We start from the raw sequence: 55,707 nt of genomic DNA, 5'->3' as shown, positions 1-55,707 counted from the left end.
CAGCATCGACGTCGCTGCAGTCTAGGCACGTGGTTCCGGCGCACCTCGTGCGCCGCTGATCGTGGACGGCCCCATTGACCGCCCCGCTCGCTTGTTGTTCACCTCGCGGTCGCAAAGTGAATGACGTGGGCGGCGTGGGTGGATGGGGCCGTTTTGCATCCTTGGGCAGGCGAAGTCCGCAACCGGCCAGGCGTCCGGGCCCGCCCGCAGGGTGCGAGCCAAGGGAACCAAAGACCGGCCCCGTGCCAGCGGGGCCATGAATGTACTTACACAGGAGCGTCATTTCCATGTCTTATGGACTGTCCAACCCGAACCAGGCCGCACAGGCCCCGGTCTGCCCCAGGCATCCCGACCGGATCTCCTACGTCACCTGCCAGCGGTGCTCCCGCCCGGCCTGTCCGGAATGCCAGGTGACTGCCGCGGTCGGAACCCAATGCGTGGATTGCGTGCGCGAAGCCAACAAACAGATCCCCGGCACGCGGACAGTCTTCGGCGGCAAGGCCACTGACGGCCGGCCCATCGTCACCTACGTGCTGATCGCCATCAATGCCGTGGTCTTCGCGCTGCAGATGACGATCCCGAGCTTCACCAACCACCTGGTTTATGCGGGCCTGTACACCAGCGGATACTTCGAGCCCGAGCCGTGGCGCATGATCACTTCGATCTTTGCCCACTCCACCTCCTTCATCGGGCACATCGCCTTCAACATGTACGCGCTGTACATCTGCGGACGCGTGCTCGAACCGATGCTGGGACGACTGCGTTTCCTTGCCCTGTACCTGGTGGCCGGGCTGGGCGGATCCGTTGCGGTGCTGCTGATCACCGATCCACGTGTCCCGGTCCTGGGCGCTTCGGGTGCGGTCTTTGGGCTGTTCGCGGCGATGTTCGTGCTCTTGCGTTCGCGCGGCGTCCAGTCGATGCAGATCGTCATCCTGATCGTCATCAACCTGGCCATCGGCTTCATTTTCCCGGGAATCGCTTGGGAAGCCCATGTCGGTGGGATGGTCTTGGGCGCGGCAGTGGCGGCCGTCATGGCCTATTCGCCCAAGGGCCCCAGGCAGGCCGCGATGCAATGGGCAGGCACCACCTTGCTGGTGTTGTTGCTGGTGGCCTTGACTTTGTACGGGGCCGTCAACGTTCGAGTTGGATAGCCGGATCGGCACGAGCGGGACAAAAGTTGTCCACATGGGTTATCCACACTGTTAATAACTCACAACCATGTAATTCACCTGCAACGGACCGGCTCCAGCGCCCGCGCTGACGCCGGTCCGCTCTGGCTTGGGATAGTTTTCAACGAATATACACAATTTCATCCACACCTGTGGATAACTTAGTGCACAACCTGTGCAGGGCCGTTTTTCGCCGTTCGAATATCAGCCGGGAGTACTCTTCGAAAGTATGAACTAATCCGCGTGAATCCGCGGAAGCCGGAGGGTTCGCGGCCCCGCCCGGGCGCGTTGTCCACACTCCTTATCCACAGTGTTAATAACTTACGCACATGTAATTCACAATGGCCGAAACCGCGCCAGGGCGATGATCTAGGTGCAAACGAGGCGAAACCCACAGCCTTATCCCCACCTGTGGATAACCTTCGTGCACAGCATGTTCCTAAGTTTCGACCGGTTCCGTGGCCGCCTCCACCTGTGCAGCACGGCGGAAAACTGGAAAGCTGGAATTCAGCGGGCGTGCCGACGCGGCCGGGCCAATCCACAACACCACGGGAGAACTTCGATGCACCAGGACTGGATCCACCTCGAGCACGTCGGCGCGTGGACCGAACTGACCAACAAGCTGGCGGCAGTCGACGATACCGAGGAATTCTACGAAGCCGAAGACCTGTTGGAGGAGCTCAACGAACCCGGCGTCGATCCGGCACGAGACACCCTCGGTTTGTGGGACAACGACACCATGGTGGGGTACGGGCAGCTCCGGCTCGGGGAGCAGCTGCGCGACGGACGCGGACGCGTTTCCATTGGCGGTGGAATCGCCCCCGAATACCGGCGCCAAGGCCATGGAACCTTGGTCATGGACGTCCTTGAGGCCAGGGCCGGGGAAAAAATGGCCCAACGACACCCGGGCGTCGAATACACCATTGACGTGTGGGGAAACGCCCCGGGGCACAGTGCCGGGGCAATGGCGGTGGCACGCGGTTATGAGCCGGCGCGCTTTTTCCAGGACATGACCCTGGCGCCGGGCGATTTCCGGGCCCATCGACGCCCGGCCAGCGTTCCGGAGGACACCGCGCTGGTTCCATACTCCCCCGGCATTGCCGAGGCCGTCAGGCTACTGGACAACGAGGCGTTTGCCGACCATTGGGGCTCGGCCCCCAAAAGCACGGATGAGTGGATGGCCATGACCGGTGCGCGTTCTTTCAGGACCATCTATTCCCGGGTCCTGCTCGAGGGACACGGAGAGGACCGGCCGGCACGCGCGCTCAGCCACGTGCTGGGCGCCGAATGGGTTGACAAGGAGCTGTACATTTCCCGCGTGGGCACCGCGCGGGCCGCGCGGGGCCTCGGGTATGCGGCATGGACGCTCTCCACGGTGGTCGCTGCGGCCTTCGGCGACGGATTCACCAAGGTGGACCTGTCGGTGGATGCCCAGAGCCCCACTGGGGCACTGGGGCTCTACGAACGGCTGGGTTTCAAGGTGGTCCGCCGTGGGACGGTCTACCGGAAGACAGTCGCGGCGCGCTGAGACACCACGGACACCGCGGAAGGCAGAGCCCTGCGGGCCATCAGCCCAGAAGCGGCAGCAGCAGCGACACGGCCAGCACGGCCATCAGGGTGGCGATGACGGCATCGAGAACCCGCCAGGACCTCGGGTTGGCGAAGAACCCCCGCAGGTAGCGCGCGCCGAAGCCCAGTCCGGTGAACCACAGCACGCTGGCCAATGCCGCGCCGGTGCCGAAGACCCAGCGCCCGGTCTCGCCCTGGGCCGAGGCGATGGAACCGAGCAGGATCACGGTATCCAGGTACACATGGGGATTGAGCCACGTCAGGGCAAGGGCGGTGAGGGCGACGGTGCGGCGCGGGGTCGGCGTCGCCGCGGTGCTGGCTTCCAGCCCCAGCGGGCTGAAGGCCCGGCGGGCCGCAAAGTAGGCGTAGGCAAGCAGGAACGCAGCCCCGCCGGCCCGGGCGACGGAAATGAACCACGGGGCCACCGCCAGCAGGGCGCCAAGCCCGGCAATTCCGGCGAATATCAGCAGGGCATCGGACACCAGGCAAATCAACACCGTCGTGCGAACATGTTCACGTCGGATGCCCTGGCGCAAGACAAACGCGTTCTGGGCGCCAATGGCAACAATCAGCGACAGGCCCGTGGCCAGGCCGGATATAAAGGGGAAGAACATCACCAACCGAGACTAGGCGTTCCGCCAAAGACGTGTCGAGCTAAAGAATCTTAGTGTCCATTAGGATCTCTAACTATGGACTTCCCCGCGGAACAACTGCAGACCTTCAAGGCCGTCATCGAAGCAGGAACCCTGGAACGTGCGGCACGGGAGCTGAACATCACGGCCTCCGCGGTGAGCCAACGGCTCAAGGCCCTGGAAAGGCAGGCCGGAAGCGTGCTGTTCATTCGCTCGCGACCGATCCGCACCACCGGCAGCGGGGACGTCCTGCTCCGGTTGGCGCGCGAGATCCACATGCTTTCCACCGAGGCACACCGGGCGCTCGGGCTGGAATCCGCCGACGGCCATGCTCCCCGCCGCACCGAGCTCAGCATTGCCGTGAACGCCGATTCCCTGGCCAGCTGGTTCGTGCCGGTGCTCCGGGGATTGGCGGACCAGGAACTGATGACCTGCGAGATCCTGCGGCACGACGAGGCACATTCCACGGAGCTGCTTCGTTCGGGCCAGGTCATGGGTGTGGTGACCACCAAGAGCACCCCGGTCCAGGGATGCTCCTCGGTGCACCTGGGAGCCATGCGCTACCGGGCGATGGCCACCCCCGGATTCCGGGACCGCTGGCTGCCGGGGAACGACCCCCGTGCCGAACTTGCGGCCGCGCCCATGGTGAGTTTCGACCGCACCGATGGCCTGCAACGGGGGCTGCGCCGAAAGATCGTTGGCTCCACCCGCGCGGTCGCGCCGGTGGAGCACTTTGTCCCGGACTCACGCGTCTATGTTGCCTCGGTGGCGGCCTCGCTGGGCTGGGGCATGATTCCCGAGATCCAGGTACCCGACGACGGGTCGCTGGTCAGCCTCCATGCGTCATGGACCAGCGAGGTGCGGCTCTACTGGCAACGGTGGAAGGTCCCCTCCCAGGCCCTGGACCTGCTCACGGCGCTGGTCCTGGAAGCGGCGCGGGACGCAGGGCTGGACCGGGAGCCATGAGGCCGAGGGAAACGAAGCTACTGCCAGGTAACCGCCGCGGCTAGGCTGGGTCCATGAGCAACGGGAACACCGCCAGGCCCAGGACCGCGGCCTCGATCCTCAACGGCCTGCGAACGGCCGTGCCAAGGATCGCGGGAAACCCCCGGGTGGTGCGGCACGGGATGTCCCTCTGGCCGCCGTTCTGGGGTGCCGGCATCAAGGTCAAGCACATCTCCGCCGACTGGCGCAGTGCGACGGTGGTCTTGCGCCAACGCCCCTGGAACATGAACTACGTCGGAACCCACTTCGGTGGATCACTGTTCGCCATGACCGATCCGTTTTGGATGATGATGATCCTGCACAACGTCGGTCCCGGACACATCGTGTGGGACAAGAGCGGCGAGATCGATTTCCGAAAGCCCGGAAGCGGGACCCTGGCATGCCGTTTTGAGCTGGGCCAGGCCCAGTTGGAACAGCTCAAGGATGCGGTGGCCCGGGACGGGAAGGCCACGAAGTGGTTCGCCGTCGACATCCTCGACGAATCGGGCGGGATCGTGGCGACGGTGCGCAAGGAAGTCTATGTACGTGCCAAGCACCTGGGGCCGGAGACCGCTTGAGCAGTACCCGGTGCACCATCGAAGTGCTGTTAGTTTCCTCCGCCGGGAGGGCCGATGAACAGCAACACCGCGGTGATGGCGGCCACCAGGACGATGCCTGCCACCGCCGCCAGCCAGGGACTGCGCAGGGCCAGGGCCTGGATCTTCTCGATGGGGCCCTGCGGGGTGTCCCCGCCCGGGGCCAGGCGCCACGTGTTGCTGAGCAACCCGCGTCGCAACATCGCGCGCTCAAAGGGGAGGGTGGCGAAGGGAACGACCGCGGAGGCCAGGCCAAGAATGCCGCGTCCGGCACTCCAGCGCTCATTGGCCCAGACGAAGATGGTCACCAGGCCGTAGGCAATGAACACCACGCCATGGAACATGCCGAAGATGCGGACATAGATCTCCGGTCCCACGCCGTACTTGATGACCATGGCGATGATCAGCAACGCCCAGGTGACCATTTCTGCGGCGGCCAGGAAGCCGTACAGGCGCTTCGGGGAGAGCTTGGAAGTGGCAGTGGCCGAGGGGGTACCGGCAAGATCGGGGCGAACCATGGGTATTTGGCGTGCCTTTCTGGAAGTTGGCGTGAACGGCGCACGCGGCGGGGCGAAGTTGCCGGGCCTTGGAAGGAAATTCCCGCGGGAGCCGCCGGCGTTCCCTGGATAGGGAACCCGGGACAGGGAGCGCGGTCGCCTGCGGCAGGGCCCGGGGCGGACAGACCATCGGTGTCTTCTAGAACCGGCCGGTGGTCGGGTGGTGGGATGCTTTGCGGGCCCGAAGGCCGGGTGCTAGCGCCACCCCGTGGTCATGAAGAAACCAACCATGGCAATGCCGAACCCGATCACGATGTTCCAACCGCCGATGCCGGGGATCGGAAATGCGGTCTGGGCAAGGTAGTAGACCATGATCCAGATGAGTCCCAGGATCATCAGGCCGAACATGACCGGCTTGTACCACTTGGGCATCGGCTTGTCGTAGGCCGCCGTGTTGCTGCCGCCCTGTGGCTTGCGGTTCTTCCGACGGGTCTTGGATTCAGGCACTGCTGCTCCTTGGGTCTTCTGCCGCCGACACGATCCAACGGGCACGTGTCCAAACGGTAGGCTAGGTAAGTGTGTGTCGTCAGGGAACTGCTTCCCAACGTCACGCTTTGATCCAATACTATCCGCTCAAACTGGACGCCGCCGGGTATCGCGGAGTCCCACGTGGCAGTGAGGGAACTTCGCATGACTCGATCCGCGGTGCGGGCGCGGACCAGGCCAACGGTGGGCCAACGCCTGCTGGGCGGGTTCGGTGAAATCCTCATCACCCTTGGCATCATCCTGCTGCTCTTTGTCGGCTGGGAATTGTGGTGGACCAACATCGACGCGGACCGTGCGCAGACGCAAGTCACCTCGGAATTCGTCCAGGGCCTCCAGGTTGGTCCGGGAGACGGAACCAGCGTTCCGGAAAGGGATTTTGGCCCGGCCCCCATCACCGAGATCCCCGACGGGGAAACCTTCGGTGTCTTCTACATCCCGCGTTTCGGCAGCAACTTCGCGCACCCGGTGACCAACGGCGTGGGCATGGACGTGCTCAACAACGTCGGCATCGGCCACTACCCCGAGACCCAGGAGCCCGGCGAACTGGGGAACTTTGCCGTGGCGGCGCACCGCCAGACGCACGGCCAGGTGTTCTGGAACATCGACAAGTTCCAGGCCGGGGACAAGATCTACCTGCAGACCCGCAAGGGCTTCTACGCCTATGAATGGCGCGACACCGAGATCGTGCACCCCTCGCAGGGCGAGGTGCTGCTGCCGGTGCCGCACGACCCGGGTGCCAAGCCCACGACCTCGACGCTGACGATGACCAGTTGCCACCCGCCATTCACCACCCGCATGCGCATCATCGCGTACGCGGAGCTGGAATCCTGGCGTCCGGCCGATGCCGGTCCCCCGGCGGAAATCGCCGACCTGGTGAAAAAGACGATGGAAAAGTAGGACGCCGACACATGTACGCATGGATTTTCAGGACCCTGCCCGGTCCCCTGTGGTTCCGCATCATTGTGGCACTGGCGCTGGTCGCCGGCGTCGTACTATTGCTGATGAACTATGTCTTCCCGTGGCTGAGCCAGTACAGCCCCTGGACCGAATCAACGATTGGCCTGATGCTGCTGTGAACGCCCCCAAGATCCTGGTGATCGACAACTACGACAGCTTTGTCTACACCCTGGTGGGGTACCTGCAGGAGCTGGGCGCCGAGACCACCGTGATCCGCAACGACGACCTGTCCCTGGCCGAGGTCATTGAACTGGCGCAGGCCCGCGACGGGGTCCTGGTCTCCCCCGGGCCCGGCACCCCGGCCGAGACCGGGGTCTGCATCGAGGTGATCAAGTGGTGCGGGCAGCAGCGCAAGCCGATGCTCGGGGTCTGCCTGGGCCACCAGGCCCTCGCCGAGGCGTACGGCGGGGTTGTCACGCATGCCGAGGAACTGATGCATGGCAAGACCTCCCCGGTCTTCCACCACGGGCACCCGGTCTTCGCGCACATCCCCAGCCCGTTCACGGCCACCCGGTACCACTCGCTGGCTGCCGTGCGATCGAGCATCCCGGAGATCCTGGAAATCACCGCCGAGACCGAGAACGGTGTCATCATGGGACTGGCCCACCGCGACGCGCCCCTGTGGGGCGTGCAGTTCCACCCCGAGTCGGTGCTCACCGAGGGCGGCTACCAGATGCTGGGCAACTGGCTCGAATCCCTGGGCCTGGCCGGGGCGGCCGCGCATGCGTCAACGCTCAGCCCGCTGATCCGGGATTCCGGGGCCTGAGACAAGCCCCGCAGCCAGAAGAAGAAGGGTCCCTGCCCGTGAAGATGATTCACGGGCAGGGACCCTTCTTGCTGGAACCGGGCCTCGCGCCCGCCCCCGCTACGGGGTCGGGGTGGGGCCCGGCGTGCCCTCGCCGCTTGGCGTGGGCGTGGTTTCCGGTGGCGGCCCCGAGGTCTCTGGCGCCTCGGAGGAGGTGTCCGTCGGTTCGGGCTCGGCCGGCTTCACGGCAACCGTGACCGTGATGGTGCCGCCCTGCGGGGAGGTGCTGACATCCCCCGTGGAGGACTTCTGCGCGATGATCGTCCCGGGTTTCACCACCGCGTTCTCCTCTTCGAGGACTTCGATGCGCAGGCCGACCTTGGGATCCTCCAGCGCCTCGGTGGCTTCGGGAACCGTCATGTCGATGAGCCGCGGAACCTCCACCAGCCCGGTGGAAAGGACCAGATCGATCGTGGTGCCGACCTTGACGGTCTTGCCCAGCTTCGGCTCGGTGTTCACCAGCCAGTCGGTGGGGATCGAGGGATCGTTGACGCGGGAGACCGAACCGATCTCAAAGCCCAGGTCCTGCAACGCCTGGCGGGCCCCGGCCTCGGATTGGCCGGCGAGCCCCGCGGGCAGGACCCGCGACTCGGGCCCCTTGGAAACCATCAGGCGCACCGTGGAACCCTTGCGGACATCCATGGTGGCGGCGGGATCGGTTTCCACGACGAGCCCGCTCTTGACGTCGTCGTCGAAGACCGTCTCGACCTTGGACACCAGCTGCAGCGCGGTCAGTGACGCCTCGGCCTTGGCCTGCGTCACCTCAACCAGGTTGGGGATGGTGACGGGAGCGTTGCGTTCCGCCTCCGCACGCATCCAGTTGTAGAAGAAGAGGCCGGAAACCACCAGGGCGAGGGCCAGGACCAGCGAAATCGCAATGGTCCAGGTGCGCCTGGATTTCGACCGTTGCTCGTCGCGCTCGCGCCGCAGGTTCTGTTCCCACATGGGCGGGGCGTCCCAGTGCTCGTCCCCGGGCACCGGTTCAAGGTATCCGGTGTGGGTCAGTGGTGCCTGGGGGCCGGTGGCCGGGGACCCCGGCGAGGGGAATCCCGGGGCGGCCAGCGCGGCAACCGTCGCCTGCTCCTCGGCCTGGGCCTGGGACTGGGGCATCGGCGCGGTGAGTTCCTCCGGGGCCAGGGCGATCCCCTCGCGGGCATTGGACAAGGCCGTGGCAAACGCGGCGGCGTCGTCGTAGCGGTCCTCGCGGTCCTTGGCCAGGGCCTTGAGCACCACGTCGTCGAAGATCGGGTCCAGCGCGGGCACCAGCGTGCTTGGGGCCGGGGCGTGCTCGCCCACGTGCTGGTAGGCAACCGAGACCGGCGAATCCCCGGTGAAGGGAGGCCGTCCGGTGAACAGTTCGTAGAGCAGGCAGCCGGTGGAGTACAAGTCGGTGCGGGCGTCCACGGCCTCGCCGCGGGCCTGTTCCGGGGAAAGGTACTGGGCGGTTCCGACGACGGTCTGCGTCTGGGTCATGGTGCTGGCGGAATCGGCCATGGCGCGGGCAATGCCGAAGTCCATGACCTTGAGGTTGCCGCGTTCGGTGACCATGATGTTGGCCGGCTTGATGTCTCGGTGCACGATCCCCATGGAATGGGAATGCTCCAACGCCTCCAGCACCCCCAGGACATACTTGATGGCCTGCTCGTGGGTCATTTCCCCGGACTTGATGAGGTCGCGCAGGGTTTGCCCGCGGACGTACTCCATCACGATGAAGGGCAGCTCCACGGTCGAACCGGAAACCACCTGTTCCTCTTCGCCGGTGTCGAAGACAGACACGATGTTGGGGTGGTTCAGCCCGGCCACGGCCTTGGCCTCGCGCCGGAAGCGCGCCTGCACCATGGGGTCGCGCGCCATTTCGGCGCGCAGGAGCTTGATGGCGACCTTGCGCCCCAGCACCTGGTCGATGCCCAGGTGCACGTCGGCCATGCCGCCGCGCCCAATGAGCTCCTTCACGACGTAGCGGCCGTTGAGAATCCGTTCCTCGGTCACTGTGAAAACACCGTCATCGTCTAATCCGTCTACTGGCCAGGGGCCGTGGGGTTGCCCTTGCCCTTGCCGGGGGCCTGCGCGGCAGGGGCAGAGGTCTCGGTGGCCGGTGCCGAGGTCTCAGCGGTCGACTCCGAAGGCTCGGTCGAGGTCTGGGTGGGCTCCGACGGGCCCAGGGACAGGATGTAGGTGACCGTGGAGCCGGGCTCGACCTTGGTGCCGCCATTTACGCTTTGGCCGATTACGGTTCCCTTGGCCAGCTGGCTTTCCTGGGCCTCCCCTTCGTTGGGCACCAGGCCCAGCGCTGTCAGCGCCGCGGCAGCCTGCTCGCCGTCCTTGCCGTACAAATCGGGCACCGAGACCTTTGCCGGGACGGCATAGGTCAGCGTGACGGTGGAACCGACGGGCAGCTTGCCGACGGGGGAAACCTTGATGACGGTGTCGGCAGCCTCGGAGCTTTCCTTGCCCACGGACTCCACCTTGAAGCCGAGGCCTTCCAGGGTCGCGGTGGCATCCTTGTAGTCCTTGCCCAGGAATTCGTTCTGGGACACCGTCACGGTGGACGGGGCGGTGCTGGTTGGGGCGCTCGATTGGGTCGGCGTGGTTTCGGTTTCGCTCGGCTCGGTGCTGGGTGAGGAGGATTCCGTGGTCGGGGCCGTGGTCGTGATGCCCGGGCTGCTTTCCGGGGTCTTGTTTCCGGTGAGCATGGGCAGCAGCCAAGCGCCGAGGATCGCGAGGATCACCAAGGCGATCAGCGCGATCAGCGGTGTGGTCCAGGGGCTGCGGCCCTTCTTGACCGGGGTGCGCCGGTCGGCGACCTCCTGCTCGTGGACACCAACGGGTTCTTCCTCCCACTGCTGGGAAGCCCCCATGAAGGAATCGAAGTTCTGCCCGTCGTCCTGTGCCTGCGGTGCGGGAACCTGGGGCAGGGCATTGGTGGCCGGTGCCGGCCCGGCAACCGTCGGGTCGACCGGGGGAATGGCAACAGTCGCGTTGCCTTGCGTGATCGGCGTCTGGCTGATGGCCTGGGTGGCGGCATCGGAGCCCGAGAAGAGCAACATGCCGGGCACGGCGAGCGTCGCGGTCTCCGGGTTTCCGGCGCGGATGGCGTCTGCCGCCACCGCGAGGGACTCGGCGTCGGCCGGCCGGTCGGCCGGATCCTTGGCCAACATCGACATCACCAGCGAGCGCACCGGCACCGGAATGTTTTCCGGCAGCGGCGGCGGGGTGTCGTTGACCTGGGCCAGGGCGATGGCGATCTGCGATTCGCCGGTGAACGGGCGACGTCCGGCAAGCAATTCGTAGCCGATCACGCCCAGGGCATAGATGTCGGAGGAACCTGTGGCCTGCTGGCCGGTGGCCTGCTCCGGGGCGAGGTACTGGGCGGTGCCCATGACCTGGCCGGTGGCCGTCAGCGGGACCTGGTCGGCAATGCGGGCAATGCCGAAGTCGGTGATCTTCACGCGTCCGTCGGGGAGCATCAGCAGGTTGCCCGGCTTAACGTCGCGGTGCACCAGACCCTGGATGTGGGCGGCGGCAAGCGCCTTGGCGGTCTGCGAAATGATCGACAGGGTGCGGTCGGGCGAAAGCACGCGCTCGCGTTCGATGATGGTCGACAGCGGCTGGCCGGGAACCAGTTCCATGACCAGGTAGGCGGAACCTTCTTCTTCCCCGTAGTCGAAGACGCTGGCGATGCCGTTGTGGTTCAGCAGTGCGGTGTGGCGCGCCTCGACGCGGAACCGCTGGAGGAACCCGGGATCCCCGGTGTATTCCTCCTTGAGGATCTTGATTGCCACCAGGCGGCCAAGGACCTGGTCCCTGGCCCTCCACACCTCACCCATGCCACCTATGGCAATACGGTCGGTCAGCTTGTATCGACCGCCCAGGGTGATACCGGAAATTGGCCTCACTGGTTGAACACCGCCTCTAGAATCTTCTTCAGGTTGGGACTGGTCAACGACGAACCAGTCTTGAAATCAATTTTTTCAAAAACTATTGTCACAGCTACCTGCGGGTCGTCCGCCGGGGCGAACCCGGTGATCCAGGAGTTCACCAGCGGTGGGCCGCAAGGATCGGTCGTACAAGGAACCACCGAGGTTCCGGTCTTCGCGGCGATGTCCAGCCCCGGAACCTGCGCCCGGACCGCGGTGCCGCGCTTGACCGGACCACGCATCAGGTCGGTGACCTGGTCTGCGATGTCCTTGCTGGTCGCGGTGCTGAATTCCTTGGGCTTGTTCTCGGAGAGGACCCGCAGGTCAGGGGCGATGACCTGCTTGATCAGGTTCGGTTCCATGATCACCCCGTCGTTCGCGATGCCCATTGCTGCCATGTTCATCTGCATGGCCGTGGCCCGCACGTTGAATTCGCCGATGACCGACTGGCCGAGCTGCGCGGGGTTGAGATCGGGCGGGAAGACGCTCGGCTCCACCCGCAGCGGGATTTTCACCTGCTGGCCGAAGCCGAAGCGTTCGGTGACATCCTCGTAGGGGGCCTTGCCCAGCTTTTCGCTCATCTGCACGAACGGCGTGTTGCAGCTTTGTGCCACGATCTCCGCGAAGCTTGCCTCGGGGATGGCCGCACAATTTCCGCCGTAGAAGTTTTTCAGCGGCGTTTTGGTTCCCGGCAGTATGACGCTCGAGGGGTTCTTGAGCACGGTGTCGGCGGTGTACTGGCCCGATTCCAGGGCAGCGACCATGTCGAAGATCTTGAAGGTGGAGCCCGGGGCGATGAGGTTGTAGATGGCCGGGTTCCGGTACGGGCTCAGGTCCTTGGTGTCGGAGAGCTTCTTCATGTTCGCCGCGGCCTGCTTGGAGCTGTGCACGGCCAGGAGGTTGGTGTCGTAGCTCGGCTTGGAGGCCATGGCCAGGATGTTTCCGGTCTTGGGCTCCGAAACGATGATGGTTCCGCGGGTACCTTCCGGAATCAGGCCGTAGACGAATTTCTGCAGCTTGCCGTCGATGGTGAGCTCGACCGAGGCACCCTCGTTCTCCTTGCCGGAGAACAGGTTGACCAGCCTGTCGAAGAACTGGTCCTGGCTCTGGCCGGTCAATTCGTCGTTCATGACCGATTCGAGCTGCGTGGATCCGTTGGCCAGCGAGTAGAAACCGGTCAGGTGGGAGTAGAGTTCCGGGTCGGTGTAGACGCGCTGGTACTTGAACTGTCCGTCGGTGGCGACCGATTCGGCAATGGGCTTGCCGTCCACCAGGATCGCACCGCGGGGCAGGTCGAATTCCTTGAACAGCTGGCGGTTGTTCAACGGATTTGCGTTGAGGTCCTTCGCGGCAAAGAACTGCACGTAGCTCAGCGCACCCAGGCTCAGTACAAAGAGCAGCATGACGGCGATCCAGGTGTTGCGGATGGCTTGGTTCATCGCTTGTGCTCCTTAATCGATTCAAGGAGACCGGGGGAACGTCGGGGGGCCTTCGTGGCGACCTCCGCGGTGGCCGAAACCCCGGACAACATGGGACGGCGTGAATTATGGGAAATCAACAGCAGCAAGGCGACAATGATCCAGTTCGAGAGCAGGGAGGAACCACCGGCGGCCATGAAGGGCGTCGTCAGGCCGGTCAGCGGGATCAACCGGGTCACGCCGCCGATGACGACGAAGCACTGCAGCGCCAGGGTGAAGGAGAACCCGGTGGCCAGCAACTTGCCGAAGGTGTCGCGCGAGCCGAGGGCGGCACGCATGCCACGGCTGACAAGGATCAAATACAACAGCACGATGGCGGAGATCCCAATGAGGCCAAGCTCCTCGCCCAGCGAGGCGACAATCATGTCGCTGTTGGCCAACGGAACCATGTAGGGACTGCCGTTGCCCAGCCCGGTGCCCATCAGCCCGCCGTTGGCGAGCCCGAAAAGCCCTTCGACGATTTGCCGGCTGCCGCCGATTGCATGGTAGATGTCAGGGTCGAAGGCGTTGAGCCAGCCGTCGATCCGTCGGGTCACGTGGCTCATGGTCAGGTAGGCGAAGGTTCCGCCGCCGACCAGCATCAGGGTCCCGATGACGATCCAGCTCACGCGCGCGGTGGCGACGTAAATCATCACCATGAACAGCCCGAAGAAGAGGATGGAGGAACCGAGGTCGCGCTGGACGACCAGGACGCCGATGCTGACCAGCCAGGCCACGACCATCGGGCCGAGGTCCCGGGACCGGGGCAACTGCAGCGGGCCCACCTTCCGGCCGGCCAACAGGATCAGTTCGCGGTTCGAGGATAGATAGCCGGCAAAGAATATGGCCAGGGTGATCTTGGCCAGCTCGCCGGGCTGGAAGGAAAGCCCAAAGAAACGCACCCAGATCCGTGCGCCGTTGATCTCCACGCCCAATCCCTTGATCAGCGGGAGCAGGAGCAACAGCACCGAGGCCGCCAGGGCGATGTAGGTGAAGCGGCGCAGGACGCGGTGGTCGCGGATGGTCCACAGGACGATCATGGCCACAACCATGGCAACGCCGGTCCACATGATCTGGCGGAAGGCGGTGTCGTCGCTCTTCGCCAGGTCGATGCGGTGGATCATGGCAAGGCCGATGCCGTTGAGGGCAACCGTCACCGGAAGTATCACCGGATCTGCATATTTCGCCCAGATGCGCAGGACGACGTGGAAGACCAGGGCAAGCCCGACCAGGATCAGGCCCTGGGAAATGAATTCCTCGCTCAATCCGTCATCGCTGTTGATGCCCACGAGGTAGTAGGCACCCATGGCCACTGCCAAGGCCAGCAGCAACAGGAGCAACTCCATGTTGCGCCGTGGGACGGGCGCGGTTTCCAACTCGCTCACGGTTTGATCTCCTGACAGTACGAGGGCAGGGCCGGCAAGGTCCCGGCCGCACCCGGATTTTCCGGAACGACCACGGGGCAGCGTTGCTTGGCTGTCACCAGCAACTCCCCGACCATGGTCTGGGCGTGTGCCAGGTCCCGTGCCGGGAGAGCGGAATCAATGCGCTGCTGCGTGTATTGCGGGAGCGCGTCCAGGGGAATGTCGGTCACGGTGTCAACATGCGAGAGCTTCAACGGTCCGAGGTCCTGGGAGACGCCCTTGAAGATGGCCACGTGGCCGTCTTGGTTGCCCACGAAGTACTGGGTCTGCGTCCACAGGTAGCCCCAACCGCACACTGCGGCAAGGATCAGGGTCATCAAGGCCAGGAACGTCGGGACCAGCCAGCGCCGCGGGCGCCGCGGGACGGAATCGTAGTCGCCCTGTTCCCCGGCCGCCTGGGCGGCCGGGGTCTTGTGCGTGAGTATTGCCGCGGCGCGCTTCTCGCCTGAGCGCTGGGTGACGATCGGGATCTTGCCCGACTGGGTCGCCAGCTCGGCCGCGCCGACCAGGAGGTGGGGCCGCTTGGACATCTCGTGGCGGATCAGCGCCGCACTGGCCTCAAGGTCGCCCTCGGCGGCGATCGTCAGCTGCCCGGTGTCCGGGGCCGGTTCGTCGGCGGCAGCCAATTCCTCGGTCGGCATCGGGACGATCTCGCCGTTGTCCTCCACGACCTCGAAGACGACGATGGTGACGTTGTCCGGGGAGCCGTGGGCCAGCGTCGTTTCGACGAGGTCCTCGACGGTTTCCTCCAGGGAGGCGGTGCCGCGCATGATGCGTTCGGTGATGGAATCGGGAACGACGGCGTTCAACCCGTCGGAGCAGAGCATCCAGCGCTCCCCCGCCTCGACGGGGTACTGGTTCACGTCGAGTTCCGGGCTCGCATCCGAATCGCCGAGCACGCGCAGCAGGACGTTCTTGTGCGGATGCAGTTCGGCTTCCTCGGGCCGCAGGCGGCCCTCGTCGACGAGCCGCTGGACGAAGGTGTGGTCGTGGCTGACCTGCTCGAACACGCCGTTTTTCAGGCGGTAGGCACGCGAGTCGCCAATGTGGGCGAATTGCAGCACGTCGCCGGTGAGCAGCATGGCAGTGACGGTGGTTCCCATGCCCGAAAGCTTCGGGTTGGCGCTCACCAGGTCGTTCAGGACCAGGTTCGCGGCCTGGATCTCGTCGGGCAGCACCGTTTCGGCGTCGGGCGTCTCAGGGACGTCCAGGTGGACGAGGTCCAGCACGGTGGAGGCGCTGGCGACGTCCCCGCCGACGTGTCCGCCCATGCCGTCGGCCACGACGGCCAGGTAGCGTCCCACATAGGCGGAGTCGTCATTCTTGGAGCGGACCTTGCCAACATCGCTCCGCGCCGCAAACTTCAGCATCAACGCCATGTCTAGGGCCTCAGCTCCATGACGGTCTTGCCGATCCGGATCTTCTGGCCGAGTTCAACGGGCTGGGCGCGGGTGAGCTGCGCCTCGCCCAGGAAGGTTCCGTTGGTGGAACCGAGGTCTTCGATGAACCAACGGGTGCCCTGCGGGAACAGGCGCGCGTGGCGTCCCGAGGCGTAGTCGTCCTCGAGCACGATGGTTGCCTCTTGGGCGCGACCCAGCAGGATCGGGCTGGCGGTGAGCTGGTGCTCGAGGCCGGTGAGCGGGCCTTCGAGGATGGCCAGGGTCTTGGCTTGCTGCTTGGCGGGGACCTCGGGCGGAGGCGCCAGCGAAGGGTCCTTGCGGATCTCCCGGGCGGTCGGTGCGCCCACGCGGGCCTTGCTGCCGATGGCGAGGTCGCGGCGAAGTGCGCCGACGATGCTTAGGACCAAAAGCCACAGCAAAATGAGAAATCCGAGCCGCAGCACGGTGAACACTAGGTCGTTCACGCACGGTCTCCTTGCGATTGGGGGACGAGTCGGAAGATGATGCGCGTCTGCCCCATGGCAATGTTGGAACCGTCATGCAGCTCCGTCTCGCCGACGATCTTCCGTCCGTTGACGAAGCTTCCGTTGGTGGATCCCAGGTCAACAGCCCAGGTCGAGGGGCCACGCTGCTCGATCTTCAAGTGCCGGCGCGAGACCCCCGGATCCTCGATGGGGATGTCGGTGTCTGCCGAGCGTCCCAGGACGATGCTGGGGTGGTTCAGGGCGTAGCGTTGGCCGGAAATGTCCAGCACGGGCTGCATCCTGGCCGCAGCGCGGGGCGGAGCGGACGGGGCCGGTGGTGCAGCGGGGGTGTTGTGGACCTCGGGGGTGGAAGCATCCGAGGTGGTGGCATCGATCTCGAAGCCTCCCGGCTTGAGTTCGGGATCCTTGCGGAAATTAACCTCGACAGCGCCCTGCAGGGTGTAGCCCTGGCTCCTGGCGTGTTCCAGGGCCGTGGTGCACAGCTCCCGGGCCAGGGGGGCGCCCCATTCCCGGGCCCGGGCGAAATCCTCGTCCGCGAGGCGGATGATGAAGTGGTTCGGCGCGAGGGTGCGGGCCTGGGAGATGGTCAGCGACTTCGCGTCCATTTGGTTGCGCAAGCGCGAAGCGATTTCGACGGGCTTGACTTCGGAGCTGCCGGAGCCGCGGAAGACGCTGGTGACAAGCTTTTCAAGTCCGCGTTCAACATTGTCAATGAGACCCATCGCTTCGCTCCCTTCCTGGTTCTAACGCGTGTGGTTCCACGGTTAATGGCATTGCGTCGCAGGGCATGGTTGCCCTGCGCATTGTTCGATACTACTTGTCTTGCATTTTCTGTGGGGCTAAATGTGGTGAAACCGGCCCTCTGATCAGGAACGAATGGCCGTCTCCAAAGGTTGCTGAAGAGTGGCTCTGATCACAAAGTTCCCCTCGATTAGTTGTTCGAGGCGATCTGTGTATATTATTGATCTCGCTGTTGAAGTCAATGACGAAAACAGCAGTGAATATGCGCGAGTGGCGGAATTGGTAGACGCGCTGGCTTCAGGTGCCAGTGCTCGCAAGGGCGTGGGGGTTCAAGTCCCCCCTCGCGCACATATGAGAAAGAACCCCCGGTCTTCGGACCGGGGGTTCTTTCGTTAACGCTATCGAGGGTTCAACCGGGCCCCGCCTAGTCGTCGGTGCTGGTCGGCCCTGGCCCCCGATCCATCTCCACGGCCATGGATACCGCGGGGTTCGGGAAAAACAGCGGATAGGTGAGCCCCGCGATCGCGGCCCCCACCAAGGGCGCCACGATGAACAGCCAGACCTGCCCGAGCGCCGCCGGGCCCGCAAACCAGGCCACGCCCAACGAACGGGCGGGGTTCACCGACGTGTTGGTGATCGGGATGGCAACCAGGTGGATCAGCGTCAGGGACAACCCGATGGATATCCCTGCGAAGCCCTTGGGCGCCCGCCCGTCCGTGGATCCCAGGATGACGTACAGGAAGATCGCCGTGAGGATGATCTCCGCGAGCAGCGCCGATAACATCGAGTAGCCGTCGGGGGAGCGGTCGGCATAGCCGTTGGAGGCAAAGCCCGAGGCAACCGGATCGAAGCCGTGCTTTCCGGTGGCAATGGCAAAGAGTGCCAGGCCCGCGACCGAGGCACCGATGATCTGGGTGATCCAGTAGGCGGGAACGGCCTTCCACTCGATGCGCCCGGCCAATGCTGCACCAAGGGTGACGGCGGGATTGAAGTGGGCGCCGGAGATGTGGCCGACGGCGTACACCATGACCAGGACGGTCAGGCCGAACGCCAGGGCAACGCCGAGGAACCCGATCCCCATGTTGACGGTGTTCGAGGAAATGACCTTGGCGGAGAAGATTGCGGCTCCGCAGCCGCCGAATACCAGGACGCCGGTGCCGAGGAACTCGGCCGCCAGGCGTGATGTCATGGTCTGAGGATGGGACATGTCGGGTGGCTCCTGATCACTAGCGCTGAACTGTTTTGGGTGATCCACGATAGTACGGTTGTGGTGCATTTGACCCCGTGAACGGGGGAGTAACCCATAAAAAGGTGTCACCGGCCTCTTTGCAGGGCGTCCGGCACCGCGGATGTGATGCAAACACCGGCGATTTGGGGCAGGAGCCCACATCCCCATGCATAGACTGGGAGTCGTTCGATCTTTTCCGTAGGCAAGGAAGCATGTAGGACAGGAGCAGTCAGCATCATGGCGTCCCAGACACCGGCCCAGAACGTTTCATTTCCATCCGAAGGGCAAGCAGCGCACGGCTACCTGGCGTTGCCCGAGGGAGGGCATGGTCCCGGCGTCATTGTCATCCAGGAATGGTGGGGACTGACCGACCACATCCGCGACGTGGCCGACCGGCTGGCGGCCGAGGGCTTCGTCGCCCTGGCACCGGATCTTTTTGGCGGCACGGTGGCCCACGACGGGGCCGAGGCAGCGAAGATGATGTCCCAGCTGCCCGAGGAGGTCGGCGCGAAGCTGCTGGCCGGGGCTGTCGACTACCTCCTGGGCCTGGATGCGGTGACGAGCGCGACCGTGGGTACCATCGGATTCTGCATGGGCGGCGGTTTCGTGCTGGCCCTGGCGGCGCAGCAGGGACAGAAGATTTCCGCGGCCGTTCCCTTCTACGGCGTCGGCCAGGGCGTACCCGAAAGCTACACGGGCGTGCGCGCCAAGATCCAGGGGCATTACGCCAACGAGGATTCGTCCTACCCGGTGGCCAAGGCACGCGCCCAGGAAGAACAGATCCGCGCCGAATCCGGCACCGAGGTGACGTTCTTCTACTACGACGCCCCGCACGCCTTCCACAACGACGAGAACCCGGCGGGAAACTACCGGCCCGAGGCCGCGGCTGTGGCGTGGGGCCGGGCAGTGGACTTCCTGCGGCAGAATATTTCCTAACCAGTTTTTTACACCCAAATAACGGCCGCCGAACGGGTGGCCACAGCAAAAGGAGCGTCAGAACATGGCAGAAACCATCATCGTCGGTGTTGACGGCAGCGAGACAGCACAGCGCGCCGCCGAACGCGCGGCACGCATCGCCTCCAACATGGATGCCGAACTGGTCGTGGTGACCGCACACACCTCGGACAACACCGAAGTCGTGAGGATCGGCACCGACACCTGGATCCTGGACGACGCCGAGCAGGCAGGAAAGGTCGCCGAGCAGTGCGCCGCAGGCCTGCGCATCACCGAGCCGACCGCCAAGATCACCGCAACGGCAGCCCACGGCAAGCCGCAGGAAGTCCTGGTTGCCGAGGCCGAGCGCCTCAACGCCACCCTGATCGTCGTCGGAAACGTCGGCATGAAGGGCCTGGGCCGCGTGCTCGGCTCCGTGGCCACCTCCGTGGCACATGCAGCCCCGTGCGATGTCTACATCGTCAAGACGGTCAAGTAGTCACCGCACCATTGTTGAACCGTGGCTAGCTGCGGTCGCCCTTGGCGGCCGCAGCGTCACGCACACGCTTTTCCTCTGCCCGGACGGCGGCCAGCGAGGCGCGCTCTTCCTGCAGCCACACCGGACGGTCGGCCAGCAAGGCCTCGATCTGTTCGGTGGTCAACGCCTCGGTGATTTCGGCGCGGGCCAGGCCAGCGATCGAAACGTTCAGCTTGTGGGCCACCACGGGTCGCGGATGCGGGCCGTTGGCACGCAATTCCTCGAGCCACGCCGGCGGGTTGGCCAGCAAATCGTCGAGCCCGGCCCGGGTGACCGGACCCTCCTGGAACTCGGCCGGAGCTGCGGGCAGGTAGATGCCCAATTTCTTTGCGGCAGTCGCCGGCTTCATGTTCTGTGGGGTTTTCTCGCTCATGTGCTCTAGCGTACCGGTACGCTGGGGTGGTGACAGGACTAAAAATCGCCTATGTACCGGGCGTCACGCCCGGCAAATGGCTGACCAGGTGGAACGAACGTTATCCACAGAACCCGCTCCAGGCCCTGCGCTACGACGGGGAGGCGATCCTGGCGCGCCTGGACACCGGCGAGTCGGACGTCGTCTTTGTCCGCTTTGCCACCGGTACCTCGCCCAAGACCCCCGCGATCCACGTGATTCCGCTCTATGAAGAGTCCCAGGTCGTTTGCGCAGCCAAGGACCACGACATCGAGCTCTACGAGGAGACGGTCCCGTACGCGGATCTCTCCGGCGAGAACTTCCTGGACCTGGCCGACTACCCCGATTCCGTGGGCGGGACCGCGATGGCCATGGAGGTCGCATCCTCGGGTGCGGGCCTGCTGGTGCTGCCGATGGGTGTTGCCCGCCTGCACCACCGCAAGGACGTGGTGCACAAGGTGCTTGAAGGCGTCCCGGGCACCAGCGTCGGAATCGCCTGGCTGGCGCCGGTGGGTGACGAACCCGCAGACCCGGTCATCGAGGAATTCATCGGGGTGGTGCGCGGCCGCGGGGAGAACTCCTCCCGGCAGGCCTCGGTGGCCCAACGCCAGCAGGAACAGGCGGTCGAGGCCCGCAAGCAGCGCCAGAGCAGCCAATCCGAGGCGGCCAAGGACGCAAAGAAGGCCAAGACCAAGAGGAAGGCAGCCGCCGCCGGGTCCCGGCCCGGGGCCAAGCGCGGTGCAAAGCCCGCCTCCCGCGGCCGCAAGCGCTGATCCCTTCTTTCCGCACCGCCCAGGCCCGTCCGGCTCCCCTTTCCGCAGGGGGAGCAGGACGGGCCTTCGTGTTCGGCGGCGACGTCCGCCCGCTTTCACCACCGCGCGTCACCATGCCCGTGATGCGGCAAACATGAGACGCTGGTCGCAAAGCCAATCACAAGGGAGTGCACATGGATTTCGGGACCTACCGGACTTTGCTCGTTGAACAGCGCAACGAGGCGCTGCTGGTGACCATCAACCAGCCGGCGTCGATGAACGCGCTGGCCGCCGCCGTGGTCGAGGACCTCCACGCGCTCACCGGCGTGCTGGCCGACCTCGGCACCGATGCCAACTGGCCGGTGCGCGGGATCATCATCACCGGGGCGGGGGAGAAGGCCTTCGTCGCCGGGGCCAACATCGTGGAAATGAACTCGATGGGCCCTCACGAGGCGCTGGCCTACGGCAAGCGCATGCACGACGTCACGCTGCGCCTCGAAGCCCTCCCGGTCCCGGTGATCGCCGCGGTCAACGGATTCGCCCTGGGCGGCGGCTGCGAACTGGCCATGGCCTGCGACTTCCTCTATGCCTCTGCCAACGCCAGCTTCGGCCAGCCCGAGGTCAACCTCGGCCTGGTGCCAGGCTTCGGCGGTTCGGTGCGCCTGCAGCAGCGCGTGGGCATCGGCATGGCCCGCGAACTGATCTACACCGGCCGGCGCATCAAATCCGCCGAGGCGCTGCGCATCGGGCTGGTCAACCGGGTTCTGGAAGACAACGCGGCGCTGCTGGAAGCGGCCCTGGCCACGATCGCCGAAATCGCCTCCAAGGCGCCAACCGCGGTGGCCAACGTGAAGCACGCGATCAACGAGATCGCCGGGCTGGACGTCGTCGCCGGTCTGGAGGCCGAGGCCCGCTCCTTCATGAAGGCCTTTGCGACCGAGGATTCCGTGGTGGGGCGCGCGGCCTTCGTGGCCAAGTCCGCCCCCGAGTTCCCGGGCCGCTAGTGCCGTTTACGGCACCTCCGGCGCACCACGCCTACGGCCCGCACCCCAGCCAGTACGCGGAGCTGTGGCTCCCCGAAACACGCCTGCACCGGGTCATCGCCGTGATCATCCACGGCGGGTTCTGGCGGCAGGCCTACGGCGCGGAACTGGGCCGCCCGCTGGCTGCCGACCTGGCCGCGCGCGGCATCGTGTCCTGGAACCTGGAATACCGGCGCACCGCCGGGGGCCAGGGGGGCTACCCGGAGACCTTCAACGATGTCGCGGCGGGACTCGATGCCCTGGATGCGGCGCTGGCCGCCGCCGGGATCCCGGACGGGCCGCGGATCGGGATCGGGCACTCGGCCGGAGGACACCTGGCGTTGTGGGCCGCGGGACGAAACCTGCTGCCCCCCGGCGCCCCTGGCGCGTGCCCGCCGGAGGGCAGGACCCTTCAGGGCGTCGTCTCGCAGGCCGGGGTGCTGGACCTGCACCTGGCCCACGAACTGCACCTGAGCCATGGCGCCGCCGCCGAATTGATGGGTGCCACCCCGGAAGCCGCACCGGAAGCCTGGAAAAACGCGGATCCCGCGGCCCGGGCCCTGCCCGCGGTTCCGCTGGTGATGCTGCACGGGAGCCAGGACATTGACGTGCCGGTGGCCCTGGCCCGTTCCTTCGCCGCCCGCGCGCGCGCCGCAGCTGCCCCGGTGTCCTACCGGGAGCTGGCCGGGGACCACTACGGGCTGATCACCCCCGGTGACCCGGCCTGGGAAGCAAGCGTGGCGGCCCTGCTGGAACTCGGCGGGGACCGCGCGCAACACCGCTGAGGTGGCCGGCGGGACGGAGAGCCGCGGCACACACTGCGCCGCCCTTGGCTACCGACCGGTATATTGAAGTCGACACCCCAGAACCAAGGATGAGGAGCCCGATGTGCTGACGGTCATAGGCGAGGCCCTGGTCGACGTGCTTTCCGGCGGGATCAGCGCGCCGCGCTCCTTCGTCGGCGGCAGCCCGCTGAACGTCGCCGTCGGCCTGGCCAAGCTCGGGCACCCCACCACCTTCATCGGACGCTGGGGCAAGGACGAGTACGGGGTGATGATCCAGCAGGCGCTGGCCGCCAACGACGTGCGCTACATCTGTGGTCCCGACGACGCCCCGACCTCCACCGCGCGCGGCATCCTGGACCCCGTGGGCGCCGCCAGCTACACCTTCGACATGCACTGGGACCTGCCCGAGCTGCCCGCCGACACCCCGGCGCTGGCCGAGGCCCGGGCCGTGCACACCGGTTCGCTGGCCACGCTCGTGGAACCGGGCGCCTCCAAGGTGCGCAAGCTCATCGAGGCCGCCCGCCCGCACGCCACCATCTCCTACGATCCGAACATCCGTCCCTCGCTGGTCACCGACCATGCCAAGGCGGTGGCCGACGTCGAACGCTTCGTCGCGCTGGCCGACGTGGTCCGGGCCTCGGACTCCGACCTCGAATGGCTCTACCCGCACCGCAGCGTTCAGGACACCGCCGCCGCCTGGCTGGCCCTGGGCCCGGCCATGGTCATCGCGACCTACGGTTCCGGCGGCCCCTGGGGGCTGGTGAAGGCCGGCACGGCGCGCACCGCCGCACCGGTGGTGGATGTCGCGGACACCGTGGGCGCCGGGGACTCGTTCATCTCCGCGATGATCTCCGCCCTGGAATCCCGCGGGCTGCTGGGCAGCGAACGGCGCGGGCAACTGCACGCGCTGGACACCGGAACGCTCACCGAGATCCTGGACTATGCCGCCCGCGCGGCGGCGATCACCGTCTCGCGGCCCGGCGCCAACCCGCCGACCCGGCAAGAGATTTCCTGAGCACAAAGGCATTTGGGGGCAAACGGACATGGATGTGCGGCTGGTCGCCAGCGACCTGGACGGAACCATCATCCGCGCGGACGGGACCATTTCCGCCCGCACCATCGAGGCGTTCCGCCACGCCCGCGAATCCGGGATGCACATCGTCTTCGTCACCGGCCGCCCGATGCGCTGGCTGGACCCGGTGCGCCGGGCCTTCGGCCACCTGGGCACCGTGATCTGCTCCAACGGCGCGGTGCTCTACGACCTGGAATCCGAGTCCCTGATCTCCGCGGCGACCATCGAACCCGTGGCGCTGCTCGAGGTCCGCGACATCATCCTGCACGCCGAGCCCACGGCCACCTTCGCGGCGGAAACCACCCGCGGACTGCACCTGGGCACCGGATTCGCCGAACCCGGCGACACCGAACGCCTCGGGGAAATCCGGGCGCTGGACCTGGGCTCGGCGGACCTGCAGGAGGCGGGCGTGGTGAAGTTCCTGGCCAAGTCCCGCACCCGGGACCCAGACGCCTTCATGGCCGCCGTCGCCGGGCCCCTGGCGCACCTGGTCTCGGTGACGCATTCCGCGGTCGATGTCGCGCTGCTGGAAATGGCGCACGTGGACGTGGACAAGTCCGTCGCGCTGGAAGCCCATGCGGCCGCGCTGGGGATCGGCGCCGGCGAAGTCGCCGCGTTCGGGGACATGCCCAACGACCTGCGGATGCTCTCCTGGGCCGGGCACGGATACGCCATGGCCTCCGGGCACCCGAGCGCGCTCCTGGCCGCCGCCCACCTGGCCCCGGGCGTCGAGGACGACGGGGTGGCCCGCATCCTGGAGGACATCCTGGCCGGACGCACACCGGAAACACGCTAGGCACACATCAACCGGGCCCGTTCCCGCGGGCCGAACCAACGGGGGAAGCAACCATGATCGAGGCACCACGGGTCGGGACCGCACCGTACCTGCGCAACACCGCAGGCTCCCCGCTGGCCGGTTCCGCGCTGGCGTTCTCCCACCGCGGGTTCGCGCCGAACGGCGAGGAAAACACCCTCAAGGCCTTCGGTGCCGCCGTGGAGCTGGGCTTCGGCTACCTGGAGACCGACGTGCGCGCCAGCAAGGACGGGGTGCTGATGGTGTTCCACGACGAGGACCTGCGCCGGCTGACCGGGGAGACGCGCAGGGTGTCCGAATGCACCGCGGCCGAACTGGCACGGCTGCGCGTGGCGGGGGAACCGATTCCCACCTTCGAGCAGGTGCTGGAGGGATTCGGGCACGCGCACTTCAACGTCGACGTGAAGGATCCGGCCTCCGCGGCCCTGCTGGCCCGCGCGATCCGGCGGCACGGGGCCGCAGACCGGGTGCTGGTGGCCTCGTTCAACGGGCGGCGCCGCAGGATGGTGCAGCGGCTGCTGGCCGCCTCCGGGGCACCGGTGGCTGCCAGTCCCGGGGTGCTGGGGGTCGGTGCGGCGGCGCTGCTGGGTCCACTCGCCCCGCTGCCGCGTTCCTGGTTCCGCAACGTCGCGGCCCTGCAGGTCCCCGAGCGGCAGGGGGCCGTCCGCGTGGTGGGCCCGAATTTCATTCGCCATGCCCACGCCGCCGGACTGCAGGTCCACGTGTGGGTGGTCAACGGGGAAGCGGACATGCACCGGCTGTTGGAGATGGGCGTGGACGGGATCATGAGCGACAACGCCGACGTCCTGGCCCGGGTCATGGCCATCCGCGGGATCTGGCCGCAGGACCGCCCGGCCGGCTGAAACCGGGCCCGCCGGCAACTTGCGCGGCTCAGGCCGTGGTGGCCGCCAGCGAGGCCAGCGGTTCGAGCACCTTCGGCGCCCAGCGCAGCAGGGCCGGCTCGTCGGCCTCGGCCAGCAATTGCAGCCAGGTCTCGTGGGTGTGCAGCGGGGAGATCCGCAGGGCCGGGGCCACCAGGGCATAGAGCTCGTCGGGGGACCCGTAGTCGTCCCACGCGGCAAGGTACGCGCCGATGGCGGCGATGATCCGCGGGTCGTTGGCCGGTGCCCGGAAATCGATCCGCATCCGTTCGATGGGACGGGCCAGCGAGGCGAAGGGGTGTGCCCAGTGCGCATCGCCGAGGTTCAGGATCCGCGGTGCGGCGGTCTCGTCGGTGGGGGCAAAAACCCGGCGGCGGTCGAAGGAGCCGTGCTCCAGGCTCAGCGGGATCGGGCCGGCGATCAGCTGCGCGCAAGCCTCCTCGATGTCCTTCAGCGCGGCGAAGGCGTGGTCGGCGTCGCGGGCCGGGATGCCCAGCGGGTGTTCGGCGGGCAGCGAGGCATGCAGCGTGAGCGCGTTGTTGAACTCCTCGGGAATCCATGCGGGATCCAGGATCTGCAGGCCGGCGTCGAACAGGGCCTCCTCGCTCGGCACGAGCTCGCGCTGCAGCCCGCCGAGTGCGCCGAGCGCACGGGCCCACAGCTCCGGGGTCGTGGCCAGCTCGTCGAGGGTTGCGCCGTAGTCGGGGGACAGCATCCAGCCGCGGTCCGGGTCGATCGCCAGCGGCATGACCAGCCGGTCCGGGACCAGGGACGCGGCGGCGGCGGTCAACGGGGGCTCGAACAGCTGCCCGGGCGCCACGGCCTTGAAGAACAGCATCCCGGCGTCGGTGGGCACCCGCAAGTGCGTCGCGCGGATCGATGAAGATGCGCTTTGAAGTGCGCCTATGCGCTTGATGGAATATGCCTCGCAGGCCATGTCCACCCAAGAGAGCGCCTCGGCGCGCCAGCCGTCTTCCGTCCAAGTCTTAATCCACTGAGCCACGTGTTCCATGGTAACCAGTGAATCGTCGGCTTTGCTGTGAGAGGACCCCGGCGCATGTCGCGCGGGGCCCGCCTACCCCTTGGCGGAGCCGGCCATCAGCCCGCGCACGAAGTAGCGCTGCAGCGCGAAGAACACGGCCAGCGGCACGATCATGGCCACGAACGCCCCGGCGGTGAGCAGGTGCCAGTCCTGCCCGCGGCTTCCGGTGATCTCCGCCAGCAGCTTGGTGATCGGGGCGACCGCGCCGTCGGCGAAGATCAACGCGACCAAAAGGTCGTTCCACACCCAGAGGAACTGGAAGATCGAGAAGGCTGCGATCGCCGGGGCCGTGAGCGGCAGCACGATCCGGAAGAAGATCTGCCCATGGCTGGCCCCGTCGACCCGGGCCGCCTCGATGATTTCGTTGGGGATCTCGGCAATGAAGTTGTGCAGCAGGAAGATCGCCAGCGGCAGCGCGAAGATGGTGTGCGCGATCCACACCTGCGCGTATCCGGCCTGCCCGAACGCCCCGATGACCGGGACCCCGAAGAGCTCCCCGGCGGCAAAGAGCCGCAGCAGCGGCACCAGCGCCATCTGGATGGGCACGATCTGCAGTGCGAAGACCAGCACGAAGAGCAGGTCCTTGCCCGGGAAGCGCATCCAGGCGAAGGCGTAGGCGGCCAGGGTGGCCAGCACCAGCGGGATCACGGTGGCCGGCAGGGTGATCGCGATCGAGTTGATGAACGACCCGGCCATGGTCAGCTGCGAGTTTCCGGCCTGCAGCACGGCGGAGTAGTTGTCGGTGGTGAAACCCCAGTTTTGGAAAAGGGTCCACCAGCCGGTGGTGCGCACCTGCTGCGCCGGGCGGAACGAGGAGACCAGCAGCCCGATGGTCGGGACGGTCCACAGCGCGGCAATGACCAGTGCTGCGCCGGTGGCCCAGCGGTTGGTCAGCCGGTTCTTGGCCAGCGAGGCGGCCGGGCGGCCGCGCCGCACCCTGGAATCGGGTGCCGCGGGGGCTTCTTCGGTTCTGGCGAGCGTGGACATCAGCGCATCTCCCTTTGCATCTTGATCTGCCGGGCGTTGTAGATGACGATGGGCATCACCATGAGGAAGAGGATCACGGCGAACGCCGCGGAGCGCCCGGCCTCGAAGTTGCGGAACTGGGTGTACATCTCGTTGGCGATCACCGAGGTGTCGTTGGCGCCGGCGGTCATGGTGCGCACGATGTCAAAGACCTTCAGCGAGGCGATCGAGATGGTGGTCAGCACGACGACCAGCGAGGAGCGGATGCCCGGCAGCGTCACGTTGGCGAAGCGCTGCCAGCCGTTGGCCCCGTCAAGCTCGGCCGCCTCCAGCTGCTCGAGCGGCACCGCCTTGATCGCCGCGGAGAGGATCACCATCGCGAACCCGGTCTGCACCCAGATCAGCACCGCGATCAGCGCCACGGTGTTCCACGGGGATTCCTGCAGGAACTGCACCGGTTCCCCGCCGGCCCAGACGATCACCTGGTTCAGCAGGCCGATCTGCTCCGAGTCCGCGGGCCGCGCGGTGTAGACGAAGCGCCAGATGATCGAGGCGCCCACGAAGGAGATCGCCATCGGCATGAACACCAGGATCTTGAAGAACTTCTCCCCGCGGGACTTGTCGATGAACACCGCGTAGGCCATCCCGGCAATCGTGGACACCGCCGGGGCGATGAGCACCCACAGCACGGTGTTCAGCACCGTGCGGATGCCCGCGGGCTGGGTGAAGATCCAGATGAAGTTCTCCAGCCCCACGAATTCGGTGCCGCGGGAGTTCATGAAGGACTGCACGGTGGTCTGGATCGTGGGGATGACCAGCCCGGCCGCCAGCAGCAGCAGCGCGGGGGACAGGAAACCCACCAGCGCGAAGACGTACCCCGCCCCGTGCCGCGAGCGGTAGTCGAGCCAGAAGAGCAGCAATCCCAGGAAGCCGGCGGCGACGATGGCCCAGGTGTAGGAATCCAGGATTGCGAGCATCAGCAGCGGGAACAGGACGCAGGCGACGGCGCGGATGATCGTGAACCTGCGCCCGCGCCGCGGGGCCAGCTCGATGAGGAAGAGCAACAGGATCACCACGGCGCAGAACACCCCGATGATGATCGGGATCTGCGCCAGGGTGGGCAGCGTGCTGAGCCATTGCAGGAAGTTTGTCATGATGCGTCGGTGCCGGCCTTTCGAGGTGGCTGCCCGCGGTGCCCCGCGGTGGCGGGGTCACCTGCGCGCTATCCGGAGGCAATGCTGGAAGAGGCGTGCGGGCCGGGCATCGATGTCCGGCCCGGGAAACCCGGTGGGGTGGTGCGCCGGCGGGTCCGGGCGGTCGGGGTGACCGCTCCGGGCCCGCCGGACGCGGGTGCCGCGAGGCGCTACTTCGAGGGCCAGCCGGCCTCGATCGCCTTGAGCACCGTCTCGGAATCCGAGCCGTTGATCCAGTCGATCATGCCCTTCCAGAAGGTGCCGGCCCCGACGGAACCGGGCATCAGGTCGGAGGCGTCGAAGCGGAACGTCGTCGCCGGGTCCTGCAGGATCTTCACGGCCTCCTGCAGCAGCGGGTCGGACGCGTTGGCCGGGTCCAGGCCCTTGTTGGCCGAGAGCACCCCGCCGAGCTTCACCCGGGAGTTGGCCCACTCGGCGCTGGAGAGGTACTCCTGCACCTTCACCACCGACGGGTCGTCGTTGAAGGCTCCGACGATCTCGCCGCCGCCGGTGACCGAGTTGCCGGCCCCGTCGATCGACGGGGTCACGAAGCCCCACAGGTCGGCGTCCGGGCCGACGGTGCCGCCGGCCTCGGTGATGAACCCGCTGAAGAACGACGCCTGGTGGTGCAGCGAGCAGTCGCCCTTGACCAGGACATCGGCCACCGCACCGAACTCGGTGGCGTTGATGGAGGCCACGTCGCCGTAGCCGGCGTTGACGTACTTCGGGTTCTTCAGGATCTTGCCGACCTCATCGAGCGCGGACTTGATCTGCGGGTCGGTGAACTTCACCTCGTTGGCGACCCACTGGTCGTAGACGTCTTTCCCGGACTGGCGCAGCACCAGGTCCTCGACCCAGTCGGTGCCCGGCCAGCCGGTGGCGTCCCCGGAGCCGAAGCCGGCACACCAGGGGGCCTTGCCCTTGTCCTTCTCGATTTGCGCGGTCAGGTCAAGCAGCCCCTGCCAGGTGGTGGGGACCTCGTAGCCCTTGTCCTTGAACTCGGCCGGCGAGTACCAGATCCAGCCCTTGACGCTGGCCATCAGCGGGGCGCCGTACAGGGTGCCGTCCACGGTGCCGTACTTGGCCCAGTCCTCGGACCAGCCGGAGGCGACATTGGCCTTGACGCCCTCGGGCGCCGGCTTGAGGAAGCCGCGGGTGGCCAGGTCCCCCAGCAGCCCGGGCTGCGGGAAGATCGCCAGGTCCGGGGCGTTGCCGCCCTGGGCACGGACGGCGATCTGCGTCTCGAATTCCTTGGAGGACTCGTACTTGATCTTGATGTTGTTTTCCTTGGACCAGTCGGCCCAGGACTGTTCCAGCAGCTTGGCCTCGGCGTCGGCGATGGTGCCGTACAAGGTGACCTCCGCCTTGCCCGTCGCCGCGCCGGATTCGGTGCTGGCGGCGCTGGTTTCCGGGGCGCCCGGTCCCCCGCCGCAACTGGTGAGCACCATGGCTGCAACCCCCAGGCCCGCCAGCGAGGCATACGCCTTTCCCCGTCGTGATGTTTTCATCGTTCCTCCTGCTCGGCCGGCTGGCCGCGGCCACCCGGTTCGTTATAGGAAGGGGAAGCGGTGAGCCGTCGGCCGCGAGCGCCGCAGGGGGGTGCCAGGCATCCAACGGGGCGTGACCCAGCGGGAACGAGGCCTCCCCGGTCTGGACCACCGTGGTGTTCCCCCATGAAGGCGAAGGGCCGCGACCCACAGGGGACCGAAGCTCTTCTACTGCTCATCATGTAGAGCCGGCACCCGTTTTTCAAGGGTTTGGGGCAACATGACGGTTTGGGCAATGGGGAAGTGACTTGATCTTTTGGGGCCAGCGAAGCGCCGTGGGGCGGCCGGGCGCCCCGTGCGGGCCGCGGGCGACACGGCCGGGACCCCCGGGGCGCTTCACGGGCGGGGGAACCGGTGGCTAGGCTGGAGTAAGCCGGGCCTGCCGGAACGGAAGCAATGCGGCGCATGCTTGCGCCGGAACCCTACGCGGTGCCGAAGCCGCCGCCAGAGAGATGGGAATCCAACACCATGCGTGAAGCCCTCGCCACCGGCGCCCCTTACCGTCGCCGTGACTTCAAGGCCGTGCTCTTTGACCTGGACGGGGTGCTGACCCCTACCGCCGAGGTCCATCGCGATGCCTGGGCGCAGCTTTTCAACGGCTTTTTCGCCGAGGCCGGCGTGACCCGCCCCTACACCGAGGACGACTACTTCGCGCTGGTCGACGGGCGCCCGCGTTACGAGGGGGTCGCCGCGGTGCTGGCGGATCGCGGGATCGAGCTTCCCTGGGGCCACGACACCGACGCGCCGGGCAGCACGAGCATCTGCGCACTGGGGAACCGCAAAAACACGGTGTTCCGCGCGATCCTGCATTCGACGGGCATCGAGCCGTACCCCGGGTCGCTGGACTACCTGCGCCATATCCAGGCCGCGGGGCTCGAGGTCGCCGTGGTTTCCTCCTCGCGCAACGCCGAGGAGGTGCTGGAGGCCGCGGGGCTGCGCGACGACTTTTCCGTGGTCATCGGGGGACTGCAGGCCGCCGCGCGCAACCTGGCCGGCAAGCCGGCCCCGGACACCTTCCTGGCCGCGGCCAGCGACCTGGGCTGGTCGCCCAACGAGTGCGTGGTCATCGAGGACGCGATCTCCGGGGTCCAGGCGGCCGCGGCAGGCGGCTTCGGGATGGTGATCGGAGTGGGCAGGGACCAGCCGCACCGGGACCTGCGCGACGCCGGGGCCGACCTGGTGCTCGACGACCTGGACGAACTGGTCAACCAGCAGGCCCGCGACGACTGGGAGCAGGACACCTGGTCCTACACCCGCGAGCATCCCCGTCCCATCGACCCGGGCGTGGAGCAGACGATCTTCTCCCTGGGAAACGGGTTTTTGGGTATGCGCGGGGATTCGCTGGGCATCGGGGAAAGCACCGAGGGGATGTTCATCAACGGGTTGCACGAGACCTGGAAGATCCGCCACGCCGAATCCGCGTTCGGGCTCGCCGAGGCCGGGCAGACCATGGTTGCGGCCCCCGATGCGCGCACCGTGCGGGTCTACATCAACGACGAGGCCCTGGAGATCGGGCGCACCGAGATCCTCAAGGACGAGCTGCGGCTGGACTTCAAGGACGGCACGCTGATCTCCGACACCCTCTGGCGCACCGCCGAGGGCCACCGGGTGATGGTGCGCACCCGGTCGATGGTCTCCTTCTCCGAACGCCACCTGGCGCTGTTCCGCGTCACCGTGCGGCTGCTCGACGCCCCCGCCCACGTCTTCGTGCAGTCGGCGCTGATCGGGCAGTCCGACGCCCGCCCGGTGCCGACCCCGGCGGAGTCCGACGCAGGGGAGGTGCCCTTCGACCCGCGCAAGTCCGAGCGCAGCGGTGAGGAATCGCTGATCTCGGGCGGCACGCACGAAAAGGACGGGATCTGCGCACTGAGCTACTACGTGCGCGGTTCGCAGATGTCGGTGGCCGCAGCGATCTCGCACGTGACCCGCGTCGCCGGGGCGACAACGGATTTCACCGAGACCTCCAGCGTCACCCCCGAGCGCGTCGAGCACACCGTCTCCGTCTACCTGGAGAAGGACGAGGCGCTGCACATCGACAAGTTCGCCTCCTTCCACGCCTCGCGGCGCCACGACACCGCGGAGGTGACCAGCCGCTGCGTGCGCGCCCTGAGCCACCTGGTCCCGCGCGGGGCCGACGAGCTGTTCTGGGCGCAGCGCGAGTTCCTCACCGAGTTCTGGGGGCACTCCGACGTGGTGGTCCATGCCCACCCGCTGCTGCAGCGCGCCATCCGCTGGAACCTCTTCGCCGTTGCGCAGGCCTCGGCACGCTCGGACGGATTGGGGATCTCCGCCAAGGGGGTCTCCGGAAACGGGTACTCCGGGCACTACTTCTGGGACACCGAGATCTATGTGCTGCCGTTCCTCACGTACACCAACCCGCAATGGGCGCGCAATGCGCTGCGTGCGCGCGTCAGCCAGATCCCGGCCGCCCGGCGCCGCGCCGCGACGCTGAACGAGCACGGCATCCTCTTCCCGTGGCGCACCATCAACGGCGAGGAGGCCAGTGCCTACTACCCGGCCGGGACCGCGCAGTACCACATCAACGCGGATGTGGTCTATGCCCTGGCACGTTATGTGCAGGCCAGCAGGGACACCGGGCTGCTGCTCGGCGGCGGGGCGGAAATCGTGGTGGAAACCGCCCGGCTGTGGAACTCGCTGGGCTTCTGGCGTGAGACCACGACCGGCCGCAGCTTCCACATCCACGGGGTGACCGGCCCGGACGAGTACACCGCGGTGGTCAACGACAACACCTTCACCAATGTGATGGCGCGCTTCAACCTGAGCTACGCGGTCGAGCTGATGGACCGCCTTAAACGCGACTTCCCCGAGGACCACGCGCGGATTGTCGAGGAGCTGGGCATCTCCAAGGCCGAGGTGCGCGACTGGTCCGACGCCGCATTGGCGATGTTCATCCCGTTCTCCGAGACCGTCGGCATCCACCCGCAGGACGCCGGGTTCCTGAACCGCGAGGTGTGGGACGTGCCGGGCACCGGCGCGGAGTACCGCCCGCTGCTGCTGCACTTCCACCCGCTGGTGATCTACCGCTTCCAGGTGCTCAAGCAGGCCGACACGGTGCTGGCGCTGTGGCTGCGCTCCTCGGACTTCACCGCGCAGCAGAAACGCGCCGACTTCGACTACTACGACCCGCTGACCACCGGGGACTCCACGCTCTCGGCCACCGTGCAGGCGATCCTCGCCGCGGAGGTCGGCTACCGGGACCTGGCCTACGACTACTTCGAGCACGCCCTGAACGTGGATCTGCTGAACCTGCACGGCAATACCGCCGACGGGGTGCACGTGGCCTCCACCGGCGGGGTGTGGGCGGCACTGGTCTACGGCTTTGCCGGGCTGCGCGACGACACCGGCGCCTGGCTCTTTGACCCGCGGCTGCCCGAGGACTGGGAGGGCCTGGAGTTCAACCTGCGCCGCAACGACTCCTCGGTGCACTTCCACCTCACCGCGGACGCGTTGACCGCCTCGCTGCGGGCCGGGGACGACGAGGTGCACTTCTCGGTGCGCGGCGCGGCGCATGCGGTGTCCCCGGCCCACCCGGTGGTGACCATCGAGCTGCACGGGCAGGGCCCGGTGCTCGAGGGCGAACCGTCCATCGAGGCGGTCTTCGCACTGCAGCGCGACGACGGGTCCCCGCTGACCTCCAGCATCAAGAAGCTGACCCAGGAGGAGGAGCTGGCCAACGAGCCGCCGATCACCATCATCGGGTAGCTTGCCGGCGCAGCCGCGGCACGAAAAACCGGGCGGGACCCCCGTGAGGGGGTCCCGCCCGGTACGTGCCGGCGCGGGTTGCCGCCCGCTAGCCGAGCTTGGAGTGGGTGGCCCCGCCGATGGCCTCGACGTCCGTCGGCTCGGTGCCGCGCACCTTGGCGATGAAACGCATCAGGTGGAAGACCACCAGCGTGGCTGCGGTGCCCAGGGCGATGCCGCCGAAGTCCATGGTGCCGATCGACAGGACGTTGTCCCCGAAGAGCGCGATGGCGATGATCAGCCCGGTGCCGGCGGTCATCAGGTTGATCGGGTTGGAGAAATCGACCTTGTTCTGCACCCACAGGCGGGCGCCGACGATCGCGATCATCCCGTAGAGCACGATGCCCGCACCTCCCGCGACGCCGGCCGGGATGGTGTTGATCAGCACGCCGAACTTCGGGAAGAACGCCAGCGCGATGGCCACGGTGCCCGCGATCCAGTACGCGGCCGTGGAGTAGACGCGCGAGGAGGCCATGACCCCGATGTTCTCCGCGTAGGTGGTGGTGCCCGAGCCGCCGCCGAACCCGGCGATCATGGTGGCGGTGCCGTCGGCCATCAGTGCCCGGCCGTTCACGTCGTCAAGCTCGCGCCCGGTCATCAGCGCCACGGTCTTCACGTGTCCCACGTTCTCGGCGATCAGCACGAACACCACCGGCAGGAACAGCGTCAGGGTTTCGATGTGGAAGGTGGGTGCGGCGAAGTCGGGCAGGCCGAACCAGGCGGCCTGCCCGATGGCCGAGAAATCGACCTGGCCCTGCGCCCAGGCGGCGAGGTAGCCGACGATGATGCCCAGCAGGATCGACAGGCGCCCGAGCATGCCGCGGAAGAGCACCGTGGTGATGACGATGGCCAGCACCGTGGCGAAGGTGGTCAGCGGCACCTGCGTGATCTTGTCCGTGGTGGTGGTGGCCAGGTTCAGCCCGATCAGCGCGACGATGGTGCCCATCACCACCGGCGGCATCAGTGCGTGGATCCAGCCGGTTCCGGCCTTCTGCACAACCAGGCCCACGACGAACAGGCAGGCGCCGGCCATCACGATCCCGCCGAGTGCACCGCCCATCCCGTGCGTGGCCATGGCCCCGGTGACCGGTGCGATGAACGCAAAGGAGGAACCCAGGTAGGAGGGCACCCGTCCGGCGGTGAGCAGCAGGAACAGCAGGGTACCGACGCCGGTGAACAGCAGCGTGGTGGTGACCGGGAAACCGGTGATGGTCGGCACCAGCACCGTGGCGCCGAACATCGCCATGACGTGCTGGACGCCGACGCCGATGGTCTGCGGCCAGGCGAGGCGCTCGTCGGGGGCCACCACCGTTCCGGGGGAGATGGACTTGCCGTCGCCGTGCAGGCGCCAGCCGATGCCGAATCGGTTGCTCATGGGGTGGGGCCTTCCGGGAAGGGGCGGGAGTCGGGCGGCGGGGGCGCGTGGTGCACAGCGCAAAACCCCCTCGTGCATTTTACCCGCCCGCCGCCCCGGGCACGTTCCGCCCCCCCGCGCGGCTAGCGGGCTGCGACCGGTTCGCCGTGCCCAGCGGCGTCCGGGACGCGATGCCCGGACGCGCGCCGGAATCCCGCTGCCGCCTTCGGGGCATCGGCGGCGGTCTGCGCGAAGAACGCCAGCTCGTGGACGCTGGAGTCCTCGAATGCACGCCACATCGCCGCCCGCGTGCGGGCATCGGCGCCCGCGTGCACACCGGCCACCAGGTCGATGGCCGCGGCGGTGGCGGCGTCGAACTCCGGGGAGGAATAGGTGGCCAGCCAGTCGGCGTACGGGTGGTGGTCGTGGTTGGCCGCGGCCAACCGGGTGCCGGTGTCCTGGTAGATCCAGAAGCAGGGCAGCAACGCTGCGGCGAGCACCGCATAGTCGTCCCCGGCGGCCAGCAGGTGGTTCAGGTACGCGGTGGTGGTCGCCGAGGGCTCCGGGACCCGCTCATCGAGCCGCCCGCGGTGCAGCTTCAGCTCCTCCTCGAGGCAGCCGCTGGCGCTGGCCGCCCAGAAGCGCTGCGAGGCGGTGTCCGGGGCCAGTTCCGCGGCCCGCGACATGGCCCGCGCATAGGTGCGCAGGTACAGGGCGTCCTGGCCCAGGTAGTCCTCGAAGTCCTCCCGGGCCAGCGACCCGTCCTTCAGGGCGCGGATGAAGCCCAGTTCGTCGATGCCCGCGCGGATCGGGGCGATCCGCTCCCACCACTGCGCCAGCGGGTCCCCGGCCTGTGCCGGGCGCACCCCGTCCCAGAGCGCGGCGAAGTGATTGACCGGTCCGTGCCCGGATCCGACGGACAGCTCGTCCGCGCGGGAGATGGCATCGGACAGCCAGTCCTTGGCACGGCGCAGCGCCGTGCCCCAGTTGCCGGTGCGCGCGTAATACGTGGCCAGTGCGGCCGAGAGCGAGCAGCCGGTGCCGTGCGTGTTGCCGGTGGCGTGGCGCTCGGATTCGACCTCCAGCAGCACCCCGCCGGCGTCGATGAGTGCGTCGCGGCAGCGCTGGGTGGCCAGGTGCCCGCCCTTGGCCAGCACCAGCACGTCGTATTCCGCCGCGAGCATGCGTGCCTGGGACACCGCGGAATCCCAGTCTGTGGCTTCGGGACCGCGGGCCAGCACCGCGAGCTCGGGGATGTTGGGGGTGATCACGTCGGCATGGACAAAGAGCCGGCGCAGCGCCGCATCGGCGGCCGCATCCAGCAGTGAATCCCCGCTGGTGGCCACCATAACCGGGTCCAGGACCACCGCCGGCACGGCCGTGCCGGCGGCACCGCGGACCTGCGCCAGCCAGGTTCCCAGCTCGTCGATGACCTGGGCGTTGGCCAGCATCCCGATCTTGATCGCGTCGATGGCGATGTCCTCGGAGATCGCGCGCAGCTGCTCGGTGAGGAATCCGGCCGGGGGCACGTGGACGGCGCGCACGCCGCGGGTGTTTTGGGCGGTCAGCGCGCTGATCGCCGCCATCCCGTAGCCGCCGCCGGCGGCGATGGACTTCAGGTCGGCCTGGATCCCGGCGCCCCCGGAGGGGTCGGATCCGGCAATGGACAGGATATTCTTCGTGGAATTCATGGTATTCATGGCGTTTCCCCTTCCCAGAGGCTGATCAGGTGGGCGGTTGCGGTGCGCGGGTCGTCGGCGGCGCAGATCGCCCGCACCACCGCCATCGATGCGGCCCCGGCGGACCGAATGGCCGGCACGTCGGTGGTGTCGAGCCCGCCGATGGCCACCACGGGTGCGGTGCTTCGGGCCGCGGCGGCCGCCAGGCCCCCGTATCCCAGCGGCTCCGGGTGGTCCTTCTTCGTCGGGGTCGCATGCACGGCGCCGACGCCCAGGTAGTCGACGGTGCCCGGGGCAAACGCGTTGAGCTCGTTGGCCGTATCGATCTCGTCGGCGGTGGAGGCCGAAAGCCCGAGCACGGCGTGCGGCCCGATGAGCGTGCGGACCAGGTCCGCGGGGATGTCGGATTGGCCGATGTGCACGCCCTGCACGTCGGCGCCGCGCGCCCGTGCGGCCAGGTACACGTCGATGCGGTCGTTGACCAGCAGGGCGGCCCTCCCGGAGGTGTGCTTGGCGCAGCTTTCCACGGTGTCAACGAATTCCCCGGCGGGCATGTCCTTGCAGCGCAGCTGGATCGTGGTGATCCCGCCGGCCACCGCCGCTTCAACAATGTGTTCCAGCGGGCGTCCGGCGGTGGAATTCGAGTCGAGGACCAGGTAGATTCCGGAGGCCATCAGGACAGCACCGCCGTGGCCGCGAGGTCGGACGGGGCCAGCGCGTGCAGGGCGTCAAGGAAATGCACGGCGAAGCTTCCGGGCCCCGAACTTGCCGCCGCGGCGCGTTCGGCGGCGGCGGAGTAGAACGCGTGGGCAGCGACGGTGGCCAGCAGCGGGTCCCCGGCCACCGGCAGGAATGCCGCGCAGACCGCGCCCAGTGCGCACCCGCCGCCGGTGACCAGGGTGAGCATCTTGCTTCCGCCATGCACATGCACGGTGCGCGTTCCGTCGGTCACCAGGTCCGCCTCCCCGGAGACGGCCACGACGGCGCCGCTGCGCAGCGCCAGGGAGCGGGCCGCGGCGGCGGCGGAATCGACGGTGTCGGTGGCCTCCACCCCGCGCCCGCCGGACCCGGCCTCGGCGAGCACCATGATCTCCGAGGCGTTGCCGCGGATCACCGTCGGGGTCAGGTCGCGCAGTCCCAGGGCGAAGTCGGTGCGCACGCGCAGCGACCCGACGGCCACCGGGTCCAGCACCCAGCCGGTTTCCGCGGCGTTGGCGGCGGCCACTGCCTCGGCCATGGCGGCGCGCTGCTCGGAATTGGGGGTGCCCAGGTTCACCAGCACCGCGGAGGCCACGGACGCGAATCCGCCGGCCTCCCCGGGCACGTCGGCCATCGCGGGGGAGGCCCCGGCGGCCAGCAGCACGTTGGCGGTGAAGTTGGTGACCACGGTGTTGGTCAATACCTGCACCAGGGGGGTGGAGGCGCGCAGCGCGCCCAGGGCATCGGCGAGCTCGCCGGGTGAAAAGACAACTGAAGGCGCCATGGATCCCATGAGCAACATCCCTCCGCTAGTACGAACTAGATCAGGTTCTACGGGTCTTGTCTCAGTCGGATCGCTGGCGCGCCGACACCCCGTGTCACTAGGCGCGAGCCTATCCCACCGCACGGGCGGGGCGTCAACTGCGCGTCGCGGCCTGTCGCGGCCCAGGCGCACGCCGTATACGCTCTAGGTCATGGGCATCACCGAAAATCCGCATCCTTCCACCGCGCCGCGCGAGTCGCGCGCGCTGAGCGAGCTCGAGCTCCCGCCGGTGGTGCCCGAATCAGCGGAAAACATCGTGGAGATCGTCGCCTCGATGCACGACGTGGTCGCCACCCGGCTGGCCCACCCGCGGCGCTTCCGCGCCTCCCAGCTCAAGGCCCTGGAGCGGATGCTGGAGGCGCACGAACAGGACTTCGTCGACGCGCTGGCCGACGACCTGGGCAAGAGCGGGGTCGAGGCGAAGATGACCGAGATCGACATGGTGCGCGCCGAGATCGACCATGCGCAGCTGCACCTCTCCGAATGGATGGAGTCCAAGGCGGTCAAGATCCCGCTCGCGCTGCACCCGGCGGCAGCCAAGATCGAACCGCAGCCACTGGGCGTGGTGCTGGTCATCGGCGCCTGGAACTACCCGCTGCAATTGATCCTCGCCCCGCTGGTCGCCTCCATTGCCGCCGGAAACGTCACGGTGCTCAAGCCCTCGGAGCTGGCCCCGGCCACCAGCGCGCTGCTCGGGCGGCTCGTCCCGCAATTCATGGACCGGCGGGCATGCGCCGTGGTCCAGGGCGGCGCGTCGACCTCCAAGGTCCTGCTGGAACAACACTTCGACCACATCTTCTACACCGGCGGGGAACGCGTGGGGAAGATTGTGGCCCGCGCGGCGGCCGAGCACCTGACCCCGGTGACCCTGGAGCTCGGCGGCAAGTCCCCGGCCGTGGTCATGGACGGGTCCTCGGCGGCGGTCGCCCGCCGGCTGGCGTTCGGGAAGTTCATGAATGCCGGGCAGACCTGCGTGGCGCCGGACTACGTGCTGGCGGTGGGGGACGCGGCGCGGAACCTGCAAAAGCAGCTGTCAAAGGCCATCACGGCGTTCTACGGGAAGAACCCGCTGGCCAGCCGCGACTACGGGCGGATCGTGAACACGGCGCACTTCCAGCGCCTGGTGTCCATGCTGGGCGACGGGGACGTGGTCGTCGGAGGCGGGTACGACGAGGACACGCTGCAGATCGAACCGACGGTGATCACCAACGTGCACCCGGACTCGGCCCTGCTGCGCGAGGAGATCTTCGGTCCGATCCTGCCGGTCATCGCGGTGGACAGCTTCGATGCCGCAGTGCGCTTCATCAACGCCCGGCCCACCCCGCTGGTCGCCTACCTGTTTTCCGAGAACCCGCGGCTGCAGTCGTCCTTCGGGGACCAGGTGCGCGCCGGGGCCATCGTGCACAACGCGCCGGGCCTGCACCTGGCCGTCCCCTCGCTTCCGTTCGGGGGCGTGGGAGCCTCCGGCATGGGTGCCTACCACGGACGGCATGGGTTCGAGCGGCTCTCGCAGATGCGCGCGGTGATGGGCAAGACCACGGTGGTGGACACGCTCAAGGCCGTCTACCCGCCGTACACCTGGGCCAAGTCAAAGATCATCAAACGCATGATGTAGACATGCCCGCGATCGCATACCCATAGGTGGTTGGCTGTTCCGGGACGGGTGCGGTGTGGCCGCGCCCGCCCCGCAGTGCCTGCCTCAGCCCAGGACGGTGTCGACGATGGTCCTGGCCTCGTCCTGCACCCGGGCCAGGTGCCCGTCGCCCAGGAACGACTCGGCGTAGATCTTGTACTTGTCCTCGGTGCCCGAGGGGCGCGCGGCGAACCAGGCGTTTTGGGTGGTGACCTTCAGCCCGCCGATCCTTGCCCCGTTGCCCGGCGCTGTGGTCAGCCGCGCGGTGATCTTTTCCCCGGCCAGCGAATCGGCGGTGACGTCGGTGGCGGACAGGTTCGCCAGGCGGGCCTTCTGGTCCCGGTCCGCGACGGCGTCCAGGCGCGCATAGCTGGGGGCACCGTGCTCGGCGGCCAGCGCCGCATAGTGCTTCGACGGGGAGGAGCCGGTGACCGCGGTGATCTCGCTGGCCAGCAGCGCCAGCAGGATCCCGTCCTTGTCGGTGGTCCAGGTGCGCCCGTCGCGGCGCAGGAACGAGGCGCCGGCCGATTCCTCGCCGCCGAAGGCGCCGGTGCCGTCCAGCAGGCCAGGCACGAACCACTTGAAGCCCACCGGAACCTCCACCAGGGTGCGCCCAAGCTTCGCGGCCACCCTGTCGATCATCGAGGAGGACACCAGGGTCTTGCCGATCCCGGCGTCCGTGGACCAGCCGGTGCGGTGGGTGTAGAGGTATTCGATGGCCACGGCCAGGAAGTGGTTGGGGTTCATCAGCCCGGCATCCGGGGTGACGATGCCATGGCGGTCGGCGTCCGCGTCGTTGCCCGTGGACACGTCATAGGCATCGCGCGCGGCGACCAGCGAGGCCATCGCGTGGGCCGAGGAGCAATCCATGCGGATCTTCCCGTCGGTGTCCAGCGTCATGAACGCAAAGCGCGGGTCCACCCCGGAGTTCACCACGGTCAAATCCAGCTTGTGCCGCTCGGCGATCGCGCCCCAGTAGTCCACCGCGGCACCGCCCATCGGGTCCGCGCCGATGCGCAGCCCCGAGGCGCGGATCGCGTCGAGGTCCAGCACCGAGGGCAGGTCGTCGACGTAGGCGGCGAGGAAGTCGAAGGAACCGATCCTGCCGCCCAGGCGCGCGGCGCCCAGCGAGGTGCGCCTGACACCGTCCAGCTTGGCCTCCAGCAGCTCGTTGGCGCGGTTTGCGATCCAGGAGGTGGCGTCGGTGTCGGCCGGTCCGCCGTGCGGAGGATTGTACTTCAGCCCGCCGTCGGCCGGCGGGTTGTGCGAGGGGGTGATGATGATGCCGTCGGCCCGCGGGGCGGAGGGATCGGCATTGTGCGCCAGGATGGCGTGGCTCAGGGCCGGGGTGGGGGTCCAGCCGGTGCGGGCGTCGGCCAGGATCGACACGTCGTTGCCGGCCAGCACCTCCAGCACCGTGTCCTGTGCGGGGTCCGAGAGCGCGTGGGTGTCCTTGCCGACAAACAGCGGGCCGGTGATGCCCGCGGCGCGCCGGTATTCGACGATTCCCTGGGTGATGGCGGCGATGTGGTCCTCGTTGAAGGAGCCGTTCATCGAGGTGCCGCGGTGTCCGGAGGTGCCGAAGGCCACGCGCTGGGCGGGGTCGGACGGATCCGGGTGGATGTCGAAGTACGCGTCGCGCACCGCTGAAAGGTCGATCAGGTCTTGGGGCAGTGCCGGGGTCCCGGCGCGAGGATGGGCCATGGCACCAGTTTCTCATTGATTGCCCCGCGGTGCCCCGCCCGGTCGTTGGGTGCCGGGGAATCAGGGGCGGCGCGGGAGCGCAATGACGTGTTCGGCCAGGGTCCGGGCCGGGCCGGTGAGCAGGGTGTCGGGCACCAAATGTTCTTCCCCGTCGATGCTCAGCGACCAGGTGAACGCATCGCGCACCGGGGACGGTGCCTTGGCCTGCTCCAGCGCCCGCAGCCCATCCAGGGCGTCGCGGGCCATGCGGATCCAGGAGTCCTCCTTTTCGTTTCCGGGGTCCTGCGCGTGGAGTTCCAGGATCCCGGTGCGGGAAATCCCGGCGACCCCGCCGGAGCGGGCCACGCGGATGACCAGCACTTCGTCGCGGTTCTCAGCCATGGACGGCCTCCCGGACGACGGGTTCGACCCCGACGGCGTCCCAGGCTTCGGCCAGGGCCCGCTCGACGGAGGATCCGGCTCCGTGGTCGCGGCGGGCCTGGAGCAGGGTCTGTTCGGCGAAGGTGCCGAAGTCCGCGTCCCGCGGCAGGGAACGGGTCGCAATCACGTTGAACCACAGCGATCCGGCGGTTTCCCAGGCGTAGCCGCCCAGCGCGGTGGCGAAGAGGTGGAACGCGTGGTTGGGGATGCCGGAGTTCAGGTGCACCCCGCCGTTGTCCTCGGCCGTGTCCACGTAGCCGGCCATGGTTGCCGGTTGCGGGTCCTTGCCCAGGATCGGGTCGTCGTAGGCGGTGCCCGGGGCGGCCATGGAACGCAGCGCCACACCCTGGACGGCGTCGGTGAACAGGCCGGTGCCGATCAGCCAGCTGGCCGACGCCGCGTCGTCGCCGGCCACGAACTGCTCCACCAGGGCGCCGAAGACATCGGCGATCGACTCGTTCAGCGCGCCGGACTGGCCCCGGTAGTCCAGGTTGGTGGTGTATTGCAGCAGCCCGTGCCCCAGTTCGTGCGCGATTACCGACAGCGAGGAGGTGAAGGAGTTGAAGACCTCCCCGTCCCCGTCGCCCATGACCATTTGGGTGCCGTCCCAGAACGCGTTGTCGTAGTGCTGCCCGTAGTGCACGGTGCCGCGCAGCACCAGCCCGGCGCCGTCGAGGCTGGAGCGCTTGAACATGTCCGCGAGGAACCCGTAGACCTCGCCCAGTCCGTCGTGGGCACGGTTTGCGTCCGGATCCTGCCCCGGATCGTGGCCCTCGGTGCGCGCGGCGGTTCCGGGGGTGGTCTCGGCTCCCCGGGCGTCGGAAATGACCCGCACCAGGCGTCCGGCTGGGTCCAGCAGGCGGGCGATGTCGGTGTGCGTGGTGGCCCGCTCGTGCAGCAGGGCCTGGTCAAGCAGCAGCGTCCGGCGTGCGCGGGTGGCGATGCGGCGGCGGGTTTCGCGGCCCGGGCCCGCAGGTTCGCCGTGTGCGCCCGGAAGCTCCCGGTCGCCTTCGGCCGGCGGGAGCGCGATGACGTCGCGCATCGCCGCCGGGGCTTCCCACGCCCCGTCGCAGGCGGCCATCGACACCAGCAGGTACGGTGGCACCGCGTGGTGCCGGGGGTGGGGTTTTGCGGCTGGAGGCTGGGTTTCCTTGTCCATGGTGCCAACTCTCCCACCGGATCCTGAGCAGCCGTTGTGAGCGCGCTGTGGCCGGGCGCGAACGCCAAGCTTGGGGCGGGCCGGTGCCGCGTCGAAGGATCCGCGCTGGTCGCCGAACCCGCACGCGGCACCTCCCCGCAACCCCTGCGGGCAGATGCCGTTGGATGCGCCACCGGTTGGCGGGGGGGCCGGACGGCCGCGGGTACGGTTTCGCCGGCCAGGGCAACCGGCCGGGACAGCACGAGGCATGGAGCCGGGCCCGGCCGTCGCGGGGCGGGCAGCTGCCCGGTCACCCCCGTCCGGGAGGCCAGCCGGAGCCGGAAGCTTGCCGTGGTTTCCCTGGAGGCGGCCGTGATTGGATTCCTCCCCTTGGCATATTGCCCATTGCCCGGGTCGCGGCGATCGCCTGCGGGCACCTGCCCTTGCGGCGCGAGCCGCATGCCCGCCCCCTTGCCGTGTTCGGGCTGGTCGTCGGCCACATGATCACCGGAGGCGTCCCCGGGCTCGATGGCTGCGCCCGCGGTGCCTGGCCCCAGCGGGCTTCGTGCGGGTCCCGAACAGGGGGTGGGCGTGGTCAGTGATCGCCGCTAGGCTGGGGAGCCAGAAGCCGCGCCTGGCTGCAGGAACCTCCATTCAGTGCGGGGCGGGTCGCTGGAGGGGGAAGGAACCCATGGCCAAGGACGAAGACGGCAGGCACGAGCCCGCGGCGGAGCCGTCGTTTGACGATCCGAACGACCCGCGCTGGTCGCAGAACCCGCACGCGGCACCGCCGCGCAACCCGTACCTGGACATGCCCTTGGACGCGCCACCGGTTGCCGGGGCCCCGAACGGCCGCGGGTACGGATTCGCCGGGCAGCACGCCGGCCAACGGGCGGGCGCCCAGCCCGGCCACCCGCAGCAGTACCCAACACGGGGCTACCCCCAACCCGGATACCCGATGCCGGTCCAGCAGCCGGCGGGCGCGTTGGCGATCGTGTCACTGGTGACGGGAATCATCGCGGTGCTCACCGGCGGGATGCTGGTTCTTCCCCAGATTGCGGCGGTCATCTGCGGCCACCTGGCGTTGAAGCGGGAACCGCACATGCGTGGAATCGCCATTGCCGGGCTGGTGACCGGTTACCTGATGCTGGGGTTCATCGTGCTGGGGGCGCTCTTCCTCATCACCGTATTTTCCGCCTCGATGGGTTCCTGGTAGCGCGAACCCCTTCGGGGAAACGTGAAAACAGCGGCCGCACCCGGGCTTGGATGCCGGGTGCGGCCGCTGTTTTCCTGCGGGAAGTGCTCGGGAAGGTCCTAGCGGACCTCGCCCATCAGCTTCTTCAGGGCCGGTGCGGACAACAGCAGGGCAATGCCCAGCACGATCGCGGTGCCGCCGAGGGCCAGGAAGTAGGTGATCTCGTTGCCTTCGGTGTAGAAGCCGGCCAGGATTCCGGCCAGCGTGGTGCCCAGGGACACCGAGAGGAAGAACAGCGCGATCATCTGCGTGCCGAAGGCGGCCGGGGCCAGCTTCGTGGTCACCGACTGGCCGATGGGGCTCAGCAGCAGCTCGGCCAGGGTGCACAGCAGCAGGATCCCGACCAGGGCCAGCAGCGGGGTCTTCTCCAGCGATTCCAGCGGGATGAAGACCAGGAACGCGATGCCGACGATCATCAGCGAGGCGGAGAACTTCGCCACGGTGCCCGGCTGGCGGGTGCCGAGCTTGGTCCACAGGGTGGCGAAGACGCCGGCGAGCACGATGATGAACACCGGGTTGATCGACTGGACCCAGGAGGCTGGCATTTCCCAGCCGAAGATGCTGCGGTCCAGGCGTTCCTCCGAGTACACGGCGATGAACGTGAACTGCTGCTGGAACAGGGCCCAGAACGCGGCCGAGGCGATGTACAGCGGGATGAAGGCCAGCACGTGCTTGCGCTCCACGGTGGTGACGCGCTTGGAGCGCAGCATCAGGGTGAAGTAGATGATGGAGGCCGCGATGACGGCCAGCGCGATGGCGTTGGCCAGCGTTGCCGGGGTGACGATCTTCAGCGCGAAGAGCGCCACGACCACGACGATGAAGGCCACCAGGTACAGCGCATACTTCTTGCGCGCGCCGGCCGGCAGCGGATTGGCCACCACGTGGACGGCCGCCGGAAGGTCCTTGCGGCCCATCATGTAGATGCCCACGCCAACGGCCATGCCCACGGCGGCGGCGGCGAAGCCGATGTGGAAGCCCCAGCGCTGGTGCAGGAAGCCGGTGAGCAGCGGGCCGAGCAGGCCGCCGATGTTCACGCCCATGTAGAAGATCGAGAATCCTGCATCGCGGCGGGTGTCTTCCCTGGAGTACAGGGAACCGACCAGGGCCGTGGCGTTGGCCTTGAGCCCGCCGGAGCCCACGGCAACCAGGACCAGGCCGATGGCCAGTCCCAAGGCACCGGGCAGCGCGGCCAGGGCGATGTGGCCGGCCATGATGATGAACGCCGAGGACAGCAGGACCTTTTCGGAACCGAGCAGGCGGTCCGCGAGCCAGGCGCCGAGGATGGTGCTCAGGTAGACGGCGCCGCCGTAGGCACCGACCAGCGAGAGCGCGAGGTCCTTGGACAGGCCAAGGCCTCCGTCGACGACGGAGAAGTACATGTAGTACGCCAGGATCGCTTGCATCCCGTAGAAGGAGAAGCGTTCCCACATCTCGATGCTGAACAGGTTCGAGAGCGTTTTGGGGTGGCCGAAGAATCCGGTCGAGGATCGGTCCTTCAGCGGGGTGGATATAGACATGCATTCAATTTTTCGCCCGTGACGTGCGCCATGCCTACTTTGTAGACCAATCTCACATTCTGGTCAGTTGGGCTGCCAGTGCCAGCAGCATGGCCTCGGAGCCCGCCCGACCGATCATTTGCACGCCCATCGACAACCCCGCGGCGGTGGTGAACGTCGGAACGGTGATGGCCGGAAGCCCGGAGACATTCACCATCGAGGTGTAGGGCGTGTACTGGCACTGGCGCATGTAGTCGGTGTCGGCGTCCTGCGAGGTGTAGAAGCCGATTTCCGGGGGAGCGAACGCCATCGCCGGGGTGAGCACCACGTCGTAGCGGCCCCACTGGGTGCGGAAGTCCGCGGCGATTTCCGTCAGCCGGGCGGCGGCCTCCACGCTGGCCCGGTGCTCGCGCGCGGTGGCGCGTTCGCGGAAGGACCGGGCCAGGGTCCCCAGCTTCGCCTCGCTGCCCGGCGGGATCGGCGCGGCAGCGAGCCCGCTGGTCCACACCGTGGCAAAGGTTTCGGGGTAGGCGCCGTCGTAGAAGATTTCCGCCTCCTCGAGGTGGTGGCCCCGGGCGCGCAGGAACTTGATGCCCGCATCCAGCGCCCCATGGGCGTCGGATGAGAGCTTGATCGCATACGCCGAGGAGAAGGGGCTGGCGGTGCTGACCCCGACGCGCAGCCCGCGCAGCGCATCCACGGCTCCCTCGCCCAGCGACTCCAGATAGGTGTCCCTTTCGGGGTCGACCATCGCGTCCATGAGCAGGGCCGCGTCCAGCGCGGTGCGCGCCAGCGGCCCGGAAACCGTGAGCCGCGGTGCGCCGAAGGTGTCGACGGTGCCATCGAGGATGTCGCTGGGGATGGTTCCGAGTCCGGGCTTGAGCCCGATCAGCCCGCAGGCCGAGGCCGGGATGCGCACCGAGCCGCCGCCGTCGTTGCCGGGGCCGAAGGGCAGCATGCCGGCGGCCACGGCCGCGGCCTCCCCGCCGCTGGAACCCCCGGCGGAGCGGGTCGGGTCCAACGGGTTGCGGGCGGGCGGGGCCACGTCGTTTTCCGAGTGGCAACTCAGCCCGAACTCCGGCACTTGGGTCTTGCCCAGCGAGATTGCGCCGGCCCGCGACAACGTCGCCACCAGCGGGGAATCCTTCTGCGCGATGACAGGTTCAAAGACCGCGGTCCCGTAGCCGGTGGCCACCCCGGCCACATCGAGCAGGTCCTTGTAGGCCAGCGGCATGCCGTGGAGCATGCCCGGGGCGTGCCCGGCGGCAAGGGCGGAGTCGGCCCGCGCTGCGGCGTCCAGGGCCCGCTCGGCGGTGACGGTGACGAAGGATCCCAGGGCGGGGTTGAGCGCCTCGATGCGTTCCAGGAAGTGCGCGGCGGCCTCGCGGGCCCCCACTTCCCCGCGCCGCAGCGCATTGCGAAGTTCCAGCGCTGTCAGCTCGGATATCTCGGTCATCATGGACTCCTTTGCAAGCATGTGGCCATCGGTGGCGCCCGCCACTGGGCATTGCCAGTGGGGGGGGAAGCGGGCTTGGGCCTGACTTGAGACTAGTACGGGTTCGGTGTTGCGGTCCCGTTGTGCCCGTTTGCCCCGGTGAAACGTCCCGCCCGGGGGCGCAACATCCGCTTCACCGAGGCGGTGGCCGAACACCCCCGGGCGCTAGGCTGGATGCCAACAGGGAATCCGGCGAGCCAAAGGAGAGCCATGAGTGATTTTGAAACGGTTTCGGTAGACCAGGTGCCTGCCGGCGCACTGATCCTGGATGTTCGCGAAGAGTACGAATGGTCCGAGGGGCACGCCGCCGGGGCCATCCACATTCCGCTGGGCGAGCTTCCGGTCCGCTACGAGGAACTCGACCCGGACGAAGACACCTACATCATTTGCCGCACCGGCGGACGCTCGGCGCAGGCCGCCGCGTGGCTGGTCTCGCTGGGCTACACCGCGTTCAACATCGCGGGCGGGTCCGGGGCCTGGCTGGAAGCCGGGTTGGCACTCAAGAGCGAAAACGGCCAGGAGCCCAACGTCCGATGATCTATACCTATTTGGGTCCCGCGGGGACCTTCACCGAGGCCGCCCTGCTGCAGGTTCCCGACGCGAGGGATTCCAAGCGCATCCCGGCAGCGAACGTGAATGCCGCCCTGGAGATGGTCCGTACCGGGGAAGCCGAAGCGGCGATGGTCCCGATCGAGAATTCGGTCGAGGGCGGGGTCACCACCACGCTCGATGCCATCGCCACCGGCGAGGCCCTGCAAATCATGCGCGAGGCCCTGGTGACCATCACCTTTGTGCTGGCCGTGCGCCAGAACATCGATTCCATCGAGCAGATCCGCTCCGTGTCCACCCACGGGCACGCCTGGGCGCAATGCCGCAATTGGGCCGAATCAAACATTCCGCAAGCGGAATTCGTCCCGGCATCCTCGACCGCCGCCGGCGCCCTGGGGTTGCTGGACGACGAGACCACCCACGACGCGGCGATCTGCTCGCCGCTGGTCGCCGAGGAACGCGGGCTGAAGATCCTGCGCACCGGCATCGAGGACAACGCCGGCGCCGTCACCCGTTTCGTGCTGGTGGCCCGCCCGGGCCCGATCCCGGCACCGACCGGCGTGGACAAGAGCACCGTCATCCTGCCGCTGGCAGAGGACCGCCCGGGCGCCCTGATGGACATCCTGGAACAGTTCGTGGTGCGCGGGGTGAACCTCAGCCGCATCGAGTCGCGTCCCACCGGCGAGGGAATGGGAAAGTACTTCTTCTCCGTGGACGTCGACGGGCACCTGGCCCAGCAGCGCGTGGCGGACGCACTGACCGGCCTGCACCGGGTCTGTCCCGACCTGCGCTTCCTGGGGTCCTACCCGGCGGCCCAGGGCCTGTCCTCTTCCGTGGATGCGCACAACTCCGACGACGCGTTCTCCAAGGCGCAGCAGTGGGTTTCCGGGCTCAAGTCGCGCCTGGCAAAATAGCGGCGGGAACCGGGCCGGGCACCGCCGCGAGACCAGATCTCCGGCGGTGTCAGGCCAGCCGGATCTTCAGCGACGCGGGCTTCACCGAAACGCTCAATCCGTTCACGAGCCCGGTGCCGTCACCGTCGATCTGCGTGTTCATGGGTTCGTGGCACCTCAACTGCAAAGAGGCACTGGGGTAGAAGCCCATCACCGGGATGGCTCCGCGTGCCCTGAAGGCCGTCTTGAGGAAGATCCAGCCCCAGCCGGCGGCGCTGCGCGGGCTGAGCACCACCACGTCCAGCACGCCGTCGTCGATCTTGGCCTCCGGAACCAGGTCCAGGCCCTGCAGCTTCCCGCAGTTGGCGAAGAGCACCGAGCGCACGCTACGGGTCTGTTCACTTCCGCCGTCCAGCGCGATCGAGATCTTCTTGCGCTTGCCCGGCAGGTGCCGGAAACCGGCCTCCGAGTACGCCAGCCAGCCGACTTTGGCCTTGAGCTCCTCGTTGGTGTCGTCCATGACGTCGGCATCCGTGCCGATCCCGGCGATCACCAGGAACGCGTGTTCGCTGCTGCTCCCGTCAACGTGGTTCAGGGTGACAGAGCCGGTGTCGATGGTGCGCACCGGGCCGCGGACGGCACCGAAGGCGGCGGTGCCGACGTCCTCGAGGGGCACCTCGACATTGCGGGCCAGCAGGTTCCCGGTGCCCAGCGGGATCAGCCCGAGGGTTGCCTCGGTGTCCCGCAGGACCTCCGCCACGGCGCGGACCGTTCCGTCCCCGCCCGCGGCGATGACCACATCGCATCCGGCCTCCAGCGCCTGGCGTGCGGCCCCCTGGCCCGGATCCTCCACGGTGGACTCCAGCACCAACGGTTCCACCAGGCCCGCCTCGGCACACACGTGCTGAACGGCGGAAATTGCTTCATCGGTGCCTGACTTGGAAGGATTCACCACCAGCGCGACCTTGCGCGCGGAGGTGGCGACACCAACGACGGGCGCCAGGGAGGCCGGCCGGTTGCGGTCAACAAGCCGGCGCACGGAGAGCCAGCTAATCGTTGCGGCCGTGCCCGCGGCACCGGCGCTGATCAGGGCAAAGAGTCGATTGCGTTGCATAGTCTCCCCAGACTAACGGGCATTGCTAGGCTTAGGGCGTGATCGACGTAAAACTACTCAGTGAAAATCCAGATACCTTCCGCGCTTCGCAGCGCGCCCGCGGGGCGGATGAGTCCCTGATTGATGCGATTTTGGCCGCCGATTCGGCGCGCCGCGAGTCGATTGCATCCTTTGAGGCGCTGCGTGCCCAACAGAATGCCTTCAGCAAGAGGGTCGGAGCGGCCAAGGGCGAGGAAAAGCAAGCCCTGCTCGCCGAGGTCAAGGAGCTCTCGCAGAACGTGAAGGCCGCCCAGGCGGCCTCCGACGAGGCAGCCGCGGCCTACAGCGCGCTGCAGCGCTCCATCCCCAACCTGATCATGGATGGCGTGCCATCCGGCGGCGAGGACGACTTCACCGTCGTCAAGCACGTGGGCACCCCGCGTGATTTCGCCGCCGAGGGCTTCGAACCGCGCGACCACCTCGAGCTCGGCGAATTGCTCGGTGCGATCGACATGGAACGCGGCGCCAAGGTTTCGGGCTCGCGCTTCTACTTCCTCAAGGGCGTCGGCGCACGCCTGGAAATCGCGCTCATGAACATGGCCCTGGACCTGGCCCTGCAAAAAGACTTCATCCCGATGATCACCCCGACCCTGGTCCGCCCCGAGACCATGCAGGGCACCGGTTTCGACGTCGAGCACGATGACGAGATCTACAAGCTCGAGCGCGACGACCTGTACCTGGTGGGCACCTCCGAGGTGGCCCTGGCCGGTTACCACGCCAACGAGATCCTTGACCTGTCGGCCGGACCGACCCGCTACGCCGGCTGGTCCTCCTGCTACCGCCGCGAGGCCGGTTCCGCGGGCAAGGACACCCGCGGCATCATCCGCGTGCACCAGTTCAACAAGCTCGAGATGTTCGTCTACTGCTCCCCGGAGGAATCCGAGGCCGAACACGCCAAGCTCCTGGCCCTGGAAGAGGAAATGCTCGCCAAGGTCGAGCTGCCCTACCGCGTCATCGACACCGCGGCCGGGGACCTGGGCATGAGCGCGGCGCGCAAGTTCGACTGCGAGGCCTGGGTCCCGACCCAGGACGCGTACCGCGAGCTGACTTCCACCTCCAACTGCACCACCTTCCAGGCCCGCCGCCTGAACATCCGCGAACGCGAAACCGGCGCCGATGGCAAGCCGGGCAAGACCCGCTCGGTGGCAACGCTCAACGGCACCCTGGCGACCACCCGCTGGATCGTCGCGATCCTGGAGCACCACCAGAACGCCGACGGCACCGTGAACGTGCCGGTTGCGCTGCGCCCGTACCTGGGTGGCCTGGAAGTGCTTCCCCTCCTGTAGGAAACCGCGCCACGTGCGCCGGAGGAACCCGAAGGGGGATGCGGCCGATGCCGCATCCCCCTTCGGCGTTTGGTGCGCGTTCCCGCCCCGGAGACACCGCGGGTTCGGGAGAGGTTCACCCATCGTTCAGGACACATTGTGGGTTGGCTCATGTCGGGAACCGGAATTTGATGCTTCACTGGATGAATGACAGTTATGACAAGAACCGGCATCGAAGACCGGTCAGAAGCAACCGAAACCTACATGATCTGCCTTGACGTCGACGGCACCCTGGTCAACCACGACGGAAAAATGAGCCAAGCGGTCAAGGACGCGGCGCGCGCCATCGTCGCGGCGGGCCACGAGGTCGTTATTTCCACCGGCCGTTCGCTCGGGGCGACCCTGCCGGTCATCCAGATGCTCGGCATCGAAAGCGGCTACGCGGTGTGCTGCAACGGCGGGGTGACCGCCCGCATCGATTTGTCCCTGGAGGACGGCTACGAGGTCGTCGAACGCAAGACCTTCGACCCGGCCCCCGCCCTGCGCGCGCTGGTCAAGGCGATGCCCACCGCCAAGTACGCGCTGGAAGACGATGCGGGGCGATTCCTTTCCACCGAACGCTTCCAGGATGCCAGCTTCGGCGTTGTCGCCACCCCGGTGTCGCTCGATGAGATGCTCGCGGCCACCGCGGTGCGCCTGGTGGTCTTCTCCACCGACTCGACCGCCGAGGAATTCGGCGAGGCAGTCGGCACCATGGGCCTGTCCGGTGTCACCTACTCCGTGGGGTGGACAGCCTGGCTGGACATCGCCGCCGAGGGCGTCACCAAGGCCAGCGGCCTTGAGGTGCTGCGCGAGAAGCACGGGTTCGACATCGGGGCAACCATTGCCGTGGGCGATGGCCGCAACGACATCGAGATGCTCGCCTGGGCCGGCCGCGGCGTGGCCATGGGCCAGGCCCCGGACGAGGTCAAGGCCGTGGCAGACGAGATTGCCGCGGATGTGGACGACGACGGGCTGGCCGCCGTCCTGCAGGAGATCCTGGGCGAGGCTCTCCGCGCCTGAGCACGCCCGGCCAACAGCTGCACCGACGGATCGTCGCCCACACCGGGGAGTCTTCCCCGCCTGCGAGCGGCGATTCGCCGCGTTAACGGCACCGCAGCTGCCGGAGCCGGCGGAACACGACCCGGATGCCCCGCCGATGGCACCAATGCAGTGGACGCGCCGGCCTCCTGCAGGAAATGCCAGGTTGCCGACCGCGAATCGCCAGGACCCCTTGGTGCAGGCGGAATTCTTTGGGGAAAGAAGCCGCAGATATTTTATCCAATCGGTGTTGTTGCCGAGCGGGTCCCGGGCATTGCGTTCGGCGGCCCGGCGCGCTTCTCGTGCGCTCGGGATGCCCGCCCGTCGCGCGGCACAAACGGCGCCGACCGCCCCGGACGATTCGACTGGCTATGCTTAAACCCATGAAACGCGCCGGAATCCTCGCCCTGTCCCTGCTCGGTGCCGCGGCACTGCTGGCCGGGTGCACCTCCCCGGACGTCATCTGCAACACCGGGGAGCCGAGCATCGAGGAAGCCATGGACCATCTGGTGGCCTCGACGCTGGCCGGGGACCAGGTCGAGGTCTGCCGGGTGACCACCACGGGCGGGACCGACACCGTCGGGGAGCAATTCGATCGCCTGTCGGCGCAGCTGAAGGACCTGGGGGTCGCGGCCGATTTCACGGTGACACCCGTTCCGGATTCGACCATGGGGCAGTGGTCCGAACTGACCCTGAGCACGCCCAGCCACCCGGAGGGGGAACGCTTCGACGTGTTCGAGCGCGGCGGGAAGTACACGATCGGGTGGCTCGAGTTCGAGCAGGACCCGCTGCCGTCCCCGTCCGCGACGAAGTAGCGTTGCCTTCCGGCTCTGCCGATCTCAGATGGCGAAGAGCCCGATCACCACACCCATCACCAGGAATGTCACCAGCTCGTGGAGGCAGTTCAACGCGGTGAGCCCCACGGGCCGGCCCTCGAAGGCATCGTGGGTGATGAAGCGTGCCGCGGTGAACCCGCCCCACAGGATCAGTGCGGTCAGCAACGCATTGGTGAGGTAGGATCCGCCATAGAAGTCAAAGGACAGGTACGTTGCGCCGGCCAGGACCCATGCGCTGATGAAGCTGACGACGAGGGTCACCAGGATCGGGACGACCGCGCTCTTGCCGCTGCCAGGGGTCACCTTGGCCACGCGCATCCAATAGTTGCCGAACACCTTCGGGGTATACCAGATGCTGCCGACCACCATGGTCGAAATCGTGGCCACAATTACGGCGATCCAATTAATTTCCGGAACCATCGTTTGCTCCTCCTGCGATCATGCGGGGCCGTGTCACCGGTCCCCGGAGTACGGGTCATCAATATCGCCGATACTACGGTCAGAACCACTGGTTGACTAGGAAACCGGGGATTCCTGGCGGACTAGGGACCGGCCGGGGCATCGGGGGATTCGCTCCAGTGCAGCAACCGGGCGGCCGCGGGCCGCGCAGCCCATTCCTCGACCCATGCCGAGCGGACCACGGCCTTGGAAACTGCTTGGGCGCTGATGCCCAGTTCGGCGGCGACATGTTTTTGCTGACCGCGAACCCCAGGGGTGAGCAGGTCGAGCACGGCCCATTCGGCCACGCTGCGGGTGCTGACAATCTGCCCGAGCAGGCGCAGCACCGCCTCGGCTTCGCCGGCGATGGTTGTATCGGGGCCCACGACACACAGCGGTATCCGCTCCCCGGTGTGTTCGGAGCGCTCCAAGGCCGTGTGCGCATAGCCCAGCGCGGCGCCCTGGAGGTATTGCACCTCGCGGGGCACCGGTTCGTACAGGCTGCCCACGCCGAGGCCGACCAGCCAGTGGTGGCTGCGCAGCGCCCTCAGCACCGCGTCAACCGCGTCCTCGGCTCGATCGGGGACCCCGACCAGCACCGCGGGGCCGGAGCGCTGGAACGGCGCAAGCGTCGGGACGTGCGACAGGGTGCGCAGCATTTCATCGCCGAGGTCGCCGTCGGCGCGTCGATCGCGTTGTTTCAGGGTTACGACATACACATTCCCAATTATGCAGCGAAATCCGGCCTTCGTCTGGATGAACGCGGGTTTCCAGGCGGCCCCGAGGTGGCCGCCTGCGGTTCCGGTGCTACGGGGAGGCCGTGGGGACTTCCGCGGCGGGCGCCTGCGTGCGGAGCTCGATGATGCAGAAGCGCAGGAAAAGCTGGGTGACCGGTCCGATGGCCACGGCGTACAGGACGGTTCCGAAACCGACGATGCCGCCCAGCAGCCAGCCAATGGCCAGCACAAAGACCTCGACGCCGGTGCGCGCCACGCGCAGGCTGATTCCGGTGCGCGCATGCAGCCCCGTCATCAATCCGTCGCGCGGGCCCGGGCCAAGCTGGCTGCCGATGTATAGCCCGCCGCCGAGTCCGTTCACCAGCAGTGCGCCGATGAACATGGCCAGCTGTGCGGGCAGGCCGTGGGCCTCGGGAATGATCGCCAACCCGATGTCGGCAGCAATGCCAATCCAGATGACATTGGCGATGGTGCCCAGGCCCGGCATCTGCCGCAAGGGGATCCAGAGCAGCAGCACGATGAACCCGAAGATGATCACCACGGTTCCCAGGCTGAGCCCGGTGTGCAGGGTGACGCCGTAGTGGAGCACGTCCCACGGGGCCAGCCCGAGCCCGGAACGGACGAATCCGGCCATCGCCACACCAAAGAAGGTGAGACCCACTAAGAGCTGGACCAAGCGCAGCGGAAGCCGTCCGGCCCTCAACTGCGCGAGCGGGGTCAGCTGGGCAAGTTCACGTGGGGCTGGCTTGGTCATGCATCCAGCATGTCGCACAACCTGCGGGTGGGAAAATTTCCCGTCATGATGTGGCCTGCGGCACCGAATCGAGGGCACGGGGCTGCCTTGCGGGGCGGCATTTTCCTAGAAGAGGGTGGTTTGGTTTTGCGGCCAGTAGGCGTTGCGGCGGGGGATCTGCTCGGGATCCAGGTGCCGGGGCAACAGGACGTGGGGGAGCCC

The 55,707-nt window shown here is 67.6% G+C and carries 53 protein-coding genes, 1 tRNA gene and 1 riboswitch (1 of these 55 only partly in view); of the genes, 25 read left to right on the top strand and 29 right to left on the bottom strand.

Annotated elements, in window-relative coordinates:
• From J2T21_RS14640 to J2T21_RS14630, 3 genes are all read left to right on the top strand, one after another.
• Positions 1-25, top strand: the 3' portion of a protein-coding gene (locus tag J2T21_RS14640; RefSeq protein ID WP_307582221.1) for a peptidylprolyl isomerase. 521 nt of this gene lie to the left of the window's left edge; only the last 25 of its 546 coding nucleotides appear in the window; its start codon lies beyond the left edge, outside the window; the stop codon is at positions 23-25.
• A 262-nt stretch (positions 26-287) separates the two neighbouring features.
• Positions 288-1,151 (top strand): rhomboid family intramembrane serine protease, encoded by an 864-nt coding sequence (locus J2T21_RS14635; protein WP_307582219.1) that lies wholly within the window; start codon positions 288-290, stop codon positions 1,149-1,151.
• Positions 1,152-1,731: 580 nt separating this feature from the next.
• Positions 1,732-2,697 (top strand): GNAT family N-acetyltransferase, encoded by a 966-nt coding sequence (locus J2T21_RS14630; protein ID WP_307582217.1) that lies wholly within the window; start codon positions 1,732-1,734, stop codon positions 2,695-2,697.
• A gap of 40 nt (positions 2,698-2,737) precedes the next feature.
• Here the strand turns inward: J2T21_RS14630 and J2T21_RS14625 are convergent, their stop codons facing one another.
• Positions 2,738-3,352: a LysE/ArgO family amino acid transporter gene (locus tag J2T21_RS14625; protein ID WP_307582325.1), complete on the bottom strand. Its 615-nt coding sequence runs from the start codon at positions 3,350-3,352 to the stop codon at positions 2,738-2,740.
• 75 nt (positions 3,353-3,427) lie between these two features.
• Here J2T21_RS14625 and J2T21_RS14620 point away from each other — a divergent pair, with 75 nt between their 5' ends.
• Together J2T21_RS14620 and J2T21_RS14615 are read left to right on the top strand one after the other, a co-directional pair.
• A complete protein-coding gene (locus J2T21_RS14620) occupies positions 3,428-4,336 on the top strand; it encodes an ArgP/LysG family DNA-binding transcriptional regulator (protein ID WP_307582215.1) in 909 nt (302 codons plus the stop codon).
• A 53-nt stretch (positions 4,337-4,389) separates the two neighbouring features.
• On the top strand, positions 4,390-4,932 hold the full coding sequence (locus tag J2T21_RS14615; RefSeq protein ID WP_307582213.1) for a DUF4442 domain-containing protein: 543 nt from the start codon (positions 4,390-4,392) through the stop codon (positions 4,930-4,932).
• Between the two features lie 29 nt (positions 4,933-4,961).
• Here the strand turns inward: J2T21_RS14615 and J2T21_RS14610 are convergent, their stop codons facing one another.
• Both J2T21_RS14610 and J2T21_RS14605 read right to left on the bottom strand, forming a co-directional pair.
• A complete protein-coding gene (locus tag J2T21_RS14610; protein ID WP_307582211.1) occupies positions 4,962-5,468 on the bottom strand; it encodes a DUF3817 domain-containing protein in 507 nt (168 codons plus the stop codon).
• Between the two features lie 234 nt (positions 5,469-5,702).
• Positions 5,703-5,954 (bottom strand): cell division protein CrgA, encoded by a 252-nt coding sequence (locus J2T21_RS14605; RefSeq protein WP_307582210.1) that lies wholly within the window; start codon positions 5,952-5,954, stop codon positions 5,703-5,705.
• 183 nt (positions 5,955-6,137) lie between these two features.
• Here J2T21_RS14605 and J2T21_RS14600 point away from each other — a divergent pair, with 183 nt between their 5' ends.
• The 3 genes from J2T21_RS14600 to J2T21_RS14590 are packed head-to-tail and all read left to right on the top strand — an operon-like array spanning position 6,138 to position 7,716.
• A complete protein-coding gene (locus J2T21_RS14600; protein WP_307582209.1) occupies positions 6,138-6,890 on the top strand; it encodes a class E sortase in 753 nt (250 codons plus the stop codon).
• Between the two features lie 11 nt (positions 6,891-6,901).
• Complete coding sequence (locus J2T21_RS14595) at positions 6,902-7,069, top strand: hypothetical protein (RefSeq protein ID WP_181578423.1); 168 nt, start codon at positions 6,902-6,904, stop codon at positions 7,067-7,069.
• Positions 7,066-7,716 carry an anthranilate synthase component II gene (locus J2T21_RS14590; protein ID WP_307582207.1) on the top strand — a complete coding sequence of 217 codons (651 nt, stop codon included), beginning with the start codon at positions 7,066-7,068 and terminating at the stop codon, positions 7,714-7,716. The genes J2T21_RS14595 and J2T21_RS14590 overlap by 4 nt, the downstream gene beginning before the upstream one ends.
• Positions 7,717-7,815: 99 nt before the next feature.
• Here the strand turns inward: J2T21_RS14590 and pknB are convergent, their stop codons facing one another.
• The 7 genes from pknB to J2T21_RS14555 are packed head-to-tail and all read right to left on the bottom strand — an operon-like array spanning position 7,816 to position 17,160.
• Positions 7,816-9,744: a Stk1 family PASTA domain-containing Ser/Thr kinase gene (pknB, locus tag J2T21_RS14585; protein ID WP_307582205.1), complete on the bottom strand. Its 1,929-nt coding sequence runs from the start codon at positions 9,742-9,744 to the stop codon at positions 7,816-7,818.
• Positions 9,745-9,773: 29 nt separating this feature from the next.
• Positions 9,774-11,651, bottom strand: coding sequence for a protein kinase domain-containing protein (locus J2T21_RS14580; RefSeq protein ID WP_307582204.1), 1,878 nt, complete (start codon positions 11,649-11,651; stop codon positions 9,774-9,776).
• Entirely contained in the window at positions 11,648-13,111 is a 1,464-nt protein-coding gene (locus tag J2T21_RS14575) for a penicillin-binding transpeptidase domain-containing protein (RefSeq protein ID WP_307582203.1), read from the bottom strand. Before J2T21_RS14575 ends, J2T21_RS14580 begins: the two co-directional genes overlap by 4 nt.
• A complete protein-coding gene (locus tag J2T21_RS14570) occupies positions 13,108-14,514 on the bottom strand; it encodes an FtsW/RodA/SpoVE family cell cycle protein (protein WP_307582201.1) in 1,407 nt (468 codons plus the stop codon). Before J2T21_RS14570 ends, J2T21_RS14575 begins: the two co-directional genes overlap by 4 nt.
• Complete coding sequence (locus J2T21_RS14565) at positions 14,511-15,932, bottom strand: PP2C family protein-serine/threonine phosphatase (protein WP_307582199.1); 1,422 nt, start codon at positions 15,930-15,932, stop codon at positions 14,511-14,513. The genes J2T21_RS14570 and J2T21_RS14565 overlap by 4 nt, the downstream gene beginning before the upstream one ends.
• 2 nt (positions 15,933-15,934) lie before the next feature.
• Complete coding sequence (locus tag J2T21_RS14560; RefSeq protein WP_071216231.1) at positions 15,935-16,417, bottom strand: FHA domain-containing protein FhaB/FipA; 483 nt, start codon at positions 16,415-16,417, stop codon at positions 15,935-15,937.
• Complete coding sequence (locus tag J2T21_RS14555) at positions 16,414-17,160, bottom strand: FhaA domain-containing protein (protein WP_307582195.1); 747 nt, start codon at positions 17,158-17,160, stop codon at positions 16,414-16,416. Before J2T21_RS14555 ends, J2T21_RS14560 begins: the two co-directional genes overlap by 4 nt.
• Before the next feature lie 283 nt (positions 17,161-17,443).
• Between J2T21_RS14555 and J2T21_RS14550 the strand changes: the two genes are divergently transcribed.
• Positions 17,444-17,527 (top strand) — tRNA-Leu (locus J2T21_RS14550).
• Between the two features lie 76 nt (positions 17,528-17,603).
• Here the strand turns inward: J2T21_RS14550 and aqpZ are convergent.
• Positions 17,604-18,368, bottom strand: coding sequence for an aquaporin Z (gene aqpZ / locus J2T21_RS14545; RefSeq protein WP_307582193.1), 765 nt, complete (start codon positions 18,366-18,368; stop codon positions 17,604-17,606).
• 276 nt (positions 18,369-18,644) lie between these two features.
• Here aqpZ and J2T21_RS14540 point away from each other — a divergent pair, with 276 nt between their 5' ends.
• On the top strand, positions 18,645-19,343 hold the full coding sequence (locus J2T21_RS14540) for a dienelactone hydrolase family protein (RefSeq protein ID WP_307582192.1): 699 nt from the start codon (positions 18,645-18,647) through the stop codon (positions 19,341-19,343).
• Between the two features lie 64 nt (positions 19,344-19,407).
• Positions 19,408-19,839, top strand: a complete 432-nt coding sequence (locus J2T21_RS14535) for a universal stress protein (protein ID WP_307582190.1) — start codon at positions 19,408-19,410, stop codon at positions 19,837-19,839.
• Between the two features lie 25 nt (positions 19,840-19,864).
• Here J2T21_RS14535 and J2T21_RS14530 read toward each other — a convergent pair whose 3' ends face one another.
• Complete coding sequence (locus J2T21_RS14530; RefSeq protein WP_307582188.1) at positions 19,865-20,251, bottom strand: DUF5997 family protein; 387 nt, start codon at positions 20,249-20,251, stop codon at positions 19,865-19,867.
• Positions 20,252-20,280: 29 nt separating this feature from the next.
• Between J2T21_RS14530 and J2T21_RS14525 the strand changes: the two genes are divergently transcribed.
• The 6 genes from J2T21_RS14525 (at position 20,281) to J2T21_RS14500 (ending at position 25,577) form a co-directional block, all read left to right on the top strand.
• The gene (locus tag J2T21_RS14525; protein WP_307582187.1) at positions 20,281-21,042 is read left to right on the top strand and encodes a substrate-binding domain-containing protein; all 762 of its coding nucleotides are present in this window, start codon (positions 20,281-20,283) and stop codon (positions 21,040-21,042) included.
• A gap of 173 nt (positions 21,043-21,215) precedes the next feature.
• Positions 21,216-22,025, top strand: coding sequence for an enoyl-CoA hydratase-related protein (locus tag J2T21_RS14520; RefSeq protein ID WP_307582185.1), 810 nt, complete (start codon positions 21,216-21,218; stop codon positions 22,023-22,025).
• Positions 22,025-22,828, top strand: a complete 804-nt coding sequence (locus J2T21_RS14515) for an alpha/beta hydrolase family protein (protein WP_307582183.1) — start codon at positions 22,025-22,027, stop codon at positions 22,826-22,828. Before J2T21_RS14520 ends, J2T21_RS14515 begins: the two co-directional genes overlap by 1 nt.
• Before the next feature lie 103 nt (positions 22,829-22,931).
• Positions 22,932-23,843, top strand: coding sequence for a carbohydrate kinase family protein (locus J2T21_RS14510; RefSeq protein WP_307582182.1), 912 nt, complete (start codon positions 22,932-22,934; stop codon positions 23,841-23,843).
• A 28-nt stretch (positions 23,844-23,871) separates the two neighbouring features.
• Complete coding sequence (locus tag J2T21_RS14505; protein WP_307582180.1) at positions 23,872-24,696, top strand: HAD hydrolase family protein; 825 nt, start codon at positions 23,872-23,874, stop codon at positions 24,694-24,696.
• Positions 24,697-24,749: 53 nt separating this feature from the next.
• Positions 24,750-25,577, top strand: coding sequence for a glycerophosphodiester phosphodiesterase (locus tag J2T21_RS14500; RefSeq protein ID WP_307582179.1), 828 nt, complete (start codon positions 24,750-24,752; stop codon positions 25,575-25,577).
• A gap of 28 nt (positions 25,578-25,605) precedes the next feature.
• On the opposite strand, the gene J2T21_RS14495 is transcribed toward J2T21_RS14500, so the two are convergent.
• From J2T21_RS14495 to J2T21_RS14480, 4 genes are all read right to left on the bottom strand, one after another.
• On the bottom strand, positions 25,606-26,598 hold the full coding sequence (locus J2T21_RS14495) for a hypothetical protein (RefSeq protein WP_307582177.1): 993 nt from the start codon (positions 26,596-26,598) through the stop codon (positions 25,606-25,608).
• Between the two features lie 72 nt (positions 26,599-26,670).
• Positions 26,671-27,624 carry a carbohydrate ABC transporter permease gene (locus J2T21_RS14490; protein ID WP_307582176.1) on the bottom strand — a complete coding sequence of 318 codons (954 nt, stop codon included), beginning with the start codon at positions 27,622-27,624 and terminating at the stop codon, positions 26,671-26,673.
• On the bottom strand, positions 27,624-28,757 hold the full coding sequence (locus J2T21_RS14485) for a carbohydrate ABC transporter permease (protein WP_307582175.1): 1,134 nt from the start codon (positions 28,755-28,757) through the stop codon (positions 27,624-27,626). The genes J2T21_RS14490 and J2T21_RS14485 overlap by 1 nt, the downstream gene beginning before the upstream one ends.
• A gap of 209 nt (positions 28,758-28,966) precedes the next feature.
• On the bottom strand, positions 28,967-30,304 hold the full coding sequence (locus tag J2T21_RS14480; RefSeq protein WP_307582173.1) for an ABC transporter substrate-binding protein: 1,338 nt from the start codon (positions 30,302-30,304) through the stop codon (positions 28,967-28,969).
• Between the two features lie 507 nt (positions 30,305-30,811).
• Here J2T21_RS14480 and J2T21_RS14475 point away from each other — a divergent pair.
• On the top strand, positions 30,812-34,066 hold the full coding sequence (locus tag J2T21_RS14475; protein ID WP_307582171.1) for an HAD-IA family hydrolase: 3,255 nt from the start codon (positions 30,812-30,814) through the stop codon (positions 34,064-34,066).
• Positions 34,067-34,154: 88 nt separating this feature from the next.
• On the opposite strand, the gene J2T21_RS14470 is transcribed toward J2T21_RS14475, so the two are convergent.
• From J2T21_RS14470 to thiM, 4 genes are all read right to left on the bottom strand, one after another.
• Entirely contained in the window at positions 34,155-35,480 is a 1,326-nt protein-coding gene (locus J2T21_RS14470) for a uracil-xanthine permease family protein (RefSeq protein ID WP_307582170.1), read from the bottom strand.
• Between the two features lie 122 nt (positions 35,481-35,602).
• Positions 35,603-37,159 (bottom strand): bifunctional hydroxymethylpyrimidine kinase/phosphomethylpyrimidine kinase, encoded by a 1,557-nt coding sequence (locus J2T21_RS14465; protein ID WP_307582169.1) that lies wholly within the window; start codon positions 37,157-37,159, stop codon positions 35,603-35,605.
• Positions 37,156-37,812, bottom strand: coding sequence for a thiamine phosphate synthase (gene thiE, locus J2T21_RS14460; protein ID WP_307582167.1), 657 nt, complete (start codon positions 37,810-37,812; stop codon positions 37,156-37,158). Before thiE ends, J2T21_RS14465 begins: the two co-directional genes overlap by 4 nt.
• Positions 37,812-38,630, bottom strand: a complete 819-nt coding sequence (thiM, locus tag J2T21_RS14455) for a hydroxyethylthiazole kinase (protein WP_307582166.1) — start codon at positions 38,628-38,630, stop codon at positions 37,812-37,814. Before thiM ends, thiE begins: the two co-directional genes overlap by 1 nt.
• Positions 38,622-38,723: riboswitch (TPP riboswitch) on the bottom strand. Its footprint overlaps the gene before it by 9 nt.
• 88 nt (positions 38,724-38,811) lie before the next feature.
• Here thiM and J2T21_RS14450 point away from each other — a divergent pair.
• Entirely contained in the window at positions 38,812-40,275 is a 1,464-nt protein-coding gene (locus J2T21_RS14450) for an aldehyde dehydrogenase family protein (RefSeq protein ID WP_307582164.1), read from the top strand.
• A gap of 84 nt (positions 40,276-40,359) precedes the next feature.
• On the opposite strand, the gene pgm is transcribed toward J2T21_RS14450, so the two are convergent.
• Genes pgm through J2T21_RS14435 form a run of 3 tightly spaced genes read right to left on the bottom strand, consistent with a single transcriptional unit; the run spans position 40,360 to position 43,576 of the window.
• Complete coding sequence (pgm, locus tag J2T21_RS14445; protein ID WP_307582162.1) at positions 40,360-41,997, bottom strand: phosphoglucomutase (alpha-D-glucose-1,6-bisphosphate-dependent); 1,638 nt, start codon at positions 41,995-41,997, stop codon at positions 40,360-40,362.
• A gap of 60 nt (positions 41,998-42,057) precedes the next feature.
• A complete protein-coding gene (locus J2T21_RS14440) occupies positions 42,058-42,378 on the bottom strand; it encodes a protealysin inhibitor emfourin (protein ID WP_307582160.1) in 321 nt (106 codons plus the stop codon).
• Positions 42,371-43,576, bottom strand: coding sequence for a M4 family metallopeptidase (locus J2T21_RS14435; RefSeq protein WP_307582158.1), 1,206 nt, complete (start codon positions 43,574-43,576; stop codon positions 42,371-42,373). The genes J2T21_RS14440 and J2T21_RS14435 overlap by 8 nt, the downstream gene beginning before the upstream one ends.
• Before the next feature lie 670 nt (positions 43,577-44,246).
• Here J2T21_RS14435 and J2T21_RS14430 point away from each other — a divergent pair.
• Positions 44,247-44,771: a DUF4190 domain-containing protein gene (locus tag J2T21_RS14430; RefSeq protein ID WP_307582155.1), complete on the top strand. Its 525-nt coding sequence runs from the start codon at positions 44,247-44,249 to the stop codon at positions 44,769-44,771.
• 98 nt (positions 44,772-44,869) lie between these two features.
• On the opposite strand, the gene J2T21_RS14425 is transcribed toward J2T21_RS14430, so the two are convergent.
• Positions 44,870-46,327: a peptide MFS transporter gene (locus J2T21_RS14425; RefSeq protein ID WP_307582153.1), complete on the bottom strand. Its 1,458-nt coding sequence runs from the start codon at positions 46,325-46,327 to the stop codon at positions 44,870-44,872.
• 52 nt (positions 46,328-46,379) lie between these two features.
• The gene (locus J2T21_RS14420; protein WP_307582152.1) at positions 46,380-47,762 is read right to left on the bottom strand and encodes an amidase; all 1,383 of its coding nucleotides are present in this window, start codon (positions 47,760-47,762) and stop codon (positions 46,380-46,382) included.
• 249 nt (positions 47,763-48,011) lie between these two features.
• Here J2T21_RS14420 and J2T21_RS14415 point away from each other — a divergent pair, with 249 nt between their 5' ends.
• Together J2T21_RS14415 and pheA are read left to right on the top strand one after the other, a co-directional pair.
• On the top strand, positions 48,012-48,338 hold the full coding sequence (locus J2T21_RS14415) for a rhodanese-like domain-containing protein (protein WP_307582151.1): 327 nt from the start codon (positions 48,012-48,014) through the stop codon (positions 48,336-48,338).
• A complete protein-coding gene (gene pheA, locus J2T21_RS14410) occupies positions 48,335-49,264 on the top strand; it encodes a prephenate dehydratase (RefSeq protein ID WP_307582150.1) in 930 nt (309 codons plus the stop codon). Before J2T21_RS14415 ends, pheA begins: the two co-directional genes overlap by 4 nt.
• A 49-nt stretch (positions 49,265-49,313) precedes the next feature.
• Here pheA and J2T21_RS14405 read toward each other — a convergent pair whose 3' ends face one another.
• The gene (locus J2T21_RS14405) at positions 49,314-50,357 is read right to left on the bottom strand and encodes a diacylglycerol/lipid kinase family protein (RefSeq protein WP_307582149.1); all 1,044 of its coding nucleotides are present in this window, start codon (positions 50,355-50,357) and stop codon (positions 49,314-49,316) included.
• A 38-nt stretch (positions 50,358-50,395) separates the two neighbouring features.
• On the opposite strand from J2T21_RS14405, the gene serS reads away from it, so the two are divergent.
• The 3 genes from serS to J2T21_RS14390 all read left to right on the top strand — a co-directional run bounded on the left by serS (position 50,396) and on the right by J2T21_RS14390 (position 53,556).
• Positions 50,396-51,682 (top strand): serine--tRNA ligase, encoded by a 1,287-nt coding sequence (gene serS, locus J2T21_RS14400; protein WP_307582147.1) that lies wholly within the window; start codon positions 50,396-50,398, stop codon positions 51,680-51,682.
• A gap of 186 nt (positions 51,683-51,868) precedes the next feature.
• Entirely contained in the window at positions 51,869-52,723 is an 855-nt protein-coding gene (locus tag J2T21_RS14395; protein WP_307582146.1) for an HAD family hydrolase, read from the top strand.
• Between the two features lie 401 nt (positions 52,724-53,124).
• Positions 53,125-53,556 (top strand): hypothetical protein, encoded by a 432-nt coding sequence (locus J2T21_RS14390; protein WP_307582144.1) that lies wholly within the window; start codon positions 53,125-53,127, stop codon positions 53,554-53,556.
• A 24-nt stretch (positions 53,557-53,580) separates the two neighbouring features.
• Here J2T21_RS14390 and J2T21_RS14385 read toward each other — a convergent pair whose 3' ends face one another.
• The 3 genes from J2T21_RS14385 to yczE form a co-directional block, all read right to left on the bottom strand.
• On the bottom strand, positions 53,581-53,997 hold the full coding sequence (locus tag J2T21_RS14385) for a DUF1761 domain-containing protein (RefSeq protein ID WP_071216261.1): 417 nt from the start codon (positions 53,995-53,997) through the stop codon (positions 53,581-53,583).
• Positions 53,998-54,119: 122 nt separating this feature from the next.
• Positions 54,120-54,734 carry a hypothetical protein gene (locus tag J2T21_RS14380; RefSeq protein WP_307582142.1) on the bottom strand — a complete coding sequence of 205 codons (615 nt, stop codon included), beginning with the start codon at positions 54,732-54,734 and terminating at the stop codon, positions 54,120-54,122.
• 88 nt (positions 54,735-54,822) lie between these two features.
• A complete protein-coding gene (gene yczE / locus J2T21_RS14375) occupies positions 54,823-55,506 on the bottom strand; it encodes a membrane protein YczE (RefSeq protein WP_307582139.1) in 684 nt (227 codons plus the stop codon).
• Positions 55,507-55,707 lie beyond the last annotated feature (201 nt).

Origin of the sequence: Paeniglutamicibacter psychrophenolicus, from assembly GCF_030812255.1 — a bacterium.
In the GTDB taxonomy this organism is placed as follows: Bacteria; Actinomycetota; Actinomycetes; order Actinomycetales; family Micrococcaceae; genus Paeniglutamicibacter; species Paeniglutamicibacter psychrophenolicus_A.
Note: the sequence above shows the minus strand (reverse complement) of the source record. Positions and strands in the feature narration are given on the sequence as shown.

What these genes read in the sequence shown, in the direction of transcription:
- J2T21_RS14635 (WP_307582219.1), top strand. Translation starts at nt 288, where the DNA reads ATGTCTTATGGACTGTCCAACCCGAACCAGGCCGCACAGGCCCCGGTC.
- J2T21_RS14630 (WP_307582217.1), top strand. Translation starts at nt 1,732, where the DNA reads ATGCACCAGGACTGGATCCACCTCGAGCACGTCGGCGCGTGGACCGAA.
- J2T21_RS14625 (WP_307582325.1), bottom strand. Translation starts at nt 3,352, where the DNA reads ATGTTCTTCCCCTTTATATCCGGCCTGGCCACGGGCCTGTCGCTGATT.
- J2T21_RS14620 (WP_307582215.1), top strand. Translation starts at nt 3,428, where the DNA reads ATGGACTTCCCCGCGGAACAACTGCAGACCTTCAAGGCCGTCATCGAA.
- J2T21_RS14615 (WP_307582213.1), top strand. Translation starts at nt 4,390, where the DNA reads ATGAGCAACGGGAACACCGCCAGGCCCAGGACCGCGGCCTCGATCCTC.
- J2T21_RS14610 (WP_307582211.1), bottom strand. Translation starts at nt 5,468, where the DNA reads ATGGTTCGCCCCGATCTTGCCGGTACCCCCTCGGCCACTGCCACTTCC.
- J2T21_RS14600 (WP_307582209.1), top strand. Translation starts at nt 6,138, where the DNA reads ATGACTCGATCCGCGGTGCGGGCGCGGACCAGGCCAACGGTGGGCCAA.
- J2T21_RS14595 (WP_181578423.1), top strand. Translation starts at nt 6,902, where the DNA reads ATGTACGCATGGATTTTCAGGACCCTGCCCGGTCCCCTGTGGTTCCGC.
- J2T21_RS14575 (WP_307582203.1), bottom strand. Translation starts at nt 13,111, where the DNA reads ATGAACCAAGCCATCCGCAACACCTGGATCGCCGTCATGCTGCTCTTT.
- J2T21_RS14565 (WP_307582199.1), bottom strand. Translation starts at nt 15,932, where the DNA reads ATGGCGTTGATGCTGAAGTTTGCGGCGCGGAGCGATGTTGGCAAGGTC.
- J2T21_RS14555 (WP_307582195.1), bottom strand. Translation starts at nt 17,160, where the DNA reads ATGGGTCTCATTGACAATGTTGAACGCGGACTTGAAAAGCTTGTCACC.
- aqpZ (WP_307582193.1), bottom strand. Translation starts at nt 18,368, where the DNA reads ATGACATCACGCCTGGCGGCCGAGTTCCTCGGCACCGGCGTCCTGGTA.
- J2T21_RS14540 (WP_307582192.1), top strand. Translation starts at nt 18,645, where the DNA reads ATGGCGTCCCAGACACCGGCCCAGAACGTTTCATTTCCATCCGAAGGG.
- J2T21_RS14535 (WP_307582190.1), top strand. Translation starts at nt 19,408, where the DNA reads ATGGCAGAAACCATCATCGTCGGTGTTGACGGCAGCGAGACAGCACAG.
- J2T21_RS14530 (WP_307582188.1), bottom strand. Translation starts at nt 20,251, where the DNA reads ATGAGCGAGAAAACCCCACAGAACATGAAGCCGGCGACTGCCGCAAAG.
- J2T21_RS14520 (WP_307582185.1), top strand. Translation starts at nt 21,216, where the DNA reads ATGGATTTCGGGACCTACCGGACTTTGCTCGTTGAACAGCGCAACGAG.
- J2T21_RS14505 (WP_307582180.1), top strand. Translation starts at nt 23,872, where the DNA reads ATGGATGTGCGGCTGGTCGCCAGCGACCTGGACGGAACCATCATCCGC.
- J2T21_RS14500 (WP_307582179.1), top strand. Translation starts at nt 24,750, where the DNA reads ATGATCGAGGCACCACGGGTCGGGACCGCACCGTACCTGCGCAACACC.
- J2T21_RS14490 (WP_307582176.1), bottom strand. Translation starts at nt 27,624, where the DNA reads ATGTCCACGCTCGCCAGAACCGAAGAAGCCCCCGCGGCACCCGATTCC.
- J2T21_RS14485 (WP_307582175.1), bottom strand. Translation starts at nt 28,757, where the DNA reads ATGACAAACTTCCTGCAATGGCTCAGCACGCTGCCCACCCTGGCGCAG.
- J2T21_RS14480 (WP_307582173.1), bottom strand. Translation starts at nt 30,304, where the DNA reads ATGAAAACATCACGACGGGGAAAGGCGTATGCCTCGCTGGCGGGCCTG.
- J2T21_RS14475 (WP_307582171.1), top strand. Translation starts at nt 30,812, where the DNA reads ATGCGTGAAGCCCTCGCCACCGGCGCCCCTTACCGTCGCCGTGACTTC.
- J2T21_RS14470 (WP_307582170.1), bottom strand. Translation starts at nt 35,480, where the DNA reads ATGAGCAACCGATTCGGCATCGGCTGGCGCCTGCACGGCGACGGCAAG.
- J2T21_RS14465 (WP_307582169.1), bottom strand. Translation starts at nt 37,159, where the DNA reads ATGAATACCATGAATTCCACGAAGAATATCCTGTCCATTGCCGGATCC.
- thiE (WP_307582167.1), bottom strand. Translation starts at nt 37,812, where the DNA reads ATGGCCTCCGGAATCTACCTGGTCCTCGACTCGAATTCCACCGCCGGA.
- thiM (WP_307582166.1), bottom strand. Translation starts at nt 38,630, where the DNA reads ATGGGATCCATGGCGCCTTCAGTTGTCTTTTCACCCGGCGAGCTCGCC.
- J2T21_RS14450 (WP_307582164.1), top strand. Translation starts at nt 38,812, where the DNA reads ATGGGCATCACCGAAAATCCGCATCCTTCCACCGCGCCGCGCGAGTCG.
- pgm (WP_307582162.1), bottom strand. Translation starts at nt 41,997, where the DNA reads ATGGCCCATCCTCGCGCCGGGACCCCGGCACTGCCCCAAGACCTGATC.
- J2T21_RS14440 (WP_307582160.1), bottom strand. Translation starts at nt 42,378, where the DNA reads ATGGCTGAGAACCGCGACGAAGTGCTGGTCATCCGCGTGGCCCGCTCC.
- J2T21_RS14435 (WP_307582158.1), bottom strand. Translation starts at nt 43,576, where the DNA reads ATGGACAAGGAAACCCAGCCTCCAGCCGCAAAACCCCACCCCCGGCAC.
- J2T21_RS14430 (WP_307582155.1), top strand. Translation starts at nt 44,247, where the DNA reads ATGGCCAAGGACGAAGACGGCAGGCACGAGCCCGCGGCGGAGCCGTCG.
- J2T21_RS14425 (WP_307582153.1), bottom strand. Translation starts at nt 46,327, where the DNA reads ATGTCTATATCCACCCCGCTGAAGGACCGATCCTCGACCGGATTCTTC.
- J2T21_RS14420 (WP_307582152.1), bottom strand. Translation starts at nt 47,762, where the DNA reads ATGACCGAGATATCCGAGCTGACAGCGCTGGAACTTCGCAATGCGCTG.
- J2T21_RS14415 (WP_307582151.1), top strand. Translation starts at nt 48,012, where the DNA reads ATGAGTGATTTTGAAACGGTTTCGGTAGACCAGGTGCCTGCCGGCGCA.
- pheA (WP_307582150.1), top strand. Translation starts at nt 48,335, where the DNA reads ATGATCTATACCTATTTGGGTCCCGCGGGGACCTTCACCGAGGCCGCC.
- J2T21_RS14405 (WP_307582149.1), bottom strand. Translation starts at nt 50,357, where the DNA reads ATGCAACGCAATCGACTCTTTGCCCTGATCAGCGCCGGTGCCGCGGGC.
- J2T21_RS14395 (WP_307582146.1), top strand. Translation starts at nt 51,869, where the DNA reads ATGACAGTTATGACAAGAACCGGCATCGAAGACCGGTCAGAAGCAACC.
- J2T21_RS14390 (WP_307582144.1), top strand. Translation starts at nt 53,125, where the DNA reads ATGAAACGCGCCGGAATCCTCGCCCTGTCCCTGCTCGGTGCCGCGGCA.
- J2T21_RS14385 (WP_071216261.1), bottom strand. Translation starts at nt 53,997, where the DNA reads ATGGTTCCGGAAATTAATTGGATCGCCGTAATTGTGGCCACGATTTCG.
- yczE (WP_307582139.1), bottom strand. Translation starts at nt 55,506, where the DNA reads ATGACCAAGCCAGCCCCACGTGAACTTGCCCAGCTGACCCCGCTCGCG.